The 57671-nt window shown below is 71.5% G+C and carries 26 protein-coding genes and 2 pseudogenes (1 of these 28 running past the window's edge); 15 read left to right on the top strand and 13 right to left on the bottom strand.

All coding sequences use genetic code 11. The annotated features are described in order from the left end of the window. A protein-coding gene (locus OJ962_RS20255; RefSeq protein ID WP_202957771.1) for a phosphodiester glycosidase family protein crosses the window boundary here: on the top strand, positions 1-43 show its final stretch. 3572 nt of this gene lie to the left of the window's left edge; 43 of the gene's 3615 nt are visible here — the last part of the coding sequence; the start codon falls outside the window, past its left edge; the stop codon is at positions 41-43. Here OJ962_RS20255 and OJ962_RS20250 read toward each other — a convergent pair. The 3 genes from OJ962_RS20250 to OJ962_RS20240 all read right to left on the bottom strand — a co-directional run bounded on the left by OJ962_RS20250 (position 18) and on the right by OJ962_RS20240 (position 3559). After that, positions 18-743: a M28 family metallopeptidase gene (locus OJ962_RS20250; RefSeq protein WP_202957770.1), complete on the bottom strand. Its 726-nt coding sequence runs from the start codon at positions 741-743 to the stop codon at positions 18-20. The two genes, OJ962_RS20255 and OJ962_RS20250, sit on opposite strands and share 26 nt — an antisense overlap. A gap of 184 nt (positions 744-927) precedes the next feature. Beyond that, positions 928-2223, bottom strand: coding sequence for an acyl-CoA dehydrogenase family protein (locus tag OJ962_RS20245; RefSeq protein WP_202957769.1), 1296 nt, complete (start codon positions 2221-2223; stop codon positions 928-930). Between the two features lie 7 nt (positions 2224-2230). After that, a complete protein-coding gene (locus OJ962_RS20240; protein ID WP_202957768.1) occupies positions 2231-3559 on the bottom strand; it encodes an APC family permease in 1329 nt (442 codons plus the stop codon). Positions 3560-3615: 56 nt separating this feature from the next. Here OJ962_RS20240 and OJ962_RS20235 point away from each other — a divergent pair, with 56 nt between their 5' ends. From OJ962_RS20235 to OJ962_RS20210, 6 genes are all read left to right on the top strand, one after another. Further along, positions 3616-3939, top strand: a complete 324-nt coding sequence (locus OJ962_RS20235) for a hypothetical protein (protein WP_202957767.1) — start codon at positions 3616-3618, stop codon at positions 3937-3939. A gap of 106 nt (positions 3940-4045) precedes the next feature. Beyond that, positions 4046-4759 (top strand): TSUP family transporter, encoded by a 714-nt coding sequence (locus OJ962_RS20230; protein WP_202957766.1) that lies wholly within the window; start codon positions 4046-4048, stop codon positions 4757-4759. 12 nt (positions 4760-4771) lie between these two features. Beyond that, positions 4772-6208 carry a WS/DGAT/MGAT family O-acyltransferase gene (locus OJ962_RS20225; protein WP_202957765.1) on the top strand — a complete coding sequence of 479 codons (1437 nt, stop codon included), beginning with the start codon at positions 4772-4774 and terminating at the stop codon, positions 6206-6208. A 38-nt stretch (positions 6209-6246) separates the two neighbouring features. Beyond that, complete coding sequence (locus OJ962_RS20220) at positions 6247-7161, top strand: metal ABC transporter substrate-binding protein (RefSeq protein WP_202957764.1); 915 nt, start codon at positions 6247-6249, stop codon at positions 7159-7161. Continuing rightward, positions 7158-7898 carry a metal ABC transporter ATP-binding protein gene (locus tag OJ962_RS20215; protein WP_202957763.1) on the top strand — a complete coding sequence of 247 codons (741 nt, stop codon included), beginning with the start codon at positions 7158-7160 and terminating at the stop codon, positions 7896-7898. The genes OJ962_RS20220 and OJ962_RS20215 overlap by 4 nt, the downstream gene beginning before the upstream one ends. Then, a complete protein-coding gene (locus OJ962_RS20210) occupies positions 7895-8725 on the top strand; it encodes a metal ABC transporter permease (RefSeq protein ID WP_202957762.1) in 831 nt (276 codons plus the stop codon). The genes OJ962_RS20215 and OJ962_RS20210 overlap by 4 nt, the downstream gene beginning before the upstream one ends. Here the strand turns inward: OJ962_RS20210 and OJ962_RS34490 are convergent. Then, positions 8722-9914 (bottom strand): annotated as a pseudogene (locus tag OJ962_RS34490) (replication-associated recombination protein A). The gene OJ962_RS20210 and the pseudogene OJ962_RS34490 sit on opposite strands and share 4 nt — an antisense overlap. Positions 9915-10105: 191 nt before the next feature. Here OJ962_RS34490 and OJ962_RS20190 point away from each other — a divergent pair. Beyond that, positions 10106-11602, top strand: coding sequence for a hypothetical protein (locus tag OJ962_RS20190; protein ID WP_270006556.1), 1497 nt, complete (start codon positions 10106-10108; stop codon positions 11600-11602). Between the two features lie 101 nt (positions 11603-11703). Next, positions 11704-13446 (top strand): hypothetical protein, encoded by a 1743-nt coding sequence (locus tag OJ962_RS20185; protein ID WP_270006555.1) that lies wholly within the window; start codon positions 11704-11706, stop codon positions 13444-13446. Positions 13447-13468: 22 nt separating this feature from the next. Here the strand turns inward: OJ962_RS20185 and OJ962_RS20180 are convergent, their stop codons facing one another. Beyond that, a complete protein-coding gene (locus OJ962_RS20180) occupies positions 13469-13765 on the bottom strand; it encodes a metal-sulfur cluster assembly factor (RefSeq protein WP_202957758.1) in 297 nt (98 codons plus the stop codon). Between the two features lie 29 nt (positions 13766-13794). Here OJ962_RS20180 and OJ962_RS20175 point away from each other — a divergent pair, with 29 nt between their 5' ends. Genes OJ962_RS20175 through OJ962_RS20160 form a run of 4 tightly spaced genes read left to right on the top strand, consistent with a single transcriptional unit; the run spans position 13795 to position 16108 of the window. Beyond that, positions 13795-14157: an STAS domain-containing protein gene (locus tag OJ962_RS20175; RefSeq protein ID WP_202957757.1), complete on the top strand. Its 363-nt coding sequence runs from the start codon at positions 13795-13797 to the stop codon at positions 14155-14157. A 24-nt stretch (positions 14158-14181) separates the two neighbouring features. After that, positions 14182-14655, top strand: a complete 474-nt coding sequence (locus tag OJ962_RS20170; protein WP_202957756.1) for an FxsA family protein — start codon at positions 14182-14184, stop codon at positions 14653-14655. Then, on the top strand, positions 14652-15488 hold the full coding sequence (locus OJ962_RS20165) for a hypothetical protein (RefSeq protein WP_202957755.1): 837 nt from the start codon (positions 14652-14654) through the stop codon (positions 15486-15488). Before OJ962_RS20170 ends, OJ962_RS20165 begins: the two co-directional genes overlap by 4 nt. Beyond that, positions 15485-16108, top strand: a complete 624-nt coding sequence (locus tag OJ962_RS20160; RefSeq protein WP_202957754.1) for an HAD family hydrolase — start codon at positions 15485-15487, stop codon at positions 16106-16108. Before OJ962_RS20165 ends, OJ962_RS20160 begins: the two co-directional genes overlap by 4 nt. On the opposite strand, the gene OJ962_RS20155 is transcribed toward OJ962_RS20160, so the two are convergent. Then, positions 16091-16546: a hypothetical protein gene (locus OJ962_RS20155; RefSeq protein ID WP_202957753.1), complete on the bottom strand. Its 456-nt coding sequence runs from the start codon at positions 16544-16546 to the stop codon at positions 16091-16093. The two genes, OJ962_RS20160 and OJ962_RS20155, sit on opposite strands and share 18 nt — an antisense overlap. Before the next feature lie 46 nt (positions 16547-16592). Here OJ962_RS20155 and OJ962_RS20150 point away from each other — a divergent pair, with 46 nt between their 5' ends. Continuing rightward, on the top strand, positions 16593-17531 hold the full coding sequence (locus OJ962_RS20150; RefSeq protein WP_202957752.1) for a hypothetical protein: 939 nt from the start codon (positions 16593-16595) through the stop codon (positions 17529-17531). Between the two features lie 44 nt (positions 17532-17575). Here the strand turns inward: OJ962_RS20150 and OJ962_RS20145 are convergent, their stop codons facing one another. Genes OJ962_RS20145 through OJ962_RS20115 form a run of 7 tightly spaced genes read right to left on the bottom strand, consistent with a single transcriptional unit; the run spans position 17576 to position 57393 of the window. Then, positions 17576-17851: a DUF2188 domain-containing protein gene (locus OJ962_RS20145; protein WP_202957751.1), complete on the bottom strand. Its 276-nt coding sequence runs from the start codon at positions 17849-17851 to the stop codon at positions 17576-17578. 17 nt (positions 17852-17868) lie between these two features. Continuing rightward, positions 17869-20223 carry an NHL repeat-containing protein gene (locus tag OJ962_RS20140; protein ID WP_202957750.1) on the bottom strand — a complete coding sequence of 785 codons (2355 nt, stop codon included), beginning with the start codon at positions 20221-20223 and terminating at the stop codon, positions 17869-17871. Then, a complete protein-coding gene (locus OJ962_RS20135) occupies positions 20220-21011 on the bottom strand; it encodes a hypothetical protein (RefSeq protein WP_202957749.1) in 792 nt (263 codons plus the stop codon). The genes OJ962_RS20140 and OJ962_RS20135 overlap by 4 nt, the downstream gene beginning before the upstream one ends. Then, a complete protein-coding gene (locus OJ962_RS20130; RefSeq protein WP_202957748.1) occupies positions 21012-22349 on the bottom strand; it encodes a hypothetical protein in 1338 nt (445 codons plus the stop codon). A gap of 51 nt (positions 22350-22400) precedes the next feature. Continuing rightward, positions 22401-24641 (bottom strand): hypothetical protein, encoded by a 2241-nt coding sequence (locus OJ962_RS20125; RefSeq protein ID WP_202957747.1) that lies wholly within the window; start codon positions 24639-24641, stop codon positions 22401-22403. Next, entirely contained in the window at positions 24641-25996 is a 1356-nt protein-coding gene (locus OJ962_RS20120) for a hypothetical protein (RefSeq protein WP_202957746.1), read from the bottom strand. Before OJ962_RS20120 ends, OJ962_RS20125 begins: the two co-directional genes overlap by 1 nt. After that, on the bottom strand, positions 25993-57393 hold the full coding sequence (locus OJ962_RS20115) for an FG-GAP-like repeat-containing protein (RefSeq protein ID WP_270006554.1): 31401 nt from the start codon (positions 57391-57393) through the stop codon (positions 25993-25995). The genes OJ962_RS20120 and OJ962_RS20115 overlap by 4 nt, the downstream gene beginning before the upstream one ends. 85 nt (positions 57394-57478) lie before the next feature. On the opposite strand from OJ962_RS20115, the pseudogene OJ962_RS20110 reads away from it, so the two are divergent. Continuing rightward, a pseudogene (locus OJ962_RS20110) lies at positions 57479-57671 on the top strand (collagen-like triple helix repeat-containing protein); the annotation flags it as partial.

Below are 57671 nucleotides of genomic sequence, written 5' to 3'. Positions count from 1 at the left end.
CAGCCGGACGCTGACGTTCACGCTCGCGACCTCCACTCCGTGAGCATGTAGTCCAGCACGGCCTCACCGCTCAAGTTCAAGGACTCCTTGGACACGGCGGTGAGGTCGTCGCAGGGCTGGTGCCAGCAGGGGAAGTCGAAGTCGATCAGGTCGATCGACGGGATGCCCTTGCGCAGGAACGGCGTGTGGTCGTCCATCACGGCGCCGGACGACTCGTCCGGGAACACGGACTGCGCCCCCACGCGCTTGGCCGCCGCGCGCAGGTCCGCCCACATCTCCTCGTCCGAGCTCTCCTCACGCGGGATCGAGAGGTCCTTGTCGGCGATGAAGTCGACCAGGACGAGCTTCTCGATGTTCTTGGCGTGCTTGTTCGCGTACGCCTTCGATCCGCGCACGCCCGTGCCGTAGAAGTCGGCGTCGTTGGTGGCTTCCTCGCCGTCGAAGAGCACGAAGCGGATCGGCGGCGCGTTCTTCGGCCGCTTCGTCTTCGCCATGACGCGAGCGATCTCCAGCACGGCCGCGGTGCCGCCCGCGCCGTCGTTGGCGCCGACGAAGTCCGGGATGTCCTTGGTGTCGTAGTGCGCGGAGAGCACGATCGCCTTGCCCTTGCCGGGGATCTCGCCGACGACGTTCTGCAGGCCGCCCGGGACGCTCTCGAACCTGCCGCGGGGGAGCCGCGCCTTCAGATAGCTGGCGAGCTGCTTGAGCTGCGGCGAGCCGGCCGGGCGCGGCCCGATCTTCACCTGGTACTCGAGCTGCCTCCACGCGCGGTCCTCGTCGAAACGGTCGGCGAGGCGGGAGGACGCCGCCTGCGACGCCTCCGGAACGGGCTCGCGCGGGTCCGGCGCGGACGTGGTGGGCTGCGGATCGTCACCGCCGCCGCACGCGGCGAACGCCAGCGCGCACAGCAGCGGCGCGAAGGCTGACCTAGTCGTTGGAGGTCACCGCCTCGAGCAGGTCCGCGAAGCGCTCGCGAGCCGCCTCGCGGCGGGTGGGGACGTGCTCGGACGGCACGTCGTGGGGTTCGTAGCCGCGCAGGACGCGGCGGGCGACGGACTGGCGGTGGACCTCGTCGGCGCCGTCGTAGAGGCGGCCGGCACGCGCGTAGCGGTACATCGCCTCCAAGGGTAGGTCGGTCGAGTACCCAAGTGCCCCGTGCACCTGGATCGCGCGGTCGATCACGTCGTGCATGACCTTCGCGCCGAAGAACTTGATCATGCTGATTTCAGTGCGGGCGGCCGACGCGCCCTCGTTGTCCATCTTCCACGCGGCGTGCAGCGTCATCAGGCGCGCGGCGTGCATCTCGGCCGCGGAGTCCGCGACGAAGTTCTGGATCGACTGCTTCTCGGCGAGGACGCCGCCGAACGCGTGGCGTGACACGGCGCGTTCGCACAGGGCGTCGAAGGCTCTTCTCGACACGCCCAGCCAGCGCATGCAGTGGTGGATGCGGCCCGGGCCGAGCCGGTGCTGGGCGATCAGGAACCCCTCGCCCTCTCCGCCCAGGAGGGCGTCGCCGGGGACGCGCACGTTCTCGTAGCGGATCTCGGCGTGGTTGCCGTAGACGCCGAACGTCTGCGCCGGGTGCTCCATCGTCGCGACGTCGCGGACGATGTTCACGCCCGGCGTGTCGGCGTCGACGATGAACATGGACGCGCGCTGGTGCGGGCGCGCGTCGGGGTCGGTGACCGCCATCACGATCAGGAAGTCCGCGATCGAGCCGTTGGTGGAGAACCACTTGTGGCCATTGATGACCCAGTCGTCGCCGTCGCGTGTCGCGCGCGTCTGCAGCAGCGTCGGGTCCGAGCCCGCCGTCTCGGGCTCGGTCATCGAGAACGCGCTGCGCAGGTCCCCCGCGAGCAGCGGGTGCAGGTAGCGCTCCTTCTGGTCCGGCGTGCCCGCGAGCGCGAGGATCTCGCTGTTGCCGCTGTCGGGCGCGGCGCTGCCGAACACGGCGGGTGCGAGCGGGCTCGTGCCGAGGATCTCGTGCATCAGCCCGAGCTTGACCTGTCCGAAGCCCTGCCCGCCGAGCTCGGGCGGCAGGTGCGCCGCCCACAGCCCGCGTTCCTTGACCCGCTCCTGCAGCGGCGCTATCGCACGCTTGAAGCCCTCATAGCCGAGGTCCTCGAAAACAGTCTCGATCGGCCACACCTCGTCCCGCACGAGGTCGCGCATCCAGTCCAGGTGTTCCTGGAACTCGGGCTCTGTCGCGAAGTCCCACCCCATCGGTCGATCATCGCACGGCGCGCTCGATCACCCACAGGATCAGACCGAAGACGATCAGCCCGCCCGCCCAGAGCACGAGCTGCGGGTCGTCGGTCACGGACTGGACGGCCAGGCCGGCGCAGGTGATGATGCCCAGGTACGGGAGCGCGGTCGGGGCCCGGTAGTGGTCGTGCTCGACGGTCTCCGAGCGCAGCTTGAGCAGCGCGACGTGGACGCCGATGAAGACCAGCAGCAGCAGGAGCACGGTGGTGTCGGCGAGCGTCGAGAGGTCGCCGATGATCACCAGCACGGCGGCGATGGAGGCGGTGAACGCGATCGCCACCCACGGCGTGCGGCGGCCGCGGTGCACCGTGCCGAGCACCTCGGGGACGACCTTCTCCCGCGCCATGCCGTACATCAGGCGGCTGGCCATGATGAGGTTGAGCAGGCAGCCGTTGATGAGCGCGAACAGGGCGATGGCGGCGAATACCTTGCTGTTGAGCGCGAGCGGGCCGAGCGCGACGACCTCGAGCAGCGGGCCGTCGGAGCCCGCCAGCGTGTCCGCGGGCACGGCCATGCCGGCGATCAGCGTCACGAGCAGGTAGACGGCGCCGGCGATGGCGAGGCCGGTAAAGAGCGTGCGCGGGAACGACCTCGTGGCGTCCTTGGTCTCCTCCGCGACGTTGACCGCGTCCTCGAAGCCGATCAGCGCGTAGAACGCGATCGACGCGCCGGCGACCATCAGCAGCGCGGGCGTGGCGTCGTCTTTGAACTCGAGCGCGGCACCGGGGTCGCCGCCGCCGTCGAACAGGAACGTCGCGCCGATCACGACCACCAGGAACAGGCCGGCGATCTCGATCAGCGTGCAGACGACGTTGAAGCCGGCTGACTCCTTGATCCCGCGGAAGTTGATCGCGGTCACGACGCCGATCACGACGAGCCCGACGAGGATCTGCGGCAGCTCCACGAACTGGCTCAGGTAGTCGCCGCCGAACGCGGTCGCGAGCGCGGCGGCGGACGCCAGGCCCGAGCACATGACCGCGAACGCGACCACGAACGTCAGCAGGTCGGTCTTGAACGCCTTGTGGATGTACAGCGCGGCGCCGGCGGCCTGCGGGTACTTGGAGACGAGCTCGGCGTAGGAAGCGGCCGTGAACGCGGCGACGATCGCGGCGACCAGGAAGCCCGTCCAGATCGCGCCGCCGATCTCGCCCGCGACCTCGCCCGTCCGCGCGTAGATGCCGCCGCCGAGGATGTCCCCGACGATGAACAGCAGCAGGGTCTTCTTCGTGATCCCGGCGGCGAGCGGGCTTCCCTCGCGCTCGTTGGGGCCGGCTGTGTCCGCGTAGGCAGCCATTGACGGCCCGTACCCGCCTGTCAAGCCGTTCACGCTTGTGGCCGATACGTGTTCGCGTGACGTCCCCGCGTGCGCTCTCCCTCCTCGCTGCCCTCTCCGCCCCGGTCTTCCTCGCCGCCGCCATCGCCGGCTGGCTCTCCGAGGCCTGGCCGGCGACGCCCGTGACGTTCGGCGTCGCGGCCTTCGTCGTGTGTGGCGGCCCGCTGCTCGCCATGTGGCACGTGTCCACCGCGAGCGACGACGCGGAGTACGAGGAGGAGCCGACCCTCGTTCTGCCCGCACCCGCCGCGCCGCCGGCGCCGGCCCCGGTGCCGCTTCCGCTCACGCCCAAGGCCGCGGCCGCCCGCGCCTTCATGGGCTGGCGCGACTCCGGAACCTAAAGAGGGACTGTCCCCTTTTAGGTTCCCGCCCGCCGTCCACGACCGGTTTTTGGCTCTGTGCGGTGCCGTTTCCTAAAGAGGGACTGTCCCTCTTTATGTTGGTGGCGTGCTTCTTGCCGCCGCGTGTGTGTCCGTGTTCGTCGGGACGATGTTGCAGGCCGCGACCGGGTTCGGGTTCAGCCTCGTCGCCGCGCCGCTCGTGTTCGCGGCGGTGGGTGCCGAGCCGGCGGTGGTGCTGTTGCTCCTGCTCGGGCTCGAGGTGAACCTGCTCACGCTGATGACCGAGCACCGCACGCCGCAGCCGCTCAAGCGGGCGGCGGTGGTCATCCTGCTGTTCGCGGTGCCCGGAGCGTTCGCGGGTGTCGTGGCCCTGCGCGCGCTGCCCGAGGTCGCGCTGCAGGTAGCGGTGACGCTCGGCGTGCTCGCGACGCTGCTCGCTCGCCGGATCACCACCGCGCACATCCCCCCGTCCGTCGCCGGGCTCGCCGCGGGTGCGCTCACGACGACCACGTCCACCAACGGCCCGCCCATCCTGCTGCACCTGCTCGGCCGCGGCGCGCCGCCCGAGCAGGTGCGCGACACGCTCACGGTCTGCTTCATCGGCCTCGCGGCGCTCGGCGCCTTCGCGCTCGTCTCCTCCGGCGACATCGTCGCGCCCGACGGCGCGCTCGTGCTCGGCCTGCTGCCCGCGGTGGTTGTCGCGCACTTGATCGGGCGACGCGGGTTCACCCGCCTCGCGGCCAGCCCGCACTACGAGCGGGTGTTAACCGGTGTGATGCTCGTCGCGGTCGTGGTTGGGTTGATCGGAGCGCTCAGTTAGGCTCCCGCGGGGATGGCGCAGGCGCACGGAGACCGGCTCTCAGCCGTGGATGCCTCGTTCCTGGCTCAGGAACGGGCGAACAGCCACATGCACATCGGCGCGGTGCTGATCTTCGAAGGCCCGCCGCCGTCGTACGAGGACTTCCTCAACCACATTCGGTCGCGGCTGCACCTCGTGCCCCGCTACCGGCACAAGCTCGCGTTCCCGCCGCTGGAGACGGGCCGGCCGATCTGGGTCGACGACCCGACGTTCAACCTCGAGTACCACGTGCGCCACACCGCGCTGCCGAACCCCGGGAGCGAGGAACAGCTGCGCGCGCTCGCCGCCCGCATCCACTCGCAGCGGCTGGACCGCGCGAAGCCGCTGTGGGAGCTGTGGCTCGTCCAGGGCCTCGAGGGCAACCGCTTCGCGTTGATCTCCAAGACGCATCACGCGCTGGTGGACGGCGTGTCCGGCGTGGATCTGATGACCGTGATGTTCGACCTCGAGCCGGTCCCGCAGATCGCGCCGCACGAGGGCGAGCCATGGGCGGCCAAGCCCGAACCGGCCCCGCTGGCGCTGGCCGCGCGCGGGGTCAAAGGGCTGCTCAAGCTCCCGTTCGACGTCGCCGCCGGCGCGGTCGGCGCCGCGACGCACCCCGGTTCGACGCTCGACCACGTCAAGGAGGCGCTGGAGGGCATCGGCGAGGTCGCGTGGGCGGGCCTGAACCCGGCGCCCGAAACGCCGCTCAACGTGCCGATCGGCCCGCACCGCCGGCTCTCGTTCGTCCGCAACGACCTGAGCGACTTCAAGCTCGTCAAGAACACGCTCGGCGGCACGGTCAACGATGTCGTGCTCACCGTCGTGGCCGGCGGGTTGCGCACCTGGCTGCGCTCCCACGGCGTCCGTACCGAAGGGCTGGAGCTGCGGGCGCTCGTTCCCGTGTCCGTCCGGGCCAAGGACGAGCACGGCCAGCTCGGCAACCGCATCGTGGTGATGCGCGGCCCGCTGCCGGTCTACGTCGAGGACCCGGTCGCCCGGCTGCGCGTCGTGCGCCACGCGATGGAGGACCTCAAGAGCTCCAAGCAGGCCGTCGGTGCCGACGCGATCGTCGGCCTCGAGGCGCTCGCCCCGCCGACGATCCTCGCCCAGGCGTCGCGCCTGCAGTTCTCCACGCGCCTGTTCAACCTGCTCGTCACGAACGTGCCCGGCCCGCAGCTTCCGCTGTATGTGCTCGGCCGCGAGCTCGAGGACCTGTTCCCGGTCGCGTTCCTGCCCGAGAACCAGTCGCTCGCCGTCGCGGTCATGTCCTACAACGGCCGGATGGACTTCGGCCTGCTCGGCGACTACGACACCCTCACCGACATCGAGGACTTCGGCCAGGCCCTGCGTGAGGCGCTGGCCGAACTCGTGGAAGCCGCGGGCGGCAAGCCGCCGAGACGACGCCGGAGCGCTGCTTCAGCCGCGTAACGCGACCGAGTTAGACGTCATGCGCTAGATTTTTAGCCATGTCTAACTCGCTCCGATGGATCGTGGCCGTGGGAGCCCTCGCGCTCGCGCTCTCCGGCTGCGGCGCCACGGACGACGCCGACTCGGGGAAGCCGAAGGTGCTGACCACGTTCACGGTGGTCGCGGACATGGTCCGGCAGGTCGGCGGCGACCGGATCGAGGTCGCGTCGATCACCAAGCCCGGCGCCGAGATCCACGGCTATGAGCCGACGCCGTCCGACCTCAAGAACGCGGCCACCTCCGACCTCGTCCTGCAGAACGGCATGGGGCTGGAGCGCTGGTTCGAGCAGTTCGTCGACCTCGCCGACGCCAAGAGCGTGACGCTCTCGACGGGCGTCCAGCCGATCCCGATCGCCGGCGAGAGCGAGTACGCGGGCAAGCCGAACCCGCACGCGTGGATGTCGGTCTCCAACGCGAAAATTTACGTCGAGAACATCCGCAAGGCGCTGACCGACCTCGACCCGGCGGGTGCGGCCGTGTACGCCGCCAACGCGCGCGAGTACAGCGGTGCGCTGGACGAGGTCGGGGCGCTCGTGAAGCGCGAGCTGGCCGCGCTGCCGCCGCAGCGCCGCGCGCTGGTGAGTTGCGAGGGCGCGTTCTCCTACATGGCGCGCGACTTCGGCCTGACCGAGCAGTACCTGTGGCCGGTCAACGCCGAGCAGGAGGGCACGCCGCAGCAGATCGCCGGCACCGTGAACTTCGTGCGCGAGCGCCAGGTGCCCGCCGTCTTCTGCGAGTCGACGGTGAGCGACGAGGCCATGAAGCAGGTCGCGAACGAGTCCGGCGCGCGCTTCGCGGGCGCGCTGTACGTCGACTCGCTCTCGCAGGCCGACGGCCCGGTCCCCACCTACCTCGATCTCCTGCGCCGCGACGCGCAGACCATCATCGCCGGCCTCACGGGAGCCTCCACATGACCGACGCCATCACCGCCTCCGGCCTGACCGTCAGCTACGGCGACACGCTCGCGCTCGACGACCTCGACTTCACGGTCGAGCCCGGGCTCGTGCACGGGCTGATCGGCATGAACGGCTCGGGCAAGTCGACGCTGTTCAAGGCGCTCATGGGGCTCGTGAAGGTCGACGCCGGCGAGGTCCGCCTGTACGGCGCCGACCCCGAGCGCGCCCGCCGCGCCGGCCGCGTCGCCTATGCCCCGCAGAACGAGGACGTCGACTGGGCCTTCCCGGTCTCGGTCGAGGACGTCGTCACCATGGGCCGCTACGGCCAGATGGGCTGGCGCCGGCGCACGCGCGAGGAGGACCGCCGGCGCGTCAGCGAGGCGCTCGAGCGCGTGGAGCTGCTCGACCTGCGCGACCGCCAGATCGGCGCGCTGTCCGGCGGCCAGCGCAAGCGCGCGTTCGTCGCCCGTGGCCTGGCCCAGGGCGCGGAGCTGCTGTTCCTGGATGAGCCGTTTGCGGGCGTCGACAAGCGCAGCGAGGCCACGATCACCGAGCTGCTGCGCGACCTGGCCGCCGAGGGCCGCACGATCGTCGTCTCCACGCACGACCTCGTGGCCGTGCCCGCGTTGTGCGACCGCGTCGCGCTGATCAACCGCCGCATCATCGCCCACGGCGACGCCGACGACGTCCTGCGCCCCGACCTGCTGGCCGAGGCCTTCGGCGGCTTCGTGCCGCAGGAGGCCCTGCGCGCATGATCGACTGGCTGATCGACCCGCTGACGTTCGAGTTCATGCAGCGCGCGATGCTCGTCGCGGTGGTCGTCGGCATCGCGTGCGCCGTCCTCTCGTGCTGGCTGACGCTGCTCGGCTGGTCGCTGATGGGCGACGCGGTCTCGCACGCCGTGTTGCCGGGCGTGGTGCTCAGCTACGTGATCGGCGCGCCGTTCGCCGCGGGCGCGTTCATCTTCGGCGCGGGCGCAGTCGGCCTGATCGGCGGCCTGAACCGCACGAGCCGGGTGAAGGAGGACGCCGCCATCGGCATCGTCTTCACCGGCCTGTTCGCGCTCGGCCTCGTGCTCGTGAGCGTGATCCCGTCCCAGGTCGACCTCTTCCACATCCTGTTCGGCAACGTCCTCGGCGTCAGCGACGGCGACATCCTCCAGGTGCTCGTGCTCGGCGTGCTTGTGGTCGTCGTGCTCCTGCTGCTGCGCAAGTCGCTCGTGCTCTACGCGTTCGATCCCGTCCACGCGCACGCGATCGGCATCTCCCCGCGGCGGCTGGAGATGGTCCTGCTCGGCGCACTCGCGCTGACGGTGATCGTCGCGCTGCAGGCCGTCGGCATCGTGCTCGTCGTTGCGATGCTCATCACCCCGGGCGCCACGGCCTACCTGTTGACCGACCGCTTCGACCGGCTGCTGATGCTCGCGATCGGCACGGGCGTGCTCTCCACGGTGCTCGGCACCTACCTCAGCTACCACCTCGACGCCTCCACGGGCGGCATGATCGTGGTCGTCCTGACCGTGCTGTTCGGGCTCGCGTACCTGTTCGGCCCGCGCGGCGTCCTCGCCCTCCGGCGCGGCTAGCGGTCGCGACCCGAGCCCGAGGGCTGATAGAGCCGGGTGCTGCGCAGCGCGTCCGGCATGAACTGGACCCGGTCGCCGCCGGGCTGGGACGCGTGCACGTAGCCGCGGCCGTGACCGAGTTGCTCGTCCACGGCGGTGCTCGCGTTGCGCAGGTGCGGCGGCACCGGGTAGGCCGGCGTGGACGCGACGAGCGCCTCGGCCGCCTTGAGGCCGTGGTAGGCCGCCCAGCTCTTGGGTGACTGCGCGAGGTAGCTGTCACCGCCGCGAGCGGGATCCAGCACTCGGGGGCGCCGACGCGCTCCACGGCGTCGAACGCCGAGTTGGCGACCGCGATCGCGCCCGGAGCGGCGGTGCCGATCTCCTCCCCGGCCGCGACGATCAGCCGGCGCGCGATGACCTTCGGGTCAGCCCCGCCGTGCTTGAGCCGCGCGAGCCAGTACAGCGACGCGTCCGTGTCCGAGCCGCGGATGCTCTTGATGAGCGCGCTGATGATCGCGTAGTACTCGTCCTTGCGGCTGTAGGTGCCGGGCCGGCTGCCGAGGGCGCCGACGAGGTGCTGCTCGTCGATCTCGCCGCCTTGCGGCTTGGTCGTGGCCGCATCCTGCAGCGCGTTGAGCGCAGAGCGGGCGTCGCCGTCGGCGTGGACCAGCAACCGCGCGAGCGCCGGCTCGCTGAGCGTGTGGGCGCCGCCGAGGCCGCGCTCGGGATCGGCGAGCGCGCGCTCGATGACCTCGCGCAGGTCGTCGTCCGACAGCGGCGTGAGCGGATAGATCTTCAGCCGCGACCGCAGCGCGCGGACGATCTCGTGCCCAGGATGCTCGGTGGTGGCGCCCAGCAGCGTGATGGTGCCGTTCTCGACGTGCGGCAACAGCGCGTCCTGCTGGGACTTCGACCAGCGCGCGATCTCGTCGATGAACAGGATCGTCATCTGTCCCATGGCACGGCGCTCCGTCGCGCGGGCGACGATCTTGCGCAGATCGGCGATCCCGTCCGTCACCGCGTTCAGCGACTCGAACGCGGCCGCGCTCTCCCGCGCGATCGCCTGGGCGATCGTCGTCTTCCCGCACCCTGGCGGGCCCCATAGGATCAACGAGTGCGGCTGCCCGGACGCGAGCGCCCGCCGCAGCGTCCCGGCGGGGTCGGTCAGCTCCCGCTGCCCGACGACCTCGTCGAGGTTGCGCGGACGCATCCGCTCCGCCAGCGGCGCCGCCGTCGACACGAGTCCCTCGAAGAGCGTCACCGCTGCCACGGTAGGCGGCGGCGCGGACGCACCGCCGTCGACTGTCCCCTCATTGGAGGGTTGCGCGAACCGACGCCACATGGCACGGTGGCGCCGTTGTGCTTCGCCTTGCCGTATTGGTCATGGTTGGCGCGTGCTGTATGACGGTCGACGCGGCGCGCGCCGGGACGATGACCGTGTATTCGTGCCAGACCCCTTCCGGGCGGCCGTTGAACGCGTCCGGGTGGGTCCGGTCCGCGAGCGTCGGCGGGCAACCGGCGCCTGCGCGCGGCGCGGACGCCTGCAGCGACGGCGGGCCGTTGAGCGTCTCGCTGACGGCGCCGCTGCCTGAGGTGTATCCGCTGCAGGCGTGGTCCTTCGTCGCGGCTCCCGACACGTCGATCGCTGCGTTCAGCGCCTCCCTGTGCGCGGAGGTGCGTGGGACGCGTGCGTTCGCCGAAGTCGCGCGCGCCGGCGGGCCGGTCGCGTATGCCACCAACGTCTGGCCCGAGTGGCCCGCTCGGCTGGGATGCGACGGTCGCGCCATCGGTGGATCGGGATTCCTGACGGAGAGCGTGCACCTGCGCGTCTGGTGCGACGCCGGTGCGAGTTGTGGGCCCGGTGTGGCCGCCAGCATCGCGCTGTCGCGGTTCCGAGCCGAGATTCGCGACGACAACGTGCCGGTGGTGACCGACGTCCACCCGCTCGGGGCCGAACGAGTGCTGTTCGACGTGACCGATGCGGGCGTTGGTGCATACCGCGCCGTCGTCGAGGCAAGGGTCGGTCAATCCGGCCCGTGGCAAGAACTCGCGGCCAAGGAGCTCGGATGCTCGCCGCTCGGCGAGACGCCGGGCTCTCGCTACGAGTTCGCAGCGCCTCAGCCGTGTCCGTTGCGGGTCTCGGGCGCCGTCGTCGGCTTCACCCCGGCAGCCCTGCCGGTCGGTACGCACGACATCCGCTTCGTGGTCGAGGACGCGTCGGGTAATCGCGCTGACGTCACCCCGGCTCGCCCCTATGTGGTCGCCGCGCCTGCGCAGCCGCCCGTGACCACGTCCGCACCGACCTCGATCCTGCGCCTGCGAGCTACCCGGGCACGGCTCACGGGACGGCTGCTCGACCTCTCGTCGCAGCCGATCGCGGGCGGTGCGCTCGAGATCCAGTCGCGCGGGTTCCTTCCCAAAGCCGACGCGGCAACCGGGCCGTGGACGACGATCGGCAAGCTCGCATCCCGCGCGAACGGCGCGTTCTCCTTCGCACTTCCGCGCGGTCCCTCGCGCGTGTTTCGCGTCGTCCACCCGGATGGCAGCTCATCGGCGGAGACGACGGTCCTCGCCGCGGCGCGGGTCGCGGCTCGTGCCCGCCACACGCGCGTCCGCAACGGGAGCTCTGCCGTCATCAGCGGACGCGTCGAGGGCCCGATCCCGGATGGCGGCGTGCTGGTCGGCCTCGAAGTCCGCAGCAACGGACGTTGGGTGCCCGTCGCGACAAACCGCCGGTGGGTTCGGACCCGTCCGAGCGGCACCTACTCCCTCTCGTACCGGTTCCGAAGCACGTTCAGCCCGACGAGATACCGGTTCCGGGTGGTCGCCGACGAGGACTCGGCCTTCCAGTACACCCGCGGCACGAGTCGGAGTGTCTCCGTCCTGGTCCGTCCCTGACCGGGTGGGGGGCGAAGTTCTCGCGCTGGACCCTACGTAGGCCGATGATGCGCTCCAACAACTTGCAGAACGCGCGGTTTCGTGGGACGGTCCCGCGTCCCGTGGGTCGGTTCATCACTCAAGTCCTACTGCTCGCGTTGCTGTTCGCGGCAACCCACACCGCGACGGCGCACGCCGGCACGATGACGCTCTACTCGTGTCACACGCCGAGCGGCAAGAGCGTCGGCACCTACGGTTGGGAGAAGTACGACCCCGGCGGTCGTTTCGTCGGTGTCGCCAATGACTCGTGCTCGATCGGGCCCTCCGGCGTGCTTCGCGTACAGACCGGGGACAGCGAGAACGTGTCGACCGCTGGTTGGCAGTTCAGGATTGCCGCCAACACGAGTCTCGCGTGGTTCGAGGTCGCGGTTTGCGGCGGGAGGTCGCAGTCTTCGGCCGCGGCAGTCGCACACGTGACGTCAGCGGCAACGGAGACGCTGGCCAACTCGGTGACTTCGTTCAACCAAACGCTCGGCTGCGCAGGAACGGCTCCCTGGTGTTGTCATGCCCCGAACATGGTGCGCGGAGGAGGGCCCGGCATCTCCGGCTTGCTGGTGCTGTCGATCTGCGTGTTCTGGTGCGGGGGCAGCAAGGCGGAAGCGTCGAGCCTGAAGGCCTCCGTCACCGATGTCCAAGCCCCTGTGGCTTCCCCGAGAACGGGCTCGTTGCTGTCTGCCTCGACACAACTCGGTATCGAGACGTTGACGTTCGACGCCACCGACGTCGGCGTCGGCGTCTTCAGGGCGGTGATCGAGGCGCGCATCGATCGTGCCGGAGAGTGGAAGGACGTGGTCAGCGCGCCGGTCCAGACCGGCGGGACGTGCACGCCGCTGCGAGAGACCGACTACCTGTACGAGTTCGACTCACCGCAGCCGTGCCCGCTGTCCGTGAGAGACCGTGAGATCGTGCTCAACCCTGGCGTGCTGCCCGTCGGATCGCATGACCTGCGGGTCACCGTCGAAGACGCGTCGGGCAACAAGACGGCGCTCGTCCCGGCCAAGGTCTACACGGTGCCCGCGCCGCCGGTGGTCAAGCCGCCGCCCGTGATTGACGACCCGATCGATCCCGGCGCGTCGCCCACGCCCACGCCCTCGCCCAGCTCCGAAGACGGAGCGCCGAACGGCACCGCAGCACCGCAGGCCGGTGAGCCCGCGGCGAGCGGGACGGCGCAGTTGACCATCGTCGGCCCCAGCTCGCGCACGGTGAAGGGCGACGGCGCGACCGTCATTCAAGGGCGACTCACGGACGCGGCCGGCCAGCCGATCGTCGGCGCGGTCCTCAACGTCCAGGCGCGCGCGTTCCTGCCCAAGCCGCGCACCGCCACCGGCGCGTGGAAGGCGATCGGAACGGCCACCACCAACCAGAACGGCGAATACGGCGCGAAGGTTCCCGGCGGCGCGTCGCGGACGCTGCTCGTCAGCTACCGACGCCTGGTGTCCGACGCCTTGCCCGCCGCGCTCGCGCAGATCGACGTGCTGGTTCCCGCCACCATCGCGGTGCGGCCGAACAGCACCCGCATTCGCAACGGCCGATCTGTGGTCTTCAGCGGACGGGTCGCCGGACCGATTCCGCGCGGCGGTGTGCTCGTCGCCCTCGAGGTGCGCGAACCCGGCCGGTGGATCCCCGTCGCGACGACCAAGCGGTGGGTGCGGACCAAGCGCGACGGCTCGTTCAGGTTGTCCTACCGGTTCCGCAGCACCTTCAACGCAGCGACGTACCGGTTCCGGGTCGTCGCCGACGAAGATTCGGCGTTCGCCTACGCGCGCGGCACGAGCAAGACGATCGCGGTGCGCGTCAGCCCGTGACGACGCACCGCGCGGTGCGGCGTCAGTAGCCGAGGGCGAACTTCGCGTCCTCGGACATCTTGTCCGGGGTCCACGCGGGGGTGAAGACCATGTTCGGGATGACCTCGGTCACACCGGGGAGCTCGCCGACGAACTCCTGCATCTGCTCGGAGACCTGGGGGCCGATCGGGCATGCCGGGGTGGTGAGCGTGAACGTGATGTTCACGGTGCCACCATCGATCTCGACGCCGTAGACGAGTCCGAGCTCCACGAAGTCGAGCCCGAGCTCGGGGTCGATCACGTTCGAGAGGGCTTCGAGGACGTCGTCTTGGTCAACCATGTCTACCGAGTGTAGGGAACTCGGCGAATGTGACCTGTACGAACCGGGCGGTTCGTTGTAGGGTCGCGTGCATCGTCTCCTTTGACGCAGAGCTCGCGATCCTCCGCATCGAGGGGGATGAGGACCGGACGACCAGCGGTCGGCGCCGGCGGCCGTTCTCTGCGGCCCTGAACGCGACGCGCGACGTGATCGTGGATCTGAGCGATCTGACGTTCGCGGACCCGTCGCTGATGATCGATCTGGCGTGCCTGGCGCAGCGGCTACGCGCCAACGGTGTGACGTTGTGGCTCGCGCATCCGCAGCCGAACATCCGGATGCTGATCGAGACGGTCGGCCTGCACCGGTTGCCCGCGGTGCGGGTCAACCACGGCGCTAAGCCCGCGTTGACGTAGGCGTCGTATCGTCGGGGTCACGAAATGCCCCTCCTGCTCGTCATCCTCTTCATCGCGGTCCCGATCGCCGAGTTGGCGCTGCTGATCCAGGTCGGGCAGGCCATCGGTGTGTGGTGGACGGTCCTGATCCTGATCGCGGACGCGCTGCTGGGCTCCTACCTGCTGCGCACGCAGGGGCGGCTCGCGTGGCGGCGCTTCAACGAGGCGCTCGCGTCCGGGCGGCTGCCGCACCGCGAGGTGGTCGACGGCGTGCTGGTGATCTTCGGCGGTGTGCTGCTGCTCACGCCCGGTTTCATCACGGACATCCTCGGACTGCTGTTCCTGTTCCCGCCCACGCGTGTGGTGCTGCGGCGGCTGCTCGTCCGGCGCGGCGCGCTCAAGCTCGTCGGCGCGATGCCGGGCACGGCCACGCCGCCGCACTCGGGCTTCAACGGCAACGGCCGGCCGCAGGACATCGAGGGCAGCGCCGTCGACGTCGACCCGCCGCCGTCACGATGAGCGCGCTGGAGCTGGAGGCACCCCGGGCGCTGCGCAAGCCCGGGGACACGGACGCCGTGACGTTCTCGTGGGCGGACACGGACGCGGGCCTGTACGGGCTCGCGCGCGTCGCCTCCGGACTGGGCGTGGACGGTGAGACGTCGACGAGCGGGCTCGCGATCGGGTTCCTCGGCCGCGAGACGCTCGGCGCGATCGTCTCCTCGCCGTCCGAGGTGGACGCGGCCACCGAGGAGCCGCTCACGCGCTGGACCGTGCGCGGGAGCGGTGAGCTCGAGTTCGAGCTGGTGTTCGAGACGCTGACGGCGCCGGTGAGCTTCGGCGGCCGCCAGGCGGTGGTGAAGGCCGGCGGGATGGAGGGCTACGAGCAGCTCTGTCGCGTGCGCGGGACGATGGAGGGCCGCGCGGTGAACGGGCTCGGCCAACGCGGGCATTCGTGGGGCAACCCGGACTGGGACAAGATCGCACTCACGCGCTCGGTCTCGACGTGGTTCGAGGACGGCGGCGTCGCGCTCGCGCTCGTGCGCTCGACCAAGGCCTCTCACCACGCGGACGAGGCGGCTTGGGGCGCGTACTTCGGCGCCGACGACACCGCGATCCAGGTGGACGAGGTGCGGCTCTCGACCACGACCGACGAAGCCGAGCGGCAGATCCGCGCCGGCGTCGAGATCTACCTCGACAAGGACGCCGAGTACCCCTACCGCGGGGCCGGCGAAGTGCTCACCGGCTCGACGCTGGAGCTGGGCGCGCTGCGGATGGACGTCGCGTTCTTCCGCTGGCACGTCGAGGGCAAGACCGGCGTCGGCCGCTACGACATCATCCGGCTCGCTTCATGAAGGCCGTCATCAGCGACTTCGGCGGCGTGATCACGCTGCCGCTCGACGAGGCGTTCGCGCAGGCGCACGAGGAGATCGGCATCCCGCTCAGCGCGCTCGGCGAGGCCATGAAGCTCGCCGCTTCACGCGCGGATGAGCCGCCGCTGTTCAAGCTCGAGCGCGGGCAGATCACCGACCACGAGTTCACCGCGATCATGGCCGCCTCGCTGAGCGAGGTGACCGGGCGCGAGGTCGTCCTGGACGGGTACGGCGAGCGGCTGATGCGCTCGCTGCGCCCGAACGAGCCGCTGCTCGGCTACTACGCGCAGCTGAAGGCCAAGGGCGTGCGGCTGGCGATCCTCACCAACAACGTGCGCGAGTGGCAGCCGCGCTGGATGCCGCTGCTCCCGACCGGGATGTTCGAGCTGATCGTCGACTCGGGCTTCGAGGGCGTGCGCAAGCCCGAGCCGAAGATCTACGAGATCACGCTCTCGCGCCTCGGCCTCGAAGCCGGCGAGTGCGCGTTCGTCGACGATCTCGAGGTCAACGTGCAGGGCGCGAACGCGGTCGGCCTCCACGGGGTGCACTTCCGCACCACCGAGCAGACGATCGCGGACCTCGAATCAGTTCTCGGAACCTAGGCGGTCCCACATGTAGAGCTCCAGGCACTCGGCCAGGAGCTCGGTGGCGCGCTCGTTGCTCAGCCACGGGAGCACGGACTCCAGCGCCTGCTCCTCCGCGACGCCGGCGTTGAACGCGTCCTCGCCGCGCAGGCCCGCGGCGATCTTCAGCGCCTCACGCCGGTTCTCGCCCAGGTTCTTGAACGCGCCGACCAGGAAGTCCTTGTTCGCGAGCGGCGTCCCCACCTCCATCGAGGCGTGCCACGCCGCGAGCATCGAGAGGTCGTGCTCGTCGAGGTCGGCCACGGCCTTCGCGTAGTGCGAGGCGAGCTCGTTCTCCGGAATCTCGTCCACCCAGGCGCGGACGAGCTCGCCGAGCAGCTGCCGGCGAGCTTCGCGGCCGACCGACTCCGCGATCACGCGGATGGCGTCCTGCGGCTCAATGAAGCAGAGGGACATTGCGTCGCAGACGGTACGGGGTGCCTCGGACGGCACAATTGTGGCTGTGGCCGGCCGCTATGAGTCCTGGTTCGTGAGCGCTCGCGACACCGAGCCGGGGCGTCCGGTTCGAGCGCTCTGGATCCGTCACACGCGCCACCACTTCACCGGCGCGGACGCCGGTTCGGCCGCGCTCTGGTGCACCGTCTTCGACCCCGCGGGCGGCGGCGGGCCGGCCGCGGTGAAGGAGTCCGTGACTGCGTTCGGCGACGACGTGACCGCGGGCGATGATCGCTTCCGCGGCGGCGCCCGCGCGCGCGGGCGGATGGCCGAGTGGGACCTCACCGTCACCGGCGCCCCCGAGCTGCGCCACCTGCGCCCGGGGCTCCTCTACCGCGCGCCGCTCCCCAAGACGAAGCTGGTCGCACCGGTGCCGGACGGCATCGTGAGCGGGCGCGTGGTCGTCGACGGCGTGGTGGTCGACGTCGTCGGCTGGCGGGCGACGATCGGGCACAACTGGGGCCGAGAGCACGCCGAGCGCTGGGTCTGGCTGCACGCTGCCGGCTTCGACGACGAGCCCGACGCCTGGCTCGAGCTGGCGCTGGCACGGGTGCGCGTCGGCGGCGCACTGTCGCCGTGGATCGCGAACGGCGCGGTGTTCGTCGCCGGGCGCCGCTTCCGGCTGGGTGGGCTGGGTCATGTGCCCGGAGTGCGGGTGGTCGCTGCGCCCGGCCGGCTGGAGGCGATCGTGCCGGGCCGGGGCATCGAGCTGCGCGTTGCGGCCCACGCCGACCTCGACCAGACCGTCGCCTTCACTTACACGGGCCCGCGCCAGGGCGACACCCGCTCCGTCCTGCATTCAGGGCTGGCGAGCGTGCGGCTGGGCGTGCGCCGCCCCGGCCGTTCCTCCGCGGAGCTCGCGACGACCGCGGGCGGCGCCTACGAGCTCGGCGCGCGTGAGCTGCCCGCCCACGGCGTGCCGCTGCAGCCCTACCCCGACCCTTGAGGGGAACCGAACTGGCGCTATCCGCCAGTTTCGTTCCCCCGATTTCAGAGACCGGCCTGGTTGGAGCGCGCACGCTCGCGCCCGCTGACCCCGGTCGGGCCGCCGGCCGGTGTGCCCTCCGGCTCGCCCGCGCCGTGGCCCTGGGCGTCGGCGAGGCCCATCGGGTCGTCCTCGCGAACGTCCACCCGGCCGTCGCCGGCCAGGGCGCGGGCGGCCGACTCGGCCGCGTCGCGCGTCTCGAACTCCTTGGTCGGCGACGCCACGCCGGGCTCGACGATCGCCCAGCGGTCGCCGTGCCGCTGCACCGTGATGTCAGGCATGCCCTGAGGGCTACCCGCTAGCGCACGCGGAACGTGCGGCGATTGCCGTCCTTGGTCGAGAAGCGGCCTTCCTTGAAGCCGTTCGCGGTCACCGCGCGGGTGTAGACCTCGTACCGGCCGGCGGGCAGCGCCCGCATGGTGAACCGCCACGACCGGGTGCCGGACGCCTTCTGCCAGCCGGTCGGCGTGCACGAGTCGGTCTCGCGGTTGGTGAACTTGGCGTTCTTGCCGCTCAGCCAGCGGCACCCGCTGCCGAGCTTGCGCACCGCCACCTCCACGCCGGTAAGGCGCACGCCCTTGCGGTCGGCCTTGGTGCCCTTGCCGGGGGTGGCCGAGCCGGAGAGGCGCGCGGCGGTGGCTGAGGACACGCGCGTGTCGCCCACGCCGACCACCCGCGCGGTCAGGCGGATCGAGTCGTTGGCGGGAACGACGTCCTCGTCGGTCGAGCTCGTCGTCACCCGCACGGTCGCCTTGCTCCCGACCTTCGCCGTGGCCTTCGCGGACACCACCACGTCGTCGGAGACGCTGCGCCCCCGTTCGACCGAGTACGGCCGGCTCAGCCCCGCGCCGGATCCATTCGCCACGCTGAACTTCACGCCCCGGCACGTGCGCGTGCCCGCGTTGCGCAGCCCGATCTCGACCCGGCGCCCGCCCTCGTTGGGCACGGTCGCCGGCTTCTGCACCGCGCTCAGCGCGAGGTCGCAGAAGGAGAACACCGCGCGCACGCCGCGCACGTTGTTGGTCGCGTCCTTGTCCCCCGGCCCGCTGACCGAGAACTTCGCCACGTCGTCGTCGCGCCGGATCGTCGCGGCCGTGATCGGCACGTTGTCGGCCACGAACCGACCGCCCGGCGGGATGATCCCGGTGTTGATCGCGCGCCCCAGCTTGTACGGCGCCGCGAGCGCGATCTCGCTGCCGCACGGCCGCTCGCCCTTGTTCTCGACCGCGATCTGCGCGGCCGTGCCCTGGCGCCCGAGGAACGTCAACTCGAGCGGGGTCGGCACGTCGATCGCGAGGTCACACGCCTTGTCCGCGTCCAGCAGGAGCCGCATGGTCGCGAGGTTCTGATCAAGGTTGTTGTTGGTGTTGAGGATGAGGCCGCCGGCGATCACGGACGTAGGACTCTCGACCGCCACCGAGTTGAGCAGCGTCTGTGCCGACGTCTCGATGACGACGTCGCCGGCGGGAGCCGCAGCCAGGTCACCGTGCGGCTCATAGAACGCCGCGGCCGAGAACTGCAGGTTGCCGGAGCGGTTCGACTCGCCGACGACCACCATGGTCTCCGGCGGCCCCGGCAGAACGACCATCCGGCCCGCGGAGCTGACGATGGCGTCCGTCCCGGTGTGCGTGCCGCGATAGTCGAAGCGACGGACCTGGAGGCCGGTGCCGTCCCCCTCGGCCCGGGCAACAAACGCGTCCTGATCGACGCCCGTCTTGACGTTCCCGCTCACCCAGAGGCGTCCACGGTGCACGAGCATCGACAGCGGATTCACCGGCCGCGCACCGAGTCCCGAGGCGTCGAGGACGCCGTTCGTGCCGAACGCCGGATCGACGGAGCCGTCTTCGCGCAGCCCTTGGATCCAGCCGGTCGCGTCGGGGTACTGGTCGTTGGTCGACGTCGCCGAGCCGGCGTTCTGGACGAGCACCGCGACGCCACCGCCCGGCCGGAACGCGACATCCTTGGCCTCGTCGTTGAAGCCGTTCGCCGCCGGCAGCCGCTGCACGCCGTTCGTCCCGAAGCCGGTGACCGGCGAGCCGTCCGGGTTCAGCAGCGCGACGAAGGCGTCGCGGATGTTGGACGGCGAGGTATAGCCGCCGAGCAGGATGCGCCCAGCGGCGTCGATCGCGATCCTACGCGCACTGTCGTTGCCGCTGCTCACCGACAGCAGCTGGACGCCGTCGTTGCCGTCGCCGAAGCTCGGGTCGAGGTCGCCGTTCGGAAGCAGGCCGACGATCACCACCTCGTCGTTGCGGTCCGTGCCGACGCCGACATCGGTATGACCGGCGACGCGCAGCCGGCCGTCCGGCAGCACGGACACCGCGTTCGCGTTGTCAGGCTCGCCCGGAAGGCTCACCGACATCACCAGCTTGCCGTCGCCGGAGAACGTCGGGTCGTAGGTCCCGTCCTTGTGCCGCGCAATGACGACAGCGCTGACGTCGTTGACCACCGTCCCGTAGCCGACGGTGTAGATCCGATCGCCGTGGACCGCGACGTCCATCGTGGACTCGGTCGCGAACTCGGTGGCGAAGCCGTCGGCGGCCACGCCCGAGAGCGGCGCGAAGTTGGAGTCGATCTTCAGCGACGGCTTGAGCTGCGCGTGCGCGCTCGCCGGGAACAGCAGGAAGGCGATGAGGAAGAGAAGACGCTTCATGTCGAGCGGAGGGAGCGGTTGAGACGGGCCTGCGCGCGGCCGAACTCGACCTGGGCGGTCGTCAGCTCGTCGAGGCGGGTGGTGTAGGCGGCGAGGCCACGCTTGGTGAGGGCGCGCTCGGAGGTCTGGGAGCGCGCGGAGCGGCGGAAGCGCAGCAGCAGCTTGGCGACGCGCTTGGAGTCGCGCTCGGCGACCGCGGTGCGGAGCTTGCGCGAGAGCAAGCGAGTCGACTCGAGGCGGGCGAGTTGGGCCTTGTGGGCGGGCGCGAGCAGGGCCGGGACGTCGAGGGCGTCAAGGCGCTCGTGCGAGCGGTCGACCGTGCCGGCGAACCTCGAGAGTGCGCGGGCCTGGGTGGAGGAGAGCCGCGCGCGGTCCAGGTCGCGGCGCAGGCGGACGCTCGCGCGGTCCAGCGGCGCGAGCGCACGCGGCGCGGCCTCCTGGTAGCGGACCATGCGCAGCGTCTCCTCGGCCAGTTCGGCGTCCACGTCGTAGATGCGCAGCAGGCTCGCGTGGACGTCGCGGGCCTTCGCGGGCGGTTTGACGGCGGCGACGGCGCCGCGGGCGCGGGTGATGTCGCCGATGATCCCCTCCAGCGCGGGCGCGCCGACCGGTTTGCCCTGGGCGTAGCCGCGCAGCACGGTGTTCGCGCGCTCGAGGCCTTCGGTCTGGCCCTTCTGCACCGCGTTCACGCGCTCGAGGTAGGCGCGGACCTCGGCCCGCTCGGGGTCTTCGGAGCTCCCGCAGCCGACGGCCACGGCCGCGAGCGCGAGGACGGGCGCGAGCCGCACCTACTTGACCCGCTCGACCGTCGACACGGAGCCGTCGGCGTGCTTGAAGACGAGCTTGACCAGGCCCTTGCCCGGCGCGAACCAGGATGTGCGCGTGCCCGAGCCGAACCGGTGGCTGCCCTGGGTCAGGCGCGAACGGATCGCGACGGCCTTGTACTTCTTGCCGCGCACGGTGACGGTCTGCTCACCCAACAGGGTCGTGTTGCCGGAGACGCCGAAGATCGAGAAGTCACGGCTGGTGCGGGACGAGCGCCAGGTCGTGCCCTTGGCCGTGCCCGGGCTCGGGATCACCGGGTTGAAGCCGTACACCATCAGGTCGAACGGGGTCGTGAAGCGGCGCGACCTGCCGAGCTTGGGGAACTTGCCGCCCGTGGACTGGGTGGAGCCGCCGAGCAGGGTCACGCCCGACAGCCGCGAGGCCAGCGTGTAGGCGCCGGCGACGCGCAGCGGGCCGCGCACGTGCTTGAAGTCCACGCGCGATGTCGAGTTCAACACGTCGGAGACCTCGTAGGACTGCGTGGACCAGGCCTTCATCCACTTCGAGTTGCGCCAGCGGAAGGTGCCGGAGTCACCGCGATTGAGCGGCAGCAGGTTCTGGTCGGACGGCAGCGGCTTGGGCGCGAGGTTCGTCTCGGTCAGGTCGGCCGTCGAGGTCTCGCCGCTCGCGTGCTTGAGCACCACCTTGACCGGGCCGACGCCGCGCACCCAGTAGACGGTCCGGGTCAGCGTCCCGAACGGGTCGCCGATCGCGCCCGCCTGCGTGACCTCGGCGTCCACCCGCGCGGCCTGCACGCCCGCCGGGAACGCCGGCACCGTGACCTTGACCTGCCCGGCGTACCGATTCGACGAGGCGACGTCGTTCGCCGCGCCGCCCAGCGAGCTCCAGCGCGTGCCGTCGAGCATCGGCTCGGCGAACACGGGCGAGCGCGTGCCCCAGATGACCATGTACCAGGCCGCGCTCAGCGAGCTCGCGCAGTCGGTGGCCGACGCGCACAGGATCGGGAACCGCGGCGGGGGCTGGGAGGACTGGTAGTTCGTGTTGACGAGCCCGGTGTCCGTGTGCTGGAAGTCGATCGTGCCGGCCGACGCGGTCTCGGTCGGCGGCGGGTTGACCTCGTCCCAGCGCAGCCGGAACGACGTACCCGCGCGCGCCGCCATCGTGTAGCGCTCGACGCGCGGCGTCGCCTGGTAGGTGGAGTTCGTCCACGCGTACGTCCAGGCCGCGCCGTCGGTGCGCGGGAGCCACTGCTCGGCCGGATCGTCGAGCGGCCCGGCGGACGCGACCGCGGGCACGAGCAGCAACGCGGTCAGGGCAGCAGCGATGGACGTCCTCCACATAGGAGGGCGAATTTAGTGCTGGGGCGGCACAAAGCCGCCCCCGACATTCGTCTACCGGACCCGGAAACGGATCAGATTCTTGTCCCTGCGCGACCACCGGCCCTCGGCCAACCCGTTGGCCAACACGGCGCGGGTGCGCAGCTCGTAGCGCCCGCGCGCCAGGCGCTCCTTCAGCCGCAGGCTCCAACGCTCCGTTCCCTTGACCGTGACCCAGACAGGCTCGTCGCACTTGCCCGCGGCGCTCTCGTCGACCGTCCGCAGGTCCCCCCGCGCCGAGCTCAGCCAGCGGCAGCCACCGCCCAGACGGCGCACCGCGATCTGCACGCGCCGCACCCGCAATGTCCGCGCGGAGACACCCGTGGCGGCGCCGCGCGACGCGCGCCCGCTGAACGAGCGGCCGCGCTGGGGCGTGCGCGCGTTCGTGTCGCCCGGCCGCACGACGACCGCCTCCGAGCCCGCGGTGTCGTTGCCGTTGACCACGTCGTCCGCGTCCACGACCCGGAACGCCAGCGCCGCACGCGAGCCGGTCTTCAGGCCCCGCACCACGCCGACCGAGATCTCGTCCTCGACGGACTTGCCTGGCGCGACCGCGTACGGGATCACGGCACCGGACCGCACGCCCGGCGCCGAGGTGATGATCTGCGCGCCCCGGCACGGCGCCGTGCCGACGTTGCGGACCGTGAAGGCGAACGGGCGCGAGCCCTCCGTGCCAATCACCGGCGGCGCGTCCAGCACGCGCAGCGCGAGATCGCAGAACGCGAACACGGCGCGCAGACGCACGACGTTGTCGCCCGCCGCGGCGTCGCTCGCGGAGACGAGGGACAGCTCCAACGTGGCGTCCGTCGGGAGCGGCGCGTCGTAGCCGACCGTCAGATCGCGCGTGACGCTCTGGCCCGGCAGCAGCCGTCCGACGTCCACGCCGCCGCCGACCCACGGCTTGGAGACGCTGATCAGCCCGGAGCACGGCCGCGCGCCGTTGTTGGTCGCGCGCACCGTGACCGTACCCGGCGCCCGGCCGCGCAGCAGCAGCTCGACCGGCGACACCACGGCCAGTGCGAGGTCACAGCGCTTCTCGGCGTCGATCAGCACCCGCGCGGTCGCGAGGCTGGAGTCGCCCGTGCTCGTGTCCTCGAGCACACCCGCGACCGCCACCGCACCCGTCGTGGCCGCGAGGCCGCTCGCCTCGCCTTCGTGCCCGACGACCGGCAGCACGAGGTCCGTGTAGGCCAGGTCCGCGAGCGGCCCGTCGAGCCGGTTGAACGCGGCCAGCGCCCACTGCGGGCCGCGGTCGACCTCGGAGGAGCCGCTGACGACCAGCGTGTCCGGATCGCCCGGCGCCAGCGCCAGATCGAGGCCGCGGCCGATCACCTGCTGGCCGCCGCTGAAGGAGGAGCCGCGCATGTCGAAGCGGCGCGTCTCCAACCCGGCGCCGGCGCTGTTGGCGCGGGCCACGAACGCGTCGGAGTCACCCGCGACGACCGTCGTGCCCGTCACCCAGTAGCCGCCGCCGTACGCGAGCAGGGCGCCAGGCGTGACCGACGTCGCGCCCGGTACCGCGATCGGCGTGGCGAACGCGTCGCTCGCCAGCACCGCGCCCGTCGGCGTGCCGATCAGCAGGACCGGCCCGGAGGCGGCCCACGCGACGTCCACCGCGGCGTCGACCGCGGCCGGCGCGGCGTCGATGACCTCGACGCTGTCGCCGACGACCACGAACGTGTCGTTCCCCGTCCCACCCGCGACCGCCAGCCGGCCGTCCGGCGCGAGCGCCAGCGCGCTCGGCGCGTCGTCGCCCGTGCCCGCCGCGAACGTGTCCGTGGGGAAGTCGGGGTCGGGCGAGCCGTCCGTCAGCAGGCCGACGATCGCCGTGTCGTAGTCGGCCGCGCCGGACGCGGCCACGTCGGTGCGAGCCAGCACGCGCAGGTGACCGTTCGGCAGCACGACGACGTCCACGCCCTCGGCGTCGCGGCCCAGCGGCAGCTCCAGCGAGCCGTCCCCGGCGAACGTGGCGTCCAGCGAGCCGTCCGTGCGCCGCGCGACGACCGCCACCGAACTCGCACCCGCCGTCTCGGTCGAGCCGACGGCGTAGATGCGGCCCCGGAGCTCGTCGACGGCGACGCGCCGCGCGCGGTCGGCGTCCGTGCCCGGCCGGAAGTCGTACTGCGAGACGCCCGCGAACGCGAACGTCGTGTCCGCGGTGAGTGACGGCGGCTGGATCTGCGCGCCCGCCGGCGCGGCGCTCAGCCCGGTCAGCGCGCCCGCCAGGGCACCGGCCAACGCGATAGCGCGGCGCATCAGCCCGTCTTCTCCACGGTCGACGTGCTGCCGTCCGCGTGCCGGAAGGTGATCTTCACCAGCCCGACGCCCGGCGCGAAGTACATCGTGCGCGTGCCCGAGCCGAACGGGTGGTCGGCTTGGCGCAGCTTGGAGCGGATCGCGACCGCGTCGCGGTAGCGCCCGGCCGGCACGCGCACCGTGCGCGTTCCGAGGACGGTCGAGTCGCCGGTCACGCCGTAGACGGCGAAGTCAGCCGACTCGCGCGAGGAGCGCCACGCCTGGCCGGTGGCCGCGTACGCCGGGAACACCGGGTTGAAGCCGTAGGACATGAAGTCGAGCGGGGTGATCAAGCGCGCGCGGCCCTTCGGCCCACGCGCCGGGCCGAGCTGCGGCAGCCGCGCGCCCGTGTTGGCCCTCCGCACGGCGGTCGTCACGTTCGTGAGCCCGCCGAGCCGGCTGGCGAACACGTAGCTCGCGTTGACGTCGATCGGCCCGCGCGTGTCGAGCACGTTCACGCGCGCGGTGTTGTTCGAGGTCGCTGCGACCGTGAGCCGCTGCTCGGACCAGCGCTTCATGTGGCGCGAGTTGCGCCAGCGGTAGGTGGACTCGGTGCCGAGCGCGAGCGGCATCAGGTTCGCGTCGCTGGGCAGCGGCCGCGGCGCGAGGTTGGTCTGCTGCAGCGTCGCGTAGCTCGTCTCCCCCGACGTGTGCTGGAAGAGGATCTTGACCGGGCCGACGCCGTACACCCACCAGACCGTGCGCAGGCCGGAGCCGAACGGGTCGCCGAGTGCGCCCGCCTGCGTGATCACGGACTCGATCTTGGCCGCCTTCACGCCCGCCGGGAACGCCGGGACGCTGACGTCGACGACGCCGCGGTAGCGGTTGGAGGCCGTGACATCGTTGGTCGTGCCGCCGACCGAGTTCCACGTCGTGCCCTCGACGAGCGGCTCGGCCAGCACGGGCGAGCGCGTGCCCCACAACAGCTGGAAGACCGTGCCGGCGAGCGAGTTCGAGCAGCGCGCCGCGGTCCCGCACAGCACGGGGAACTGCGGCGGCACCGGCGTGGACTGGAAGTTCGTGTTGATCAGGCCCGCGTCCGTGTGGCGGAAGTCCGCGAAGCCGTTGGCCGGGTTGTCCTCCGGCCGCAGCATGAACTCCTCCCACGCGACGCGGAAGCCCGTGCCCGTGCGCCCCGTCAACGTGTAGCGCTCGGCTCGCGGCGGCGAGTAGGCGCTGTTGGCCCACTCATAGATCCACGTGGCGCCGTCCGTGCGCGGCAGCCACTGCGCCGCCGGATCGTCGAGGCTCGCAGCCGCCGCGGGCGCCGCCTGGCACACCACGAGAGCCGCGGCGAGTGTCAAGAGTCGCTTCACGACTTGGTCCCCTTCTTCTTCGGCTTCTTCTTCTTTGAAGGCTTCTTCTTCTTGGACGTCTTCTTCTTCGACGCCTTCTTCTTCTTCTTGCTGGCCTTCTTCTTCTTGGCCTTCTTCTTCTTCGGCTTCGCCTTGTCGCGCTCCGGGTTCAGGCGCACGCCCGGCCGGACCGCGCCCGGGTTCAGCGGCGCGCTGGAGACGATGGTCTGCTCCACCGACGGCACCGGCAGCGGCGCCGGGTCGAGCGGCTGCGGCGAGCCCGGCTGCGGCGTGTTGGGCTGCGGCAGTGGCGTGGCCGTGTCGGCGGCGTCCGGATCGACGACCTGGTCGCCGTCGTTGTTGGTCAGGAAGCGGTCCCGGCCGGCGCCGCCGCGCAGCGTGTCGGCGTAGGTCGCCCCCGAGTCGTTGACGAGGTTCGCGCCGGCGCCCGTGGTGAGGTCGTCGTCCGCGTTGAGCACGTCGTCGCCGTCGTTGCCGGCCAGCGCGTCGCGGCCCGTGCCGCCCGAGAGCCAGTCGTTGCCGGTGCCGCCGACGAGCTGGTCGTCGCCGTCGCTCGGGACGAGCGGGAGCTTCGGGCCGTTGGCCGCGTCGTGGTTGAGGAAGAAGTCGACGCCGCCGACGAGGATGCGCTGGAACGGCCGCGTCTCGTCGAACAGCGCGAAGCCGGCGAGCGTCGCGCCCGTCGCGTGCAGGCCGTAGTGCAGCAGGCTGCCCGGGTTGTAGGGCCGCAGGTAGTCGCTGCGGACCACGTCGGAGACGCCGCCGTCGAAGCGGTTGGCCGCGTACGCGAACTCGAGCGCCTCGGCGCCGGAGAGCGCGTCGTCGCCGGCGCCGCCGTCGATCGCGTCGTCGCCCAGGCCGCCGAAGATCACGTCGTCGCCGTCCTCGCCGAGCGCGCCGTCGTTGCCGGTGCCGCCGGAGATCCAGTCGTGGCCGGAGCCGCCGAGGATGCTGTCGGCGCCCGCGTCGCCGAACAGGCGGTCGTTGCCGACGCCGCCGTGGATGCGGTCGGCGTCGGCCTCGCCGTGGACCTCGTCCGCGCCGGAGCCGTCGAGCAGCGTCACACTGCCGTCGCCGACGTTGCCGTTGTCGCCGATGATCGTGTCCGCGTCCGCGAGGCCGTCGGAGATCGTGTTCGCCGCGATGCGCGTGCCCGCGCCGCCGAAGATGTAGTCGCCGCCGTCGGGGCGCTGGTCGGCGCGCACGAGCGTGAAGGCGCTCGAGCTGCCGCCGAGCAGCACGTCGTTGCCGAGTCCGCCGAACAGCACGTCGTTGCCGCCGCCGCCCTCGATCCAGTCGTTGCCGTCGGTCAGGCGCTCGATCGCCGGAGCGACGATCAGGGCGCCGAGCGGATCGCCGGCGCCGGGCAGGCGCGTCGCACCCGCGGCCGGGTCCTCGATCGCGCCGTCGCCGAGCAGGACGTCGTGGCCGAGCTGGCCGAAGATGCGGTCGTGGCCGGCGCCGCCGGTGACGTAGTCGTCGCCGAACGCGCCGAGCTTGCCCGCCGGGATCGTCGCGGCAGCGTGCGCGACGGAGTGGAACAGGTCGACGATCGTGGCGCCGTCCAGGCTGACCTGGTCGCCGAAGATGAGGTCGTGGCCCGCGTCGCCGTCGATCGTGTCGCCCGCGGTGCCGCCGGCCAGCACGTCGTCGCCCTCGCCGCCCTCGATGCGGTCGCGGCCGCCGTCGTTGAAGTCGCTCGTGCGCACGAGGTGCGTGTCGTAGCTGAGCACGCCGTGGTCGCCGAGCAGGAGGTCGTTGCCGGCGCTGCCGATCACCGTGTCGTCGCCGGCGCCGCCGAGCAGGACGTCGCGGCCGCCACCACCGATGATGTGGTCGCCGGCGCCGAACGTCGGGTTCTGCGTCGCGATGGTGCGACCCACTTCGATGACGCCGTTGTCGCCGAACGCGACGTTGTCGCCCTCGCCCGTGTCGATCGTGTCCGCGCCGGAGCCGCCGACGAGCACGTCGTCGCCGCCGCGCCCGTAGAGCTTGTCGTTGCCGCCGACCCACGCGTCGGTGCCCTGGATCAGGCCGACCGGCGTCGCGAGCCCGTCCGTGGTGTCGCCGAGGCCGCCGTTGCCGAACACGCTGCCGCCGGCCACCACGCGCCCGCGGTCGCCGAAGATGAGGTCGGCGCCCGAGCCGCCGTGCAGCTCGTCGTCGCCCTGTCCGCCGAAGATGATCAGCCCCAGCGTCGAGGCCTCGCCGTGAACGGTGTCGTTGTCGCTCACCAGCGGCGTCTGCGGCGCGTTGAACGTCTGCGTCGTGAAGGCGACGACGGTGAGCACGACGAGCGCGCCGTCCGCGCCCGCCACCGTCACGGTGTCCGCGCCGAAGTCCACGGTGACCGAAACCGCGACGCCGTTCACGGTTGCGGTGACGACGTCGCCGGCCTTCAGGTCCAGCCCGGTCGCGATCACGCCGGTGGCACTGCGGTGGTACGCGCGGATGGTGGTCGTGCGCCACGTGACGGAGATCGTCGAGCCCGGCTGCGGCGCGCTCAGCAGGCCGACGCGGCCGTTGTAGGCGACCCACGCGGTGGGCGCAAGCGTCAGGCCGTCCACGCTGACCGAGGCGACGTCGGAGCCGCCGAGGCCGAGCACGTGGTCGACGCCGCCCTGCGTGTCGAGCACGAGCAGGTCGTCCTCGCCCGCGTCCAGGTCCACGGTGACGACGTCGTTGCCGAGGCCGGTGTTGAGGAACGTGACCGTCCGCACGCCGGCGGCGCGGTGGGTCGCGGTGATGGAGATCGTGTCGGCGCCGGAGCCGGTCCAGACCGTGATCCCGTCGGCGAAGGTCCCGTCGGTCCGGTAGCTGATCGCACCCACGGCCAGGCCGGCGATCGCGATCGCGTCCCCGACGGCGGAGATGCTCACCGTGTCGCCCACCGTCGCGGCCTCGTCGCTGACCATCAGCGTGTGGCGGCCCGCGCCGAGGTCGAGCGTCAGCGACCCGGCGAGCGCGTTCAGGTCGCCGCGCAGGTACGCCGGGCGGTCGGTCAGGCCGAACGCGGCGAGCGAGGAGACGTACACGCGGTCGTCGCCGCCGGCGGCCTTGATCGTGGTCGCGGCGGAGGTGCCGTTGACGTTGATCACGTCCGCCCCGGAGCCCGTGAGGATCTCGAGGTTCTCGACCCCGTAATAGTCGATGCCGACCCGACGCTCCTCGAGGTTCGCGCCCTCGGCGAACGCGACGCCGCGCGTGCGGTACTGACCGGCGAAGTAGAGCTCGACGACGTTGCCGTAGCGCGCGACGCGCACGTTGTCGGTGAACGGCAGCGCCGAGCCGCTGTACGGGTTCACGATCGCCGACAGCGCGGCCTGGATCTGCGCCGCGGACGCGTTGGCCGCGAGCGGCGCCGTCGTCTTGAACGTGCCGTCGGCGAGCACGACGTAGAGCACGAGCGTCGGGCCGGTGATCGTCAGGCGCTGCGCGACGCCCACCGGCGCACCCGCGTTCATCCCGAGGCCCGTGACGGTCGTCGGGTTGATCGTCGCCGTCTCGGCCTGGGTCTCGGCCACGTCGTCGAGGCGGACGGAATCCACACCGTCGCCCGTGTCGAGCGTGAGCAGCGCCGTGATCTGGTTGAGGGTGCCGAGGTCGCTGCTCACCGTGACGCGGTCGTCGCCGCCCTCGGTCTCGACCGTCGTCAGGCCGTCGATCGTCTTCACCCGCACGACGTCGGCGCCGCCGCCGGTCCGCAGCACCGTGCGGCCGAGGATCGTCGTCTCGATCGTGAACGTGTCCACGCCGGCGCCGAGCTGCAAGTACAGCGTCTCGAAGGCGGCGTAGGTGATCAGGGCGCCCATGCCGAGGCCGCCGATGGTGTCGCGCGTGAGCACGCCGTTGCCGCCGGTGCCGAGCGAGTCGTCGATCGTCAGCGAGTCGACGTGGTCGTCCTCGGGCAGCGCCGTCGGCGGCAGCGGCGCGGGCAGCGGCGGCGTGGCCGTCTCACCCGGCAGGATGATCGCGAGCGGGAGGTCGAGCTCGCCGACGCCGCCCCGGCCGCCGTCGATGAACAGCGGGCCCCGGATCAGCGCGGCGCGGTGCTCGGCCGCCGGGATGACCGGGGTCGCCGCGCCGGTGTCGACCGTCGGGTGGTCGCCGCCGATGACGACGCGGTCGCCGCCGAGGCCGGTGCGGATGCGCGTCGTCACGCCGGCGGCCGTGGAGTGGACGACGACCAGGTCGTCGCCCTCGAGCGTGTCGAGCTCGAACAGCTCGATGCCCGCGTAGACGAACGCGCGGCCGCCGCCGTAGATCGTCGTCGCCGTCAGCAGGAAGGTGTCGTCGAGCTCGGTGCCATAGAAGATCACGCGGTCCGAGCCTTCGCCGCCGTCGACGTTCAGCGGCGCGTTGCCCACGTAGTTGATGACGTCGTTGCCGCCCCCGCCGCTGACCGTCGTGCCGGTGGTGAACGTGCGCACGATGAAGGTGTCGTCGTCGTCGCCGCCCTGGGCGTCGAGCGTGGCCTGGTGGTTGAAGATGCCGAACGTGTCGTTGCCGGCCTCGCCGCGGATCGTGGTCGCGAACGAGTTGCCGTTGGTGAGCTTGCCGCGCGTGGTCTGCGTCCAGGCGGGCGGCTCGGTGGAGACGATGTCGCCGAAGATCTGGCCGACCTGGAAGCGGTCGTTGCCCGCGCCGCCCTCGATGGTGGTCACCGACGAGTTGTCGTCGAGCGCAAAGCGGTCGTCGCCGCCGAGCGCGTCGATGAACAGCGTCTCGATCGCGGTGTCGTACTCGATGCGCTCCACCAGCGCGCCGGCGTTCAGGAGCGCGACGAGGTCGCGGCGCAGCAGGAACACGTCGGCGACCTGCGTGCCGTTGAGGTTGAGCGCGTCGGCGCCGGAGACCCCGCTGTCGGCGACGTCGATGACGGACCCGCCGATGCCCCACAGGTTGACGTTGTAGGTGTCGCCTTCGCCCTCGCCGTCGAGCGTGAGCTTGGCCGCAAGGCCGTTGACCGCGTCCAGCACCGGGTTGACGTTGAACGTGTCCGTGCCCGCGCCGCCCTCGATCCGGGTCAGGCCGCCCGTCGTCTCCAGGTCGACGCGGTCGGCGCCCGCGCCGAGGTCGATGCGGGTCGTGCCCGTGTGCGTGGAGTCGACGAACAGCACGTCGGCGCCGGAGCCGAGCAGCAGCTCGAAGGCCTCGAAGCCGAGGTAGGTGAGCGTGCCGCCGAGGCCGAGCCCGACGACGGTGGACGCGGTGACGCGGCCCGTGTTGGCGGTGGTGTCGCCGCTGTCGTCGAGGAAGAGCTGGTCGGCGCCCGCGCCGGCCTCGATGGTCAGCGTCGCGGCGATGCCGTCCAGGCGCTGGGCGAGGTTGCCGACCCGCACGATGTCGTCGCCCGCGCCCGTGTCCAGCGTGGTGGCGGCGCCGAGGTTGCGCAGCGTGACGAGGTCGTTGTCGTCGCCGGTCGTGATGGCGGTGACGCCGCCGGCGGACTCGACGAGCACCGTGTCGGCGCCCGCGCCGGTGTCGAGCGTCAGTGCGGCGGCCGCGCTGACGATCGTGACCGTGTCGGCGCCGGTGCCGGTGCTCACGGTCGTCACGCCGCGCAGGTCGCCGAGCAGGACCTCGTCGTTCTCGCTGCCGGTGTCCAGGGCGAGCGTCTTGCGCGCGAGGTCGATGCGGACCTTGTCCGTGCCCGCCCCCGTCGCGAGGTCCAGGTCGCCGTCGACGCTGACCATCGTGACGGTGTCGTCACCCGCGCCGGTGGTGATGCGCACGACGCCGGTGACCGTGGTGGCCACGTTCAGCGTGTCGTGGCCCGAGCCGAGCGCGAGCGTGAAGTCCTCGAAGCCGGTGTAGGCGATGCCGCCGGTCATGCCGAGCCCGGTCAGCTCGGTCGCGCTCAGGGCACCGGTGTTGTCGGCGGTGTCGGCGCTGTCGTCGGCCCACAGCAGGTCGTTGCCCTCGCGGCCGATCAGCGTCAGGCGCGCGCCGAGCCCGTTGAGCGTGCCGCCCCCGTTGAAGCCCTCGCGCTCGGCCGCGTTCGTGCCCGCGAGCACCGTGTCGTCGCCCGCGCCGAGGTCGACGGTCAGCGGCAGGTTCAGGCCGCGGACCGCGAGCGTGTCGTCGCCGCCGGCGAGCAGCAGCGACGTGCTCTCGACGAAGCGGGACACGATCACGGTCGTGGTGGCCGAGCCGTCGTCCAGGCGCAGCTGCGTCGCCGCCACGAAGCGGTCGGCGCCCGCGGCCGCGCTCGCGTCGGGGTCGCGCAGCTGCTGACCGGCCTCGACGCGGCCCGTCTCGCGCAGGTTGGTGCCGTTGATGGTGACGGTGTCGCCGCCGCCCACCAGGTCGACCTCGACGATCCGCACCGTGCCGTTGCGCACGCCGCCGGGAGCGATCACGTACGTGTCGGCGTCGTCGCGGCCGATCAGGTCCGCGACGCCCGCCCACGGCGTCACGCCGACCTGCGCGGCGCCGCCGATCAGGACGGCGCCGAAGCTGCCGACGAAGAAGCGGTTGGACTCGCCGTCGACGACGACGTTGCTGCCGTTGCGCTCGACGGTCCGCCGCTGCGTGCCGCTGAGCGTCGCGCGCTCGAAGACCGAGATGTCCTCGCCGGTCGCGCCCGCGCGGAAGCAGGTCGTGTTGGCCGCGCACGTCGTCTCGAGCACGCCGAGCACGAGCAGGTTGCCGTAGAGCCCGAAGTCGCCGGCCCAGACCTCCATGATCTCGTCCGTGCCGCCCGCGTCGGCGAACGTGTCCTGGCCGCCGAGGCCGGAGACGCGGTCGTTGCCCAGGCCGGAATCGACCAGGTCGGCGACCGGCGTGCCGACGACGACGTCGTTGCCGTCGCCGCCGACGAGCTCGACCGCGGCCCAGTAGGCGACGCCCGCCGACTGCGAGCCGTCGATCACGTCGTGGCCGCCGAGCGCCTCGACGCGCAGGCGGTCGCCGCCCGTGCGGCTCGCGTCGGTGATGGCGAGCGCGTAGTGGCCGGTCCAGTCGATCGACGTCGCGTCCGCGGCGATGATCACGTTGACCGTGTCGTTGCCGGTCGACGCCTGGTGGGTGACGACGTCGGCGCCCGTGCCGAGGTCCACGCTCACGCTCACGACGCCGCCGTTCTCGAGCGCGCCCGCGAACGTGAAGCTGTCGTTGCCCGAGCCGCCCGAGAGGCGGATGCGCTCGACGCCCTGGCCGCGCAGCGAGCCGATGATGTTCGCGCCGGCGAGCTCCTCGAACACGAGCTGCGTGCCCTCGACGCGCAGGCGGACCGAGTTGTTACCGCCGTCGCCGAGCACCTCGAGCGCGTCCATGAAGTCGAACGTCGCGTCGTTGGCGTCCTTGCCGGTGTCCGTGCCGCCCTCGTAGGTCTCGCCCATCGCGAGGTCGGCGAGCGTCGTACGCAGGATGTCGTTGCCGCTGCCGCCGTCGTACCCGTCCACGCCGCCGCGGCCCACGAGCAGGTCGTCGCCCGCCCCGCCGTTCAGCGCGTCCGCGCCGCTGCCGCCGTAGAGCTCGTCGTTGCCCCCGCCGCCCGTGAGGACGCCGGTGGCGGACGAGTCGTTGGTGAGCACGTCGCGCGCGTCGCCCGCACCGGCCGGATCGTTGACGTCATCGCCGTGCAGGGTCACCGAGCCCGTCGCGAACTGGCCCGCGTACAGCGTGTCCGCCCCCGCGCCGCCGGCGAAGAACACGCTGCCGTAGCCGGAGTAGCCGAAGTTGTCGTCGCCCGCGCCGCCGTAGGCCCGGACGTTCGTGACCACGCCGTCGAGGATGTTGAGCCCGTCGTTGCCGCTCCCGAAGACGCCCTCGATCGCGTTGATGTCCTCGAACGTCTCCTGCAGGCCGAAGGCGCTCACGCGCACGGTCTCGTGGCCCACGTCACCGCCCAGGTGTGCGATCTCGTAGACCTCGTGGATGTCGGTCTTGGAGTAGTTGCGGTTCCCCGCCCGGTCGCCGACGTTGAGGATCAGCTTGCCGGTGCTGTCGCGGAACGCGAGGTTCGGCGGCGGCGGAGGCGTGCTCTTGAGCGAGCCCGGCAGGCGGAAGGTGGCGACGGTCAGCTCGAACCACGCGTCCTTCTCCTTGCGCTCCTGCACGCGCTGCTCGACTTTCACGCGCTTGGGCGGGCAGCCGCCCCACAGCGACGCGATCGCGCACCCGACGTCCTCGAAGAAGCCGACGATGGCGTACCCCGCGGCCTTGGCCGCGGACTCGAGCATCTCGACGATCTTGGTGACCCACTCGAAGAACACGCCGGTGCCCTTGACGCCCACCTTGAGCGTGACGGTGTCGCCCAGGTTGCCCGAGATGCGCCCGTAGGCGGCCACGCCGAACAGCTCCACGCCGCCCAGGTAGGCGCCGAACGAGCCGCCGATCTCGGCGATGAAGTCGTCACCGGTCGGGTCGTTGGGCTTGAACTTGAGGTGGACCCAGGCGGCGCCGTTGATGCCGTTGCCGGCGTAGGAGAGGTTGATCGAGCCCTGGACGCGCAGCTCGAAGTTGCCGTTGGAGTCCAGCGAGCCGTAGACGGTCAGGCTCAGCAGGCTGGCGAGGCTGGCGCTCAGCGGGTTCGACTGCGGGATCGTGATCGACCAGTAGTTGCCCTGGACGACGATCTTCACCCCGCCGCTGATCGAGATCACGCCCAGCAGGTCGAGCTTGCCGGACAGGTCCAGGTTGAAGTACTTGGTCTGCGAGGTCCGCGTGCTCAGACGCATCGAGCCGTCGAGCTTGAGGTGCAGGATGCCGAGCAGGTCCATGTCGATGTGGACATCGAGCGTCGCGGTCACGCCGTCGCCGTAGAGGCCGAGCGAGCCGCTGACGTCGAACACGAGCGGGCTGGTGTCGGCGGCGCCGATCGAGAACTTCACGCCCAGCGCGAGCTCGAAGCGGCCGGCGGCGATCGTCACGTCGAGGTAGCCCTTGGCGCTCGCGCCGAGGATCGTGATCGTGCCGTCCAGGCGCAGGCGGAAGCCGGCGGCGATCGGGCGCCCGGCGAACGTCTGCGTCACGCCGGTCGTGTTGAGCTCGATCAGCGCGGTGGCCTGGAACGCGAAGCCGATCCCGGCGCCGAAGAGGTTCGCGTCGAAGGTCGGGGCGAAGCGCGCCACCAGGCCCTGCGCGTTGATCCGGAAGCCGCTGTTGCGCAGCTCGAGCTTGCCGATGATGTCGAGCTGGATGGAGGCGTTCGCGACCAGCTCCACGCCCGTCGCGCCCAGCGCGAGCTTGAACTCGCCCTCGATCTTGAGCGGGCCGAAGATGATCTCGCCGGCGAGCTTGAGCTCGAAGCCGTTGATGACGTTGATCGTCTGGCGACCCAGGATCGGCCGCTTCTGCGCGTCCAGCCGGAAGCCGACGAAGCGGTTGTTGTTCGGGTCGGTGTCGATCAGGAACGTGTCGATCGGCCGCGGGTCCGAGAACGTGTTGATCTCCAGCAGCAGCTGGCCGCGCAGGGAGATGCCCGGGATGCCGTCCGACGACTTGCGCTGCAGGTACACGCGGCCGACGACGCCGGTCTCGGCGCCCGCGAAGACGGTCAGGCTGATCGAGCCCTCGACCGAGCCGATGAAGTCGATCTGCGCGCTCACGGCGCCCACCAGCTCGAAGCGCAGGCCGGCGCCGCTGCCCGCCGCCTCGATGCCGATGAACCCGTACAGGTTGATCACGCCGCCGATCGTCAGCGTCGCCGAGATGCTGGCCGCGATGTAGATCTCGCCGCCGGGGGGCGCGTTCGGGTCGCGCTCGCCGCTGAACGTCGGCGCCGCGGCGAAGATCGAGATCGTCGGCGCGTCGCCCGCCTTCATCAGCGGCTTGAAGTTCTCCGGGATGACGAACACCTGGTCCTGCATCGTGGTGTTGAACATCACCTTCACGGAGCCCTCGACCGAGAACAGCGAGCCGACGTTGGGCAGGCCGATGTTGGCCGAGCGGCTGACGGTCAGCATGCCCGCGACGCCCGGGGTGCGGCCGGGCGTGACGCCGGTCTGGACGACGATCAGGCCCGTCGCCTCACCGAAGTTGATCTGCGTGCCGTCCATGCCGAAGGACAGCGAAGCGGTCGCGAACAGCTCGAACTTCTCCGGGCTCAGGTTGAGCGCGAAGCCGCCCTGCATGTTGAGCAGCTGCTGGCCGTTGGCGGTGACCGCCAGCTTGCCCACGAGCTCGAGCCCGAAGCTCTCCTTGCGCAGCGTGTAGGTGCGCGTGAGGTCGGTGTTGTTCGGCCCCAGGCCCGGCAGCGTCAGCGTCTCGGTCCGCTGGATGCCGGTGGTGTTGATCTGCAGCGTGCCCTTGGCGAACAGCTCGATGCCGTACGGCTTGAGCTTGTCGAAGTTGGTCTCGATCGTCGCGACGCCCCAGAAGCGCGGCTTGGTGTCCGACGCGCTGCCGGTCTCCAGCACGAAGCGCCCGGCGGTCGCGCCGACCGTCTCCAGGCCGATGATCCACAGCGAGCCGGTGAACGAGAGGCGGAACGCCTTGCGCGCCGCGTCGATCTCGAGGATGACCTTGGCCTTGGCCTCGAGCAGCTTCACCGTCGGCCCGGCCGACAGGATGATGCCCCCGTCGAGCTCGATGAAGAACGACTTGGCCTGCGTCACGACGGCGAACTCGCGCGCGCCGGCTTGGCCCTGGTTGCCCTCGGAGTCGTTCCACTTGCCGGCGAGGAAGCTGACCGTGACCTTGCCGGTCGTCAGGCGGCCGGTGTACAGGTAGCGCCAGGTGGTCGCGTTGATGCGCGTCGTGCCGGACTTGACGAGGTTCTCGCTGTCGGCGCCGCTGAGCGCGATCTCGTCTCCGTTCACGGAGGACGCGTCGACGGTGGCGGTGCCGACCGGGTTCAAGCGCACGTCGAGCCACACGCGCGTCATCGCCTCGGTGGTCGTGAGGTCCTCGATCGTCGCGGCCGTCGCCAGCTGCTCCTGCGTGACGGCGACGCCGGCCGAGGTCGTCCAGCTGCCGGCCTTCAGCGCGGCGGTGAGCGCGCCGGCGCGGTTGTAGCCGGTGTAGAAGAAGCGGAAGACGCCGTTGCCGAGGCTGACGGCGCGGCCGTCGACGCTGATCTTCGAGCCCGGGCTCGTGAGTGTGATCTCGGCGTCGCCGTCGGTGATCGAGGCCGAGTCGAACGCGGCGCCGCCGATCGTGAGGAACGTGACGTCGACCCAGCCACGGCCCTCGAGCGCCTCGCGGCTGAGCGTCTGCGCGTGCGTCGGGTCGCCGAGCTCGGCGGTGGCCACGCCGAGGAAGAAGTCCTCGTTCTCGGCCTGGTTGATGATCCCGCCGGTGTCGGCGAAGGAGCCGGCGACGAAGGTGACCGTGTACTTGCCCGCGACCAGCGGCGTGCTGCCGAGCGCGTAGCGGTAGGTGTCGGTGAGGCCGACGCGGGTGTAGGTGCCGCCGAGGGCGACGAGCGCGCCGGAGGCGTCGCGCAGTTCGATCTCGCCGCCGTTGATCGTTGTGTGATCGACGGCGTGGCCGGCGCTGCCGCGGAACGTGACCTCCAGGTAGCGGAGGGTGCCGAGCCCGATCGTCGCGCCGGAGAGGGCGACGGTGGAGTTGTCGGCGAGCACCGTCCGGATCAGGTCGGCGCTGGCGCCCGTCACGTTGAAGCGCTGCGTGAAGGCGCGGTTCGCGGGTTCAGAGGCGCCGGCCGGAGGTCCGCGCGCGGAGTCGCTCCAGGAGCCGGCCTGGAACTGCGCGAGCACTTCGCCCGGGCGCAGCGTGCCGAGGACCATGTAGCGCCACGTGTTCTCGCCGACCTTCAGCACCGCGAAGCCGCCGCTCGCGATCTGCGCGCCGGAGCCGCCGAAGCCGGACAGCACGAGCTCGTCGCCGTCGATCGAGCTCTCGTCGAGGATGCGGTTAAGGCCCGGGCGGTACTGGACGTCGACGTAGGTGCGGCCGGTCTGGATCGCGGTCGCGTCGAGCGGGATCGCGGTGCCGTCCGCCTGCGTGCCGGTGGTCGCGCCCGTGTAGGACAGGCCGCCCTGCGTGAGCTTGACGCGCGCGGTGGTCACGGCCGTCTCGTCGGCGCCGGCCGGCGGCGTGATCACGACGGGGAGGTCCCACACGACGCTGCCGTCCTCGAGCGTGCGCATGACCGGCGAGCGCGTCGGGTCGAGCGCGATCGCCCAGCCGGTGCCGTCGATCGTGAGCTGGTTGAAGGCGTCCATCAGGACCGAGTCCGGGTCGAGCGAGAGGCCCGTCGGCACCGGCAGCGTGATCTGCAGCGACTGCGGCGTCAGCGGCGTGGTGCCGTTCGCGTTCGCCAGCGACACGGTCGCCACCAGCTCGAGGCCGGTGACCTCGCTGGAGTTGAACGACCACGTGTTCGGCAGGTAGGTGAGCGAGATGCCGCCCTCGCCGCGCACGCCCGTGAGCCAGTAGCGGAACGTGTTCGTGGTGCCCAGGCGGGTCGGCGCGCGCGCCGCGTCGAGCACCAGCGTGCCCAGGCCCGGGCCGTCGAGCATGAACTCGGGCGCGAGGTCCGTGATCGACGCGTAGTCGATCGAGAGCGGGCCGGACGGCGGCGTGAACGTGACGTCGACCCAGTTGCGGGCGTTGACGACGTTGACGTCGATCGTCCCGTTCGCAGCCGGATCCACGAGCCGCGCGGTCGCGCCGTCGATGCCGAAGCTGACCGTGATGGCGTCGTTGGCCGTGCCGTTGGCGGCCCGGAACGAGCCCGCCGGGAAGCGGACGGTGGCCTCGCCGAGCGCCCACGGGGAGCCGTTGATGAAGTAGCGGAAGCGCGTCGTGCCCGTGCGCTTGATCGCGGCGATCAGCAGGTCCTGCTCCGTCGCGCCCGCCGGCAGCTCGGTCATCCTGAGCATGACCTCGGCGCCGCGCTTGACGACCTTCACGCCGTCGACGGTCTCGACCACGAGCGGCACGTACTCGACGCCGCCGTCGGTCGTGACGGCCGCCATCGGCGTCAGGCCGGAGAAGCCGTACGGGGTCGAGGACCCGATCGTCAGCTGCAGCTTGGCCCGGTTGACGGCGTCCAGGATCGACGCGTAGTCGAGCGCGCCGCCCTTGGGCGCCGTGTAGATGATGTCGAGGAAGTCGCGCTGGCGCAGCTGGGAGAGCTGCGTGCTGCCGCCCGCGGGCGCCGGGTCCACGACGGTCGCCGTCGGCTTGCCGGCCGCGGTGTTGGCCGTCGGGTCCAAGACGGTGAACACGACGTCCTGGCCGCTCGCGTTCTTGAAGCCCATCTTCAGCCGCCCGTACAGCCGCAGCAGCTGGATCTGGTCCGGCACGTCGGCCAGGAACAGCACGGTCGCGCTGCCCGCCGCGATCTTCGACAGGTCCGCGTACAGGCGGCCGCTGATCGAGATGTTGTCGGCGGCGAAGTTGAGCTTGCCGACGATCAGGAACTTGCCGTCGGTGGAGATCTTCACGATCACCTGGCCGTTGAAGACCTCCTGCGAGGTGTACATCGAGTACACGCGCGCCGAGCCGGTGATCGTCATCGGCGAGGTGAACGCGGCCAGGAAGCCGACCTTGTTCGCGTTGCCGGGCTGCGCCAGCGTCTTGGCCTGGAGCGCGACCTGGCGCTGCAGGCCGTCCAGCCACTGGTCGGCCGTCTGCTGCGTCGGCAGGCCGAAGTCCGGACCGGTCAGTGCGAACGGGTCGTCGATCGACGGCAGCGTCTTGAAGAACTCGACGCCGGCGGCGAAGTCGTTGATCGTCAGGCCGGTGGTCGGCTCGAGCAGGATGCCGCCCGGGATCTCGACGTTGATGAACGCCGACAGCGGGCCGAGCTCGGAGAGGCCGACGCGGATCGTGAAGCCCGCGATGCCGGCCATGCTGAAGCCGCCCTGGAGGCCGAGGTAGAAGACGCGCTGGCGAACCGGGGTGGTGTCGTCGGTGGAGCCGATGATGTTGAAGTTCTGGTCCAGGCGCAGGATGCCGCCGACCAGGCCGGCCTCGATCTCCCCGCCGAACATGTCGCCCTTGACGAGCACACCGATGGCGTCGATGCGCGTGATCGGCATCTTGCCCTCGGCCAGCAGCTTCGGGTTGATGCGGATGCCCTCGATCGAGCCGGTGATCGACAGGCCGCTCATCCCCGCCAGGCTCTGGACGCTCGCCGACAGCACGAGCTCGAAGTTGCCCGGGTCGGTCTCGGGGTTGCCGAGCCAGCGCACGCCGATCGAGTCGATCCGCACCGGCATGAACGACGGCCACTGGAACGAGTCGCCGGTCGCGCCGCCGACGCCGACGAACACGCCGAAGCCGGTCTTGGCCTTGAACGAGCCGTCGCCCAGGAACGCGAAGTTGCGCGCCTCGCCCGACAGCTCGAGCGGGCCGACCTTGACCTTCGCGCCGACGGCGGCGAACGCGACGAGCTCCTGCGTGCCGTTCGCGCCCGTGTTGAGCATGAAGTCGCGCGCCGTGATGGTCACGAACTGCGAGATCTGGATCTCGAGCGTGTCGACCTTGAAGCGGAAGGCCTGGATCGCGCCGCTGGCGTCGAACTCCAGCTCCATCCGCAGCGCCTCGTCGTTGATCGAGCCGTCAGCGTTGCGGTCGTCGGCCGTCAGGCGGTCGGTGAACGTGGCCGTGATCGGCTTGCCCGGGAAGAACTTCGCGCCGCCGGAGGCGAAGAACAGCGTGCCGGAGAAGCGGACGCCGTTGCTGAAGTCCACGACGAAGTCCTTGACGCCGATCCGCAGATCCGTGAACTGGATCATGCTGCCGAACGAGACGCCCGCGCCGGGGTTGGTCGCGGCCAGCGCGTTCGGATCCGGGTTCGGGTTCGGCGTGCCGGTGGGCGGAGGACCGCTGTACTTGAGCTCCGCCTCGCCGAGCTCGAAGCCCGTGCCGCGGATCAGCAGGCCCGGCTTGCCGCTCGCGGACTGGCGGATCGAGCCCGTCACGCCGAACTTCGGGAACGTGATCGACGCGCTCAGGATGCGCACGATCTCCTGGTTGGCCGGGCCCTTCGGGTCCCACTTGATGTCGATGGCCGTGGCGTTGATGACCATCACGTCCGGCACGGTCGCGGTGAGCTGCGCGGCGCTGATCGAGAACTTGCCGGTCGGCGCGATCGAGACGTTGCCGCTGAGCAGGCCGAACGCGTCGACGGCGATGTCGAACGTGCCGAGCAGGTTGAAGATCTCCACGCTCGGGCCGTTGGCGGTCGGCGCGGCGCCGCCGAACGCCAGCGTCGTGCGCTCGATCCCGATCGCGATCGTGAGCACGAGCTCGCCGCTCGGGCTGAACCCGAGGTCGGCGATGGCCACCGTCGGGTTCTGCAGGCGCACCGGGCCGAGGCTGAGCACGCCCGCGGTCGGCGGCGCGGCGGCGCCCGCGGCCAGCGGGTCGAGCTTGAACGAGGACCTCATGCCCTGCGCGTTCCACGTCTGGACCGTCGAGCCGGTCGCCTGCGTGTAGAAGCCGTTGGTGTCGAGGAACTCGACGCTCAGCATGCCCGGCAGGAACAGGTCGATCGTGTTGCGGGTGTTCGCGTCCTTGAGGTAGTACCGGACCGTCACCGTGGTCACCTTGTCGGTGTCCTTGACGCCGCCCAGCAGCACGGCGGTGGTGACGGGCCGCCCGCCCGAGCCCGCGATCAGCTCGACGTCGCCGAGCGAGCTGCCGTCGGCGCGCACGAAGCGGAACGGCGCGGCCTTCAGCGACGCGATGTTGAGCGGGTTGCTGTCGAGGCTGCGGTAGGTGATGTCGATCGAGCGGCGGGCGTTGAACGTCGTGACGCCGATCGCCTCGCCGTTGGCCGGGCTGACGACCTCGGCGATCGGGGCGACGGCGCCGGACGCGTTCGCCGTGAGCACGAACTGCTCGGTCTCGCCGAGGTTGAAACCGGCGTCGGTCTTGTCGGCGAACGAGGCCGGGTCGAAGACGATCGCGATCAGGCCCGACGGCAGCGGCGTCTTGAGCGTGTAGCGGTAGGTCGTGCCCTTGACCAGCGTCGGCTTGCCCGAGACCAGGAACTCGGCCGTGCGGTCGGTGCCGTTGACCATCAGCTTGAACTCGTGCGCGACGTCCTCGATCAGCTCGGTGCGCAGGCCCGTGCCGCTGCGGTCGTTGAAGACGACGTCGATGTACTGGCGCCCGTTCTCGGACGGCCACTCGCCGGCCGTCATGCGGTCGCTCTTGCGCACCACGTCGGCCGTCGGCGGCGGCGTCGGCGCCGTGCCGGTCGGCTCGGGCGCGGCCGACCCGCCGAGGCCGATCCCGGTGATCTGGAACGTCTGCATGCGGAAGCCGGCGGCCTTGCTCATGGTGAAGGACGCGTTGCCGCGGATCTGGAACAGCTGCGAGCCGCCGACGTTGACCGCGATCGTGCCGCCCGCGAGCGCCAGGTCCAGGTCGCCCGACGGCTTGCGCGTGACGAACACCGAGCCCCGGATCGAGAGCACGTCGGCGACCTTGAGCTCGACGCCGAGCAGCTGCAGCGAGAACGTGTTGGCCTTCAGCAGCGCGCTGCCGGTGTCGGTCGGCATGTCGGTGACGTCGGCCAGCGCCGTGCTGACCTCGAAGCGCACCGTGCCGCTGACACCCAGGCCCGGCAGGCCGAGGATCGTCAGCGTGCCGCTCGCGCGCAGCACGTACTGGCCCGGGATCGTGCCGACCTTACGGTAGTAGATCGTCGCGTTGGTGATCAGGATGCCGACGGCGTCCGGGTTGAGCGCGTTGCCCTCGAGCTGGTACGGGCCGTTGCCGACGAAGATCTCCAGCCCGCTGCCCTGGAACAGGCCGCTGCCGGCGCGGAAGTCGCCGCGGACCTCGAGCAGGCCGCCGAGATCGACCTCGAGGTCCTGGATGAGGAACTCGAAGCTCGTGCCGGGCTCAGTCGGCTTGGCGGCCTCGATCGTGATCGTCGTGCCGTTGACGACCAGCGTCTCCTTGACCGCGGCGCCCGTCGTGTTGATCAGCAGGCCGAGACTGGCGCCGACCGTGCCGCCGAGCGCGAACTTGCCGAGCACCACGCCCGCCATGCCGTTCGGCTTGATCACGAGCGCGCCGGTGGCGCCCTCGATCTTGGTGGTGCCGATCTGCAGGCTCAGGTTGACGACCGCAAGCTTGGTGATCTTCGGGCTGGTCGGCAGCGTGCCGGTGCTGGCCTGCTCGAAGAAGAAGTCGGCCGTGACGTCCAGGCCGCCGATCTTGAGCGTGGTGTTGTAGGCGCCCACGCGGATGAACGGGCCCTTCGGGAGCTTGAGGAGCTTGCCGCCGACCTCCTCGTTGACGGCGGCGCCCATCCGGTTGATCTCGACCGTGATCGTCGTCGTCAGCGAGAAGCCGGGGATCGTCAGCGCGGCCGTGCCGTCGATGCTCGCCGCGACGCCCGCCGGCAGGATCAGCAGCTGGCCCGAGCCGTCCGTGACCGTCGCGCCGAAGCCGTCGGCGCCAAGCGTGAGCTTGACCTTCTCGAAGGCGACCTTGACGACCTTGATGCCGGTCTTGGTCGTCGTCTGCGAGAACGTGAAATCGCCGCCGATCGACTGGCCGAACGCGGTGAACGTGCCGTCGGTGAGCTTGACGCCGAATGACGGGCCGCCCGCGGTCCTGGTCGTGTTGATGTCGACCGTGACCGTGCCGGTGAAGTCGAAGTCCTGCGTCAGCGAAGGCGCGAGCTCGATCGAGGCCGAGATCGACGCGATCATGCCGTCCGGGCGCAGCGTGATCGAGCCCGTGGGCACGCGCACGGTCACCAGCGTCTCGGTGCCGTTGCCGAGCTCCAGGCTGACGTTGGTCAGCTTGATCGACACCGTGGTCGCGTTCTTGGCGAACTCGAACGAGCCCTTGAGCGTCTGCCCCATCACGCCCAGCTGCACGTCCGTGCCGCTGACCTTGATCGTCTTGGCCGCCGTGTTGAGCGCGACCGTGAACGCACCGCTGAAGGTGACGCCGGGCACGTCGAGCGCGACGCTCGCGGCGATGAAGCCGTCGATGCCCGCGGCGGTGATCGTGAACGTGCCCGTGCCGCCGGACACGACGACGTAGTCGCGGCCGTCCGCGCCGATGCGCAGGCCGGCGTTCGCGAGCTTGACCGTGGTGGTCGTGCCGCGCTTCTCGAAGCTGAAGTCGGCCGTCAGGCGCTGGCCCGCGATGTCGATCGTCAGGCCCGTGAGCGACGCGCGGATGTACGGGCCGGCGGGCAGCTGCAGCCGCGACGTCTGGCCACCGATGGTGAACGTCTCGTTGACCGCCGCGGTGATCGTGTTCAGCGCGAAGCCGACCTGGACGGGCCCTGCGGTGATGCCGCCGCCGAGGTCGATCGACGCGCTCGCGCTGAACTCGCCGGCGACGCCCGCGCGCGTGATCAGGAAGCGGCCGTTGCCCTGCTCGATCCGCACGCCGACGGTGCCGGCGCCGAGGAACAGGCCGACGTCGGCGGCGGCGATCCGGATCACGGGCAGGTCGTCGGAGGTGCCGGTGACCTTGTCGGCGCCGGCGCTGACGACCCGCTCGAACGCGAACGTGCCGCTGAGCTGCTGGCCGGCGATGCTGATCGCGCCGGCGACCTCGACGCGCACGTACGGCCCGGCCGCAACCGTCAGCGTCGAGTCGATCGTGCCGATCTTGAACGTCTCGTGGACGGCCTTGGTGGTCGTGTTGATCTTCAGCGTGAGCTTGAGCGTGCCGAGGTCGATCACCGACGTGTCCAGGCCGCGCAGCGCGGCCTCCAGGCTCAGCTCGCCCGCGAGCCCGGCCGGCGTGATCAGGAACTTGGCGACGTCGCCGTCCGGCTGGGCGAGGTAGAGGCCCATGTCGTCGGTGGTGGCATCGGTCGCGCCCGGGTCGCCGAGGAAGAGCTTGACGCCCGTCATCGCCAGGCGGATCACCTTCGCGCCGGCGGCGTTGGTCGTCTGCTCGAAGTAGATCGCACCCTCCAGGCGCTGGCCCGCGACCTCGAGGACGAGCTTCTCGGCGCCGACGCGCAGCAGCTTCTTGCCGCCGGTGGTGTCGACGTCGAGGATCAGGTTCTCGCCGCCGAGCGTGACGCCCGGGATCGTGACCGCGACGCTCGCCTGCAGCGAGCCCTTGATGCCACCGGCGCTGATGGTGAACTCCCCGCGGGCGCCCGTGACGTTGACGACGCCGCCGAGGCTGATGCGGACGTTGGCGGCCGTGATGACCGTGACCGGGATGGTCGTGCCGCGGCGCTCGAAGCCGAAGTCGCCCGCGAGCGTCTGGCCCGCGACCGAGAGCTCGAGGTTCGTACCCGCGATGCGGATGAACTTGCCGGCCGGGAGGCCGAGCTGGATCGTCTCGCCGTCGACCTCGATCGACTCCTCGACCGCGCGCGAGCTCTGATTGATCGCCAGCGAGAGCGTGCCCTGGAGCGTCACCGCGTCGGTGATCGCGGCCAGCGAGACGGTGCCGCCGATGCGGCCCGCCACGCCGCCGCTGCCGGCCTGGCCCGGCGCGTCCGGCACGATCACCAGCACGCCCTCGCCGCCGGTCAGCACCGCGGCGCCGCCGAAGCTCACGGTCAGGCCCGTGATCGCGAGGATCAGGCGCTTGGCGCCGGTGGTGCTGGTGACCTGCTCGATCGCGAAGCCGCCGGCGAGCTCGACGTCGCCGAACGTGAGCTTGACGCCGATCGCCTCCACGCGGATGAAGCTGCCCGCCGGCAGGCGCGTGCCGTCGGCCAGCACGACCGCGGTCGGCGCCGAGTTGATCTGCAGCTTGAAGGTGCCGCGCAGCGTGACCGGGCCGAGGTTGAGGCCGTCGGCGCCGTTGTCCGGGGTGACCGTCAGCACGCCCGCGACGCCGCCCGCGCCGATCTGCAAGGCGCCGCTGAGCGTGAGCGCGACCAGGCCGTCGGCGAGCGAGAGCGTGGTGTTCGTGACGGTCAGGTCGATGCGCTGGACGCCACCGACGGTCTTGCGCTCGAAGCTGAAGTTGCCCTTGAGCGTCTGGCCCGCGATCGTGAGGTCCACGTCGGTGCCCTCGACGCGCAGGAACGGGCCGCCTTCGACCTTGAGCGTCACCGAGCCGAGCGCGGCGCCGGCGGCGAACACGGCCGGCGCGCTCGCGAGGTGGATGCGCGTCGCGGCGGCGCCGTGGGCGACCGCGAGGTCGAGGTTGCCGTCGCCGTCGAGGTCGGCGAACGCGACGCCGGTCGCCGTGGCGGCGATGGCGGCCACGTCCTCGGGGGCGGCGAAGGTGAGGACGGTGTCCGCGACCGTGGCGGCGAAGCGGCGGTTGCCCACGATGACCTCGGCGACGCCGTCGCCGTCGGTGTCCGCGACCGCGAGCGTGGTCGCGCCCGTGGTGGCGACGCTCACGCCGGTCGTCCACGCGCCGTTGCGGAAGGCGACGGTCGAGCGGCCCGCGCCCGTCATGACCACGTCGAGCTTGCCGTCGCCGTCCACGTCGCCGAGCGCGACCGCGTCGATGCCGCCGTCGGAGCCGATCGCCGTGCTCGCACCGAACGTGCCCGTGCCGCCGCCCTTCAGCCAGCTGGCCCCGTCGGCGCCGGCTAGCACGAGGTCGGCCTTGCCGTCGCCGTCGAGGTCGCCGAGCGCGACGGCCTTGGCCGCGCCGAGCGCGGTGGCCGCGGCGGTGAAGGCGCCGGCGCCGTCGTTGAGGTACAGGCGCGCGTTGCCGGTCGCGGCGCCGGCGACGAGGTCCAGGTCGCCATCGCCGTCGACGTCGCCCAGCGCGAGCGAGGTGACCGCGTCGGTGCTCGCGATCACGCGGCCGGCGACGCCGTCGAACGCGTCGCCGGAGCCGTCGTTGACGTGCACGACGATGCCCTCGCCGTCGCTGCCGGAGATCAGGTCCGCGAGGCCGTCGCCGTTGACGTCGCCGAGCGCGACCGCGGTGCGCGTCGCCGGCGCCGGGCCGAACGTCATCGTCGCGTCGACCGCGGCGGCGGCCGTGTTGATCTTCAGGCGGAACGTGCCGCTGAGGGAGACGCCGGGGATCGTGACCGCGACCGAGCCGCCGAGGTCACCCGCGAGGCCGCCCGGGCGCAGGACGAAGAAGCCCGTGCCGCCGCTGAGCGTGACGTAGTCGCGCGTGCCGTCGCCGAAGCCGGCGGTGACGTCGGTCACGAGCACGCGGACGACCTTCTCGGTGCCGACCGTCGCCGACTCGAACACGAACGTGCCGGTCAGGCGCTGGCCGCCGAGCGCCAGCTCGACGTTCGTGCCCGTCACACGCAGGAACGGGCCGGCGGGCACGGACAGGCTGACGGTCTGGCCGCCGACGGTGACCTGCTCGCTCACCGCGACGCCGGAGGTGTTGATCGCGACGCCGAACGTGCCCGTGATGCGCGCCACGTCGCCCGGGACCTTGACCGTGACGGTGCCCTCGACGCGGCCGGCCAGGCCGGTCGGGCGGATCACGAACAGCGCCGTGCCGTCGCGCAGCGCGACGCCCGCGGTGGCGGTGCCGAGGTCGAGCGTGACGTTGCTCGCGGCGACGCGGATGAGCTTGACGGGGGGCGCGCCGGGCGCGGCGGGCACCGTGTACTGCTCGAAGCTGAAGTCGCCGCCGAGCGACTGGCCGAACAGGCTGAGGTTGAGCGTGGCCTTGACGACGACCGAGTTGGGCGCGCGCCCGTCCAGCACCTCGGCCGCGGTGTTGATCGCGACGTCGATGTTCGTCGCGGTGACGGGGTCCTGGCCGGGGATCGCGAGCGTCAGGTCGCCCTTGATCGACGCCGAGATGCCCTTGGCCGTGCTCAGCAGCGTCGCGCTGGCGATGGCGACGGTGACGACGTCGCCGAGCTTGAGCTCCGCGTTCTCGACGGTGATCCGCAGGTCGCCGCGCGTGGCGCCGGCGGCGGCGGAGTTCGCGAACGAGAACCTGCCCCGGATCGAGATACCGGCGAACGCGAGGTCGAGCACGCCGCTCAGCGACGGGCCGGTACCGCCCTTGACGACCGGGTTGGAGCCGTCGGCGCGCTTGACGTTCTTGAGCTCGACGTCGCCGGTCTCGGTGTTGTAGAAGATCTCCACCTCGTCGAGCGAGGCGGTGACGCCCGGGATGCCCAGCAGCTCGACGCGGCCGCGCGCGTACACGACGTAGCCGGTGGTGCCGATCGTCTTGTACTCGAAGCTCGCGTTGCGCAGGAACAGGCCGCGCGCGTTCGAGTTGACGGTGCCGTCGGCCAGCAGGCCCGGGCCGAGGCCGAGGAAGATCTTGATGTCGCTGCCGAACTTGGTGCCGGCGGCCGAGTCGTCCGTGAGGCTGCCGGAGACCTCGATGAAGTCGCCGATCTTGAACGAGCCGCTGCCCGAGAACAGCACGTAGGGCTTGCGCGGCGTGCCGCTGGCCACCTGGCCCGCCTCGAACTTGATCGCGAGCGTGACGCCGCCGACCTCGATCGTCTCGTCGAACGTGCTCGTGGTCGTGTTGAGCTTGACGGCGACGCTGGCGTTGCCGTTGAAGCCGCCCGAGCCGCCGATCACGGCCTCGATGCGGCCGGAGAGCTGGCCGGCGATGCCGCCGTCGGCGCCTTTGAGGAGCAGGAACGCGCCGTTGCCCTCGACCACCTTGAGGGTGTTGGGCGACGATCCGCCGTCGCCCAGCTGGACGCTGACGTTGGAGAACGCGAGCCGCGTGAGCTGCACCGGCGTGTTGCGCGCGAGCCGGGTGGCGCCGCCCGTGACGCCGATGAGCACGTCGAGGTCGCGGTCGGTGTCGACGTTGACCACCAGCACGGCCGTGGTCGCGAGGTCCTCGGTGCCGATCGTCGCGGCCGGCTTGAACGTGCCCGCGGCGGTGCCGCCCTTGTTGGCCAGCAGCAGCGGCCGCCCGTTGCTCACGCCGACGATCAGGTCCGCGTAGCCGTCGCTGTCGAGGTCGCCCGCGGCCAGCGCGGTGGCGTTCGCGGTGGCCAGGGCGGAGCCTGTGGCGAACTGCACGGTGCCGTCGCCCGTGTTCTTGAACAGCGTCACGGCGGTGGCGCTGCCGAGCACCAGGTCGAGCTTGCGGTCGTTGTCGACGTCGACGAGCAGGACGCGGCTCGCCCCGCCGAGCGTGAGCCCGGAGACTGCCGTGAAGACGCCGGCGCCGTCGTTGGTGAACACGCGCGACGTGGCGGCGGCGAGGACGAGGTCGAGGCTGCCGCTGCTGTCCAGATCGCCGAGCGCGATCGCGGTCACGGCGTCGGCGGTGATCGCCGTGCCGGCGCCGAAGCCGCCGGCTTCCAGGGCGAGGAAGCGCGTGACGCCGTTGTCGCCGCCGACGACGACGTCGTTGCGGCCGTCGCCGTCGAGGTCGCCGACCGCGACCGCGCGGGCGCCGGCGGTGCTGAAGGTGTACGCGGCGTCGGCGGCGAAGCGCTGCCAGGTCACGCCGTTGGCCGCAACGACCGCGAGGTGCACGCGCGAGGTGCCGTCGTTGACCACGATCAGGTCGAGGAAGCCGTCGCCGTTGACGTCGGCGAGCGCGAGCGCGCGGGTCGTCTCGGCCTGGGCCGGCATCCGGTCGGCCGCCTCGGTTAAGCCCGTGGGGCCGTTGAGCAGCAGGCGGTTGGCGCCGCTGCTCGTGCCGAGCACGAGGTCGATGTCGCCGTCGCGGTCGACGTCGCCGCTGGCCATCGCGGCCGTCGCCGCGGACGGCGTGACGGTCACCGTGGGCGCGAAGCCGGCGCTCGTGGACTGGTGGAAGAGGAACGAGCCGGTGACGTTGATCGGTCCGATCGCGAGCGTGGCGCTGTCGACGCGCACGCGGACGAACGGGCCGGCCGGGAGCCCGAGCGCGGCGGAGGCGACGGGCGCGGTGTTGATCTCGATCGAGAACGCGGCGGCGCTCAGCGTCAGGTCGCCGGGGAGCTTGAACGGGCTCGGCGACAGATCGCCGCTGAGCTTGACCGCGACGCCGCCGGCCGTGATCTGCAGCTCGCCGTCGAGGTTGTTGTCGGCGGTGATGTCGATGAAGTCGCCGAGCGTGATCGTGATCGACTCGAGCTTCACGTACACGCCCGCGGCGTTCTTGGTCACCTCGAGCGCGCCGACGCTGAACGTCTGGCCCGCGACCGAAAGCTCCACGCGCTGGCCGGCCTTGCTCTTGACCGTGAAGGTCGGGGTCGCGGCCGACGTGTCGAAGTCCACCGTGAAGGCGCCGGTGAAGGCGACGTTCGGGACGTCGACGACGATGCCGACATCGAACGAGCCGGTGACCGCCGCGCGCGTCCCGCCCGTGACGGTGGCGATCCGCAGCGTGCCGATGGCGATCGTGACCGCGACCAGGCGCGTGCCGCCGCCGGCGATCGCGATCTCGCCGTTCGCGATCGTCAGCGTGGTCGCGCCGGTGTCCTTGGTGAAGGTGAAGTCGCCCGTGATCGAGACACCCGCGAGCGCGATGCTCAGGCCCGTGCCGCTGACGGCGAACTCGCGCGTGGCGGCGAGCTCGAGCGTGACCTGCTCGGTGCCGACGGTGAACGTCTCGTCGATGTCGCGGCCGGTCGTGTTGACCTCCAGGCCGAGCGTGCCCTGGAGCGTGACGTTCGGGACGTTCTGGAGCGCGACCGTGCCCTGCAGCCGGCCGGCGACGCCGCCGCTGAGGATCAGCCACTGGCCGCTGCCGTTCGTGAGCGTGAGCAGGTCCTGCTGGCCGTCGCCGAACGCGAACGAGACGTTCGCCAGCGCGAGCTTGATCGCCGCGCCGCTGCTGGACGTGATCCTCTCGACCGAGACGTCGGCGTTCAGGCGCTGGCCGGCGACGCGCACGGCGACGTTGGTGGCGTCGACCTTGAGGTAGCCCGCGGCGGTGTCGACCGCGACCTTGAACGCGCCCGTGAACGAGACGTCGGCGCTCGCGGCGAGCGTGAGCGAGGCGCTCATCGTGCCCGCGATGCCGGCCGTGCCAATCGTCAGCGAGCCGTTGACCGCCTCGACGCTGACGACGCCCGCGGCGAGCACGATCGAGCCGTCCGTCACGGTGAGCTTGACGACGCCCGCGGTGCGCTCGACCACGAACGAGCCCGCGATGCGCTGGCCCGCGATGTCGAGCGTCGCGTTGCTCGCCTCGACGCGCAGGTACTTGGCGGCCGCCGTGGTGTCGATCGCGAGCGTGACGTCGCTGCCGAACGCGACGTTCGGGACGCTCAGCGAGACGGTCGCGGTCAGCTCGCCCTTGATTCCCGCCGGGCTGATCGTGAACGTGGCGGTGTTCTTCTGGGCGATCGAGAGGACCGAGCCGCCGAACTGCGCCGTGACGTTCTCGGCCGTGATGGTCGTGACGCCGCCCGCGGACTGGACGCTGAAGTCGCCGCTCAGCTCCTGGCCGAGGATCGTGAGCTTCAGGCCCGTGCCGGCGACCTTGAAGAAGCGGCCCGCGGGGAGCTCGAGCTTGACGGGCTGGCCGGCGAGCTCGAACGTCTCGTCGATCTCGTCGAGCGTCGTGTTGACCTGCACGCGCAGGGTGCCGGTGAGCGCGGCCTGCGGGACGTTGAAGCCGATCGTGCCGCCGAAGTCGCCCGCGATGCCGGCGCTCGTGACCAGCAGCGTGCCGGACGCGCCGCCGACCGTCAGCGCGCCGCCGCCGAGCGACAGGCTCACGTTCGCCATCGCCAGCCGCAGGACCTTGCCGTCGGCGTTCGCGCCGCTGCCGCCCGGGACGCCGTCGTCGCCGAAGGTGGTGACCGACTCGAACGCGAAGTCGCCCTCGAGCGTCTGGCCCGCGAGCGAGAGGCGGACGCCGGTGCCGGCGATGCGCACGTACGGGCCGCCCGCGACGCTCAGCGCGAGCGTCTGGCCGCCGACGGTGAGCGTCTCGCTGACGGCGGCGTGGCTGGTGTTGACCGCCAGCGCGAACGTGCCGGAGAAGGCCGCGTCACCCGGCAGCGAGAGCGTGATCGTGCCCCGCAGCGTCCCCGCGAGCCCGACCGTGGTGACCAGCAGCGCGCCCGTGCCGCCGCTGAGCGTGGCGCCCGCGCCGGCCGCCCCGATCGCGTAGCTGACGTTGCGCGCGGCGATGGCGGTGACGGCCGTGCCGTCGGCGAGCGTCGCGCGCTCGAACGAGAAGTCGCCCGTCAGCTCCTGGCCGCCGATGCGCAGCTTCACGCCCGTGCCGTCGAAGCGGACGTACGGGCCGGCCGGCAGGTCGCCGACGGCGGCGTTGGACGTGTTGATCGCGAGGCCGATGCCGGCGTCGAAGCTGAAGCCGCCGACGGCGAAGGCGAGCGTGCCGGTGAAGCGGCCGGCGATGCCGCCCGCGCCCGCGGTGAGCGTGCCGGACGCGGCGGTCAAGCTGACCGGGCCGAGCGTGACGGCGACGTTGCTCGCCGTGATCCGCAGATCGCCGTTGGCCTGCGGCGCGAACTCGAAGTCGCCGGCGATCGACTGGCCGAGGATCGCGAGCGTGCCGGCGGTGACCTTGAACGCCTTCGTGCCCTTGGCGACCGTGACCTGGACGCCCGGGTTGGTCGAGCCGGGGATCTCGATCAGGTGGTCGACGTCGGCGTCCGTGTCGTTGTAGAGCAGCGTCACGGTGCCGCTCAGCGTCACGCCGCCCAGCCCGACGAGCTGCACCGTGCCGGTCGCGTACACCGCGTACTTGGTGCCGACCTGGATCAGGCCGACCTTCGCGGAGGTGATCATCACGCCGACCGCGAGCGGGTTGAGGTCGCCGTTGGCCATCCGCGCGGGGCCGCGGCCGAGGAAGATCGTCAGGCCGTCGCCGGCGAAGACGCCGTCGCGCACGGTGACGTCGCCCTCGATCGTGACGAAGTCGCCGATGTTGAGGCTCGCGCCGGAGACCGAGAGGGCGAAGGCGGGGTCGTCGGCGGCGAACTTCACCGCGACGGTGCGGGTTCCGATCGTGAGCGTCTCGTCGACGGCGCCGCCGGTGGAGTTGACCCGCAGCAGCGCGCGGCCACCGGCCTTGACCGGGCCGAAGTCGCCACTGAGCGTGCCCGAGGCCTGGCCGGCGATGCCGGTGGACGTGATGACGAACGCGCCCTCGCCGCCGCTGAGGGCCACGCCGGAGGCGGACGCGCTCAGGTTGATGGCGGCGAAGCGGGTCTGCGTGCCGGCGCGGTCGAACAGGAAGTCGCCGGTGAGCTCGTTGGTGCCGATCGTGAGCTTGCCGCCGAGCACCTTGACCGTGACGGTCGGTCCGGCCGGGAGGTCGAGCACGAGCGGCGTGCCGCCGACGATCACGACCTCCTTCACGGCGGTCGCGCTCGTGTTGATCGCGATCGTGACGCCGGTCGCCGTGACCTGGACGCCCGGCAGCGTGAACACCGGGTTCGTGGCGGTGAGCGTGCCCGCGACGCCGGTGCGGCGGATGACGAGCACGCCGGTCGCGTCCGGGACGTCGACGACCGTGCCGAGCTTGAGCAGCGAGCCCGGACCGGTGTTGGCCACCGCGACCTTGACCGCTTCGCCGGTGGCGTCGAGCGTGAAGTCGGCGGTGAGGGTCGTGCCCGCGATCGTGAGGCTCGTGCCCGTGCCGGTGACGACGACGCTGCCCGGCGCGAAGGTCGCGGTCAGCGTGCCGCCGAACGCGACGCCCGGGAGGCTCGTGGTGACCGTGCCGCTGAAGGAGCCGCTGACCGCGCTACCGATCGTCAGGTCGGCGGTGCCGCTGCTGACGGTGACCAGGCCGCCGCCGAGGCTCAGCGCGGCGTTGGTGACCGTGAGCGCGATCGTGCCGCCCGCGCGCGTGAGCGTGATGTCGCCGGAGAGCGTCTGGCCCGCGACGTCGAGCGTGCCGCCGGTGACGGCGAGGCGGACGAACCCGGTGGCGGTGTCGAGCTCAGCGCGGACGTCACCGGCGAGCGCGACGCCCGGGACGGTCAGCGCGAACGTGCCGGAGAACGAGCCCGCGACGTTGCCGGCGGTGATCGTCAGCTCGCCCGTGCCGTTGGTGAGGCGCGCGACGGTGCCGAGGATGAGCGAGACGTTGGCGGCGGTCGCGCGGGTCGTGCCGTCGACCGCGCGGGAGAAGGACAGGTCGGCGGTGAGCGACTGGCCGCCGAGGCTGAAGCCCGCGCCGGTGGCGGCGACGGAGACCGACGTCGGCGAGAACGCGATCTCGACGGTGTTCAGCGTGAGGTCGCTGATGGCGAGCGTGTCGACCGTTGCGGCGAGGCGGCCGCTGACGCCGGAGGCGTCGATCGTGAGCTCGCCCTCGATGTCCTTGAGCGAGAGGGCGCCCGGCAGCGAGAGCGTGGCGCCTTCGACGACGACGCGCGTGGACTCCGCGCTGTGCGTGAAGGAGAAGTTCCCGGTGAGCTCGTTGCCGAGGACGGTGAGCTTGAGGCCCGTCCCGGTGACCGAGACGGAGGTCGGGTCGATCTTGAGGCGGAGGCCGGTGGAGATGCTCACGCCCGGGATCGCGACCGCGACGGTGCCGCCGATGTCGGCGGTGAGGCCCGCGGCGCCGATGGTGAGGGTGCCGGAGCCGTTGGTGATGGAGACCGGGGGTCCGCGCGCGCTGGTGCCGTCGGCGGCGCCGCCGAACGCCATCTCGACGTTGGTGGCCGTGATCGTGAGCGTCTCGCCCTGCTTGGCGAAGCTGCAATCGCCCGTGAGCGTGGCGCCGAGCACGTCCACGCGCATGCCGGTGGCGGTGATCGACGCGAACGGGGTGCTGTTCTCGAGCGTCTCGTCGGCGGCGAAGACGACGTTGACGTCGTTGCTCGTGCCCTCGATGCGCAGCGTCTCGCTGATCGCCTGGCCGAAGCTGTTCACGCGCACGCGGACCTCGCCCGAGAGGCCGACGCCCTGGGTGCCGGAGAGGCCGACGAGCTCGACCATCCCGCGTGCGTCCAGCGCCCACTTGCCGTCCGCGGTGCGGATCAGGCCGACGGTCGCGTTGGTGATCATCAGGCCGCGCGCGAGCGGGTTGAGCTGGCCGTTGGCGAGCGTCATCGGGCCCTCGCCGAAGAACAGCGTGAGGCCCGTGCCGGCGAACGTCTCGACGACGGTGACGTTGTCGCTGAGCTTGCCGGACTTGAACGTGCCCGCGCCCTTGACCGTGACCACGCCGGCGATGCTGAGCTCGAGGTCGGAGACCGAGACCGAGAACGTGTTGCCCTCGCCGGCGCCGAAGCTGACCGTCAGGTCGCGGCCACCCACGCGGACGGTCTGGTCGACGGCGCGGCCGGTCGTGTTGACGCGGAAGAGCACGCGACCGTTGAGCTGGAAGGCGCCGCCGCCGTCGATCGCGGCCTTACCGGACAGGTAGCCGGCGAGGCCGTCGGCGGCGAGGATCAACACGCCCTCGCCGTCGGTGACCTGGGTCGCGCCGGCGATCGCGACGGTCGCGTCGGCGAGGCCGAGCACGGTGGTCTGGCCCTGGCGCTCGAAGCTGAAGGACCCGCCGATCGAGTTGTTGGCGCCGACGGTCGCGGTCAGCGTGCCCTTCGCGCGCGTGAGCGTGCTGGTGATCTCGAACGCGGCGTCGGTGACCGTGACGGTGAAGCCGGTGACGCCTTCGAGCTTGGCGCCGGTGAGGCCGCCGTCGGCGGTGACGTCGGTGCCGCGCTTGGCGACGTTCAGCGTGCCGCCCCCGGCCGTAAAGCGCGGGCCGGTCGCGGCGCCGATGCGCAGGCTCGCGAGCGTCAGCGTGACGCTGGTCAGCTCGGCCGTGGACGTGAGCGTGAACGTGCCGGCCGCGGTGGCGATCTCGCCGACCTTGACCTCGGTGAACGTGCCCTCGGCCTGGGCGATCGGCGCGGCGAAGTCGATGTCGCCGACCGGTGCGGTGCTCCAGTTGAACGCGCCGCGGTTGAGCTTGAGGGCGCCGCCGGTGAAGGTCGCGGTGACGGCGCCGCCGAGGCTGGCGGTGCCGGCGAGGTTGCTCGCGATGGCCGCGATCGTGTTCGCGCGGTGGGCGAAGGCGATGCTGCCGGAGGTGAGGATCAGCGCGCCGCCGATGCGCAGGTCGGTCGCGGTCAGCGTGAAGGTGGTGAGGTCGCCGTCGACGGCCGCGGTGAAGGTGGCGCTGCCGGAGACCAGGTCGGCGACGCTGAGCTCGTCGAGGCTGCCGCTCAGGCGCAGGGCGCCGGTGCCGGGGTCGACGACGTCACCGCCGACCGAGATGGCCAGCGCGGCCCAGTCGACGGCGGTCGGGCCGGTGTTGATGCTCAGCGCGACGTCGTTCAGGCGTGCGGTCGCCCCGTTCAGCGCGAGGCCGCCGCTCAGGTTCGTCAGCTCACCCGCGTACCACGTGCGCGTGTCGGCCTCGATCATCGCGACGCGCGCGCTGCCGCTGCGCAGGCTGAAGCCGCCGACGTCGATCAGGTCCGCGGGCAGGTCGATCTTGAACGCCGTGATCGTGGCCTGCTCGGTCGAGCCGTTGCCGTCGACGTCCACGGTGCGGGTCTCGCGCAGGTACGCGACGTTGTCGAAGCTGATGTCAAGGTCGCCGCCGAAGAGATCGGTGCTGTCGAGCTTGAGCGTGCCGCCGAGCAGGCGCACGCCGTTGAGCTGCAGGTCGAGCGGGAGGCGGCTGCTGAGGGAGCTCGTCAGCGTCGGAGTCCCGAACAGGCTCGCCGGCGTGGCGGCCTGGAGCTCCGCGAGCGTGAGCTCGGTGTCGGCGAGCGTGATCGTCGCCTTGGCGTCGAGCGCGATGCTGCCATTGGCGATCGCGGCGTCGAGCGGGCCGAGCTTGGCCGTCGCGCTGAGATCGTCGAGGGAGACCGAGCCGCCGAGCTCGAGCTTGGTGATGCGCACGAAGAAGCGCTCGCTGGTGGGCAGGCCCTCGTCGAGGCGGACGCCGATCGTGTAGTCGAGCGCGATCGTGCCGGTCACCGTCGCGGTGCCGTTCAGCGACAGGCCCAGGGCGTTGGTCCCGAGGCCGAGCGGAAGGGTCATCGTGTGCGAGCCACGGTGCGTGATCTGCAGCGCGATCTGGGTCTCGTCGGTGACGGGCGTGACCGCCGGGTTGTCGATCCGGCCCAGCAGCAGCGCCGCGATCTCATCCAGGCGCGGCGCCGGATGGCTCGCGATGTAGTCCCGGATCAGGTCGTAGGTCGCCGTGAGGCCGTCGATGAAGTTCGTGAACGTCCCGACGCTCTCGCCGATCAGCGGCAGGTCCTTCGCCAGGTCGGCGTAGTCCTTGAGGGTCCCCAGTGTCTGGATCACCTGGCCGAGGCCGGCGAGCAGTTGGTTGAAGTCGGCGAGCGTCGGCGGTCCGCGCGCTTGCGCGGCGTTGATCGTCTTCGTCGCCAGGTTCGTGTCGAACGGCGAAGGCTCGCCGGACGAGATCGTCGCGGGCGGCTGCGGAGCGGCGGTCGCCGACGAGAGCTTGCTCGCGATCTGCTGCGAGCCCGCGGGCGCGATCAGCGGCAGGTCGCCCGTGGCCTCGGGCGCCTGCGGCGGCGCCGGCGTCGTGACGGGCTGCTCGGGCGCGACCAGCTCCACGCTGATCTGCTCGGGCGTCTCGATGCCCTCGACCGTGATCGGCGCGACCGGCGCGGGCGCCTCGCTGCTCGTGAAGTCCGTGACCGGCACGTCCGCGGCGGCCGCGAGCGTGTCGGCGCCGATGGCCATGATCTCCGGCGCGATCGGCGGCGGCGGGGGCGGAGGAGGCGGAGGCGCGTAGTAGACGACCGGCGCGACCGGAGCGGGCGCGGCGATGTACGGCGCGGGCGCGGGAGCGGAGATCGTCGCGGCCGGAGCGGGCGCGGAGATCTGCTTGGGCGCGGGCGCCGGCGGGTTCTCGGCGTGCGCGGCCTCGCCGATGCCCTGCTCGGCGGGGGCGGCCGCGGCGGCGGGCGCGGGCTCGACGGGCGGGGCCGAAGCGGCGACGGCGGGCGCGGCCTCGGCGG

The sequence above is a fragment of the Solirubrobacter deserti genome (assembly GCF_027587175.1).
Classification (GTDB): Bacteria; Actinomycetota; Thermoleophilia; order Solirubrobacterales; family Solirubrobacteraceae; genus Solirubrobacter; species Solirubrobacter deserti.
This window is presented reverse-complemented; position numbering and strand designations above follow the sequence as displayed.

Excerpts from the sequence above, each read along its gene's own strand:
- OJ962_RS20140 (WP_202957750.1), bottom strand. The coding sequence starts at position 20,223 with ATGAAGCGTCTTCTCTTCCTCATCGCCTTCCTGCTGTTCCCGGCGAGC.
- OJ962_RS20160 (WP_202957754.1), top strand. The coding sequence starts at position 15,485 with ATGAAGGCCGTCATCAGCGACTTCGGCGGCGTGATCACGCTGCCGCTC.
- OJ962_RS20190 (WP_270006556.1), top strand. The coding sequence starts at position 10,106 with ATGACGGTCGACGCGGCGCGCGCCGGGACGATGACCGTGTATTCGTGC.
- OJ962_RS20170 (WP_202957756.1), top strand. The coding sequence starts at position 14,182 with ATGCCCCTCCTGCTCGTCATCCTCTTCATCGCGGTCCCGATCGCCGAG.
- OJ962_RS20245 (WP_202957769.1), bottom strand. The coding sequence starts at position 2,223 with ATGGGGTGGGACTTCGCGACAGAGCCCGAGTTCCAGGAACACCTGGAC.
- OJ962_RS20215 (WP_202957763.1), top strand. The coding sequence starts at position 7,158 with ATGACCGACGCCATCACCGCCTCCGGCCTGACCGTCAGCTACGGCGAC.
- OJ962_RS20115 (WP_270006554.1), bottom strand. The coding sequence starts at position 57,393 with ATGGCCATCGGCGCCGACACGCTCGCGGCCGCCGCGGACGTGCCGGTC.
- OJ962_RS20130 (WP_202957748.1), bottom strand. The coding sequence starts at position 22,349 with ATGTGGAGGACGTCCATCGCTGCTGCCCTGACCGCGTTGCTGCTCGTG.
- OJ962_RS20240 (WP_202957768.1), bottom strand. The coding sequence starts at position 3,559 with ATGGCTGCCTACGCGGACACAGCCGGCCCCAACGAGCGCGAGGGAAGC.
- OJ962_RS20145 (WP_202957751.1), bottom strand. The coding sequence starts at position 17,851 with ATGCCTGACATCACGGTGCAGCGGCACGGCGACCGCTGGGCGATCGTC.
- OJ962_RS20220 (WP_202957764.1), top strand. The coding sequence starts at position 6,247 with ATGTCTAACTCGCTCCGATGGATCGTGGCCGTGGGAGCCCTCGCGCTC.
- OJ962_RS20180 (WP_202957758.1), bottom strand. The coding sequence starts at position 13,765 with ATGGTTGACCAAGACGACGTCCTCGAAGCCCTCTCGAACGTGATCGAC.
- OJ962_RS20165 (WP_202957755.1), top strand. The coding sequence starts at position 14,652 with ATGAGCGCGCTGGAGCTGGAGGCACCCCGGGCGCTGCGCAAGCCCGGG.
- OJ962_RS20225 (WP_202957765.1), top strand. The coding sequence starts at position 4,772 with ATGGCGCAGGCGCACGGAGACCGGCTCTCAGCCGTGGATGCCTCGTTC.
- OJ962_RS20210 (WP_202957762.1), top strand. The coding sequence starts at position 7,895 with ATGATCGACTGGCTGATCGACCCGCTGACGTTCGAGTTCATGCAGCGC.
- OJ962_RS20155 (WP_202957753.1), bottom strand. The coding sequence starts at position 16,546 with ATGTCCCTCTGCTTCATTGAGCCGCAGGACGCCATCCGCGTGATCGCG.
- OJ962_RS20125 (WP_202957747.1), bottom strand. The coding sequence starts at position 24,641 with ATGCGCCGCGCTATCGCGTTGGCCGGTGCCCTGGCGGGCGCGCTGACC.